The organism is Caldisalinibacter kiritimatiensis (assembly GCF_000387765.1).
GTDB lineage: Bacteria > Bacillota > Clostridia > Tissierellales > Caldisalinibacteraceae > Caldisalinibacter > Caldisalinibacter kiritimatiensis.
This window is the reverse complement of sequence record NZ_ARZA01000065.1, coordinates 1-51,145: the sequence shown is the minus strand read 5'-3', so window position 1 is coordinate 51,145 and position 51,145 is coordinate 1. Positions and strand designations below refer to the sequence as shown.

The 51,145-nt window shown below is 29.1% G+C and carries 53 protein-coding genes and 1 other annotated feature; of the genes, 46 read left to right on the top strand and 7 right to left on the bottom strand.

The window, feature by feature from the left end:
• Positions 1 to 140 precede the first annotated feature (140 nt).
• From rnhA to L21TH_RS02840, 19 genes are all read left to right on the top strand, one after another.
• A complete protein-coding gene (rnhA, locus tag L21TH_RS02930) occupies positions 141 to 605 on the top strand; it encodes a ribonuclease HI (RefSeq protein ID WP_006308529.1) in 465 nt (154 codons plus the stop codon).
• A 190-nt stretch (positions 606 to 795) separates the two neighbouring features.
• Positions 796 to 2,352, top strand: a complete 1,557-nt coding sequence (locus tag L21TH_RS02925) for a Ppx/GppA phosphatase family protein (protein ID WP_006308528.1) — start codon at positions 796 to 798, stop codon at positions 2,350 to 2,352.
• Between the two features lies 1 nt (position 2,353).
• Positions 2,354 to 4,471 (top strand): RNA degradosome polyphosphate kinase, encoded by a 2,118-nt coding sequence (locus L21TH_RS02920; RefSeq protein WP_006308527.1) that lies wholly within the window; start codon positions 2,354 to 2,356, stop codon positions 4,469 to 4,471.
• A 20-nt stretch (positions 4,472 to 4,491) separates the two neighbouring features.
• On the top strand, positions 4,492 to 6,012 hold the full coding sequence (ppx, locus tag L21TH_RS02915) for an exopolyphosphatase (RefSeq protein WP_006308526.1): 1,521 nt from the start codon (positions 4,492 to 4,494) through the stop codon (positions 6,010 to 6,012).
• 112 nt (positions 6,013 to 6,124) lie between these two features.
• The gene (locus L21TH_RS02910) at positions 6,125 to 7,018 is read left to right on the top strand and encodes a DUF5685 family protein (RefSeq protein ID WP_205617949.1); all 894 of its coding nucleotides are present in this window, start codon (positions 6,125 to 6,127) and stop codon (positions 7,016 to 7,018) included.
• Positions 7,002 to 7,619, top strand: a complete 618-nt coding sequence (locus L21TH_RS02905) for a J domain-containing protein (RefSeq protein WP_006308524.1) — start codon at positions 7,002 to 7,004, stop codon at positions 7,617 to 7,619. Before L21TH_RS02910 ends, L21TH_RS02905 begins: the two co-directional genes overlap by 17 nt.
• Positions 7,620 to 7,634: 15 nt before the next feature.
• Complete coding sequence (locus tag L21TH_RS02900; RefSeq protein WP_006308522.1) at positions 7,635 to 8,153, top strand: hypothetical protein; 519 nt, start codon at positions 7,635 to 7,637, stop codon at positions 8,151 to 8,153.
• A gap of 229 nt (positions 8,154 to 8,382) precedes the next feature.
• Positions 8,383 to 8,685: a hypothetical protein gene (locus L21TH_RS02895; protein WP_006308521.1), complete on the top strand. Its 303-nt coding sequence runs from the start codon at positions 8,383 to 8,385 to the stop codon at positions 8,683 to 8,685.
• 41 nt (positions 8,686 to 8,726) lie between these two features.
• Positions 8,727 to 9,788, top strand: a complete 1,062-nt coding sequence (locus tag L21TH_RS02890) for a V-type ATPase subunit (protein ID WP_006308520.1) — start codon at positions 8,727 to 8,729, stop codon at positions 9,786 to 9,788.
• The gene (locus L21TH_RS02885) at positions 9,778 to 11,742 is read left to right on the top strand and encodes a V-type ATP synthase subunit I (RefSeq protein WP_242826493.1); all 1,965 of its coding nucleotides are present in this window, start codon (positions 9,778 to 9,780) and stop codon (positions 11,740 to 11,742) included. Before L21TH_RS02890 ends, L21TH_RS02885 begins: the two co-directional genes overlap by 11 nt.
• 41 nt (positions 11,743 to 11,783) lie before the next feature.
• Positions 11,784 to 12,212 carry an ATP synthase subunit C gene (locus L21TH_RS02880; protein ID WP_006308517.1) on the top strand — a complete coding sequence of 143 codons (429 nt, stop codon included), beginning with the start codon at positions 11,784 to 11,786 and terminating at the stop codon, positions 12,210 to 12,212.
• Positions 12,213 to 12,220: 8 nt separating this feature from the next.
• Positions 12,221 to 12,529 carry a V-type ATP synthase subunit F gene (locus tag L21TH_RS02875; protein WP_006308516.1) on the top strand — a complete coding sequence of 103 codons (309 nt, stop codon included), beginning with the start codon at positions 12,221 to 12,223 and terminating at the stop codon, positions 12,527 to 12,529.
• Between the two features lie 13 nt (positions 12,530 to 12,542).
• Positions 12,543 to 13,172 carry a V-type ATP synthase subunit E gene (locus L21TH_RS02870; RefSeq protein ID WP_006308515.1) on the top strand — a complete coding sequence of 210 codons (630 nt, stop codon included), beginning with the start codon at positions 12,543 to 12,545 and terminating at the stop codon, positions 13,170 to 13,172.
• A gap of 1 nt (position 13,173) precedes the next feature.
• Complete coding sequence (locus L21TH_RS02865) at positions 13,174 to 14,946, top strand: V-type ATP synthase subunit A (RefSeq protein ID WP_006308514.1); 1,773 nt, start codon at positions 13,174 to 13,176, stop codon at positions 14,944 to 14,946.
• Between the two features lie 15 nt (positions 14,947 to 14,961).
• Positions 14,962 to 16,338 (top strand): V-type ATP synthase subunit B, encoded by a 1,377-nt coding sequence (locus L21TH_RS02860; RefSeq protein WP_006308513.1) that lies wholly within the window; start codon positions 14,962 to 14,964, stop codon positions 16,336 to 16,338.
• Between the two features lie 39 nt (positions 16,339 to 16,377).
• Positions 16,378 to 16,992 carry a V-type ATP synthase subunit D gene (locus L21TH_RS02855; protein WP_006308512.1) on the top strand — a complete coding sequence of 205 codons (615 nt, stop codon included), beginning with the start codon at positions 16,378 to 16,380 and terminating at the stop codon, positions 16,990 to 16,992.
• A gap of 92 nt (positions 16,993 to 17,084) precedes the next feature.
• Positions 17,085 to 19,676 carry an aminotransferase class III-fold pyridoxal phosphate-dependent enzyme gene (locus L21TH_RS02850; protein ID WP_006308505.1) on the top strand — a complete coding sequence of 864 codons (2,592 nt, stop codon included), beginning with the start codon at positions 17,085 to 17,087 and terminating at the stop codon, positions 19,674 to 19,676.
• Between the two features lie 186 nt (positions 19,677 to 19,862).
• Positions 19,863 to 20,948, top strand: a complete 1,086-nt coding sequence (locus L21TH_RS02845) for an MBL fold metallo-hydrolase (RefSeq protein WP_006308503.1) — start codon at positions 19,863 to 19,865, stop codon at positions 20,946 to 20,948.
• A gap of 15 nt (positions 20,949 to 20,963) precedes the next feature.
• Complete coding sequence (locus L21TH_RS02840; protein WP_006308501.1) at positions 20,964 to 21,176, top strand: DUF3006 domain-containing protein; 213 nt, start codon at positions 20,964 to 20,966, stop codon at positions 21,174 to 21,176.
• A 40-nt stretch (positions 21,177 to 21,216) separates the two neighbouring features.
• On the opposite strand, the gene L21TH_RS02835 is transcribed toward L21TH_RS02840, so the two are convergent.
• A complete protein-coding gene (locus tag L21TH_RS02835; protein WP_006308499.1) occupies positions 21,217 to 21,906 on the bottom strand; it encodes a BON domain-containing protein in 690 nt (229 codons plus the stop codon).
• Between the two features lie 236 nt (positions 21,907 to 22,142).
• On the opposite strand from L21TH_RS02835, the gene L21TH_RS02830 reads away from it, so the two are divergent.
• The 10 genes from L21TH_RS02830 (at position 22,143) to L21TH_RS02785 (ending at position 29,694) form a co-directional block, all read left to right on the top strand.
• Positions 22,143 to 23,324: a CD0519/CD1768 family membrane protein gene (locus L21TH_RS02830; RefSeq protein ID WP_006308497.1), complete on the top strand. Its 1,182-nt coding sequence runs from the start codon at positions 22,143 to 22,145 to the stop codon at positions 23,322 to 23,324.
• 91 nt (positions 23,325 to 23,415) lie between these two features.
• Positions 23,416 to 23,904: an endolytic transglycosylase MltG gene (locus L21TH_RS02825; RefSeq protein ID WP_006308495.1), complete on the top strand. Its 489-nt coding sequence runs from the start codon at positions 23,416 to 23,418 to the stop codon at positions 23,902 to 23,904.
• Between the two features lie 14 nt (positions 23,905 to 23,918).
• Positions 23,919 to 24,482 carry a DUF2284 domain-containing protein gene (locus tag L21TH_RS02820; protein WP_162138479.1) on the top strand — a complete coding sequence of 188 codons (564 nt, stop codon included), beginning with the start codon at positions 23,919 to 23,921 and terminating at the stop codon, positions 24,480 to 24,482.
• Between the two features lie 196 nt (positions 24,483 to 24,678).
• Positions 24,679 to 25,038 (top strand): NifB/NifX family molybdenum-iron cluster-binding protein, encoded by a 360-nt coding sequence (locus L21TH_RS02815; RefSeq protein ID WP_006308492.1) that lies wholly within the window; start codon positions 24,679 to 24,681, stop codon positions 25,036 to 25,038.
• 37 nt (positions 25,039 to 25,075) lie between these two features.
• The gene (locus tag L21TH_RS02810) at positions 25,076 to 25,942 is read left to right on the top strand and encodes an ATP-binding protein (protein WP_006308490.1); all 867 of its coding nucleotides are present in this window, start codon (positions 25,076 to 25,078) and stop codon (positions 25,940 to 25,942) included.
• Positions 25,920 to 26,777 (top strand): ATP-binding protein, encoded by an 858-nt coding sequence (locus L21TH_RS02805; protein WP_006308488.1) that lies wholly within the window; start codon positions 25,920 to 25,922, stop codon positions 26,775 to 26,777. The genes L21TH_RS02810 and L21TH_RS02805 overlap by 23 nt, the downstream gene beginning before the upstream one ends.
• Before the next feature lie 7 nt (positions 26,778 to 26,784).
• Positions 26,785 to 27,141, top strand: a complete 357-nt coding sequence (locus L21TH_RS02800; protein ID WP_006308486.1) for a NifB/NifX family molybdenum-iron cluster-binding protein — start codon at positions 26,785 to 26,787, stop codon at positions 27,139 to 27,141.
• Positions 27,142 to 27,265: 124 nt separating this feature from the next.
• Complete coding sequence (locus L21TH_RS02795) at positions 27,266 to 27,721, top strand: Fur family transcriptional regulator (RefSeq protein ID WP_006308485.1); 456 nt, start codon at positions 27,266 to 27,268, stop codon at positions 27,719 to 27,721.
• A 197-nt stretch (positions 27,722 to 27,918) separates the two neighbouring features.
• Positions 27,919 to 28,848, top strand: a complete 930-nt coding sequence (locus L21TH_RS02790; protein ID WP_006308484.1) for an aminoglycoside phosphotransferase family protein — start codon at positions 27,919 to 27,921, stop codon at positions 28,846 to 28,848.
• A gap of 45 nt (positions 28,849 to 28,893) precedes the next feature.
• Positions 28,894 to 29,694 (top strand): nuclease-related domain-containing protein, encoded by an 801-nt coding sequence (locus L21TH_RS02785; protein ID WP_006308483.1) that lies wholly within the window; start codon positions 28,894 to 28,896, stop codon positions 29,692 to 29,694.
• A gap of 161 nt (positions 29,695 to 29,855) precedes the next feature.
• Here L21TH_RS02785 and L21TH_RS02780 read toward each other — a convergent pair whose 3' ends face one another.
• From L21TH_RS02780 to arcA, 3 genes are all read right to left on the bottom strand, one after another.
• Positions 29,856 to 30,035 carry a hypothetical protein gene (locus L21TH_RS02780; protein ID WP_006308482.1) on the bottom strand — a complete coding sequence of 60 codons (180 nt, stop codon included), beginning with the start codon at positions 30,033 to 30,035 and terminating at the stop codon, positions 29,856 to 29,858.
• A gap of 189 nt (positions 30,036 to 30,224) precedes the next feature.
• A complete protein-coding gene (locus tag L21TH_RS02775; protein ID WP_006308481.1) occupies positions 30,225 to 30,788 on the bottom strand; it encodes a flavin reductase family protein in 564 nt (187 codons plus the stop codon).
• Positions 30,789 to 30,906: 118 nt separating this feature from the next.
• Positions 30,907 to 32,136, bottom strand: coding sequence for an arginine deiminase (gene arcA, locus L21TH_RS02770; protein WP_006308480.1), 1,230 nt, complete (start codon positions 32,134 to 32,136; stop codon positions 30,907 to 30,909).
• Positions 32,137 to 32,319: 183 nt separating this feature from the next.
• Here arcA and L21TH_RS02765 point away from each other — a divergent pair, with 183 nt between their 5' ends.
• From L21TH_RS02765 to deoC, 13 genes are all read left to right on the top strand, one after another.
• Entirely contained in the window at positions 32,320 to 33,423 is a 1,104-nt protein-coding gene (locus L21TH_RS02765; protein ID WP_006308479.1) for an alanine racemase, read from the top strand.
• A 75-nt stretch (positions 33,424 to 33,498) separates the two neighbouring features.
• Positions 33,499 to 33,675 carry a hypothetical protein gene (locus tag L21TH_RS14685; RefSeq protein WP_006308477.1) on the top strand — a complete coding sequence of 59 codons (177 nt, stop codon included), beginning with the start codon at positions 33,499 to 33,501 and terminating at the stop codon, positions 33,673 to 33,675.
• A 150-nt stretch (positions 33,676 to 33,825) separates the two neighbouring features.
• Positions 33,826 to 34,446: a DedA family protein gene (locus L21TH_RS02760; protein WP_006308473.1), complete on the top strand. Its 621-nt coding sequence runs from the start codon at positions 33,826 to 33,828 to the stop codon at positions 34,444 to 34,446.
• Positions 34,447 to 34,467: 21 nt separating this feature from the next.
• Positions 34,468 to 35,163 (top strand): TIGR01906 family membrane protein, encoded by a 696-nt coding sequence (locus L21TH_RS02755; RefSeq protein ID WP_006308472.1) that lies wholly within the window; start codon positions 34,468 to 34,470, stop codon positions 35,161 to 35,163.
• A gap of 93 nt (positions 35,164 to 35,256) precedes the next feature.
• Positions 35,257 to 36,228 carry a restriction endonuclease gene (locus L21TH_RS02750; protein ID WP_006308471.1) on the top strand — a complete coding sequence of 324 codons (972 nt, stop codon included), beginning with the start codon at positions 35,257 to 35,259 and terminating at the stop codon, positions 36,226 to 36,228.
• 70 nt (positions 36,229 to 36,298) lie between these two features.
• On the top strand, positions 36,299 to 37,045 hold the full coding sequence (locus tag L21TH_RS13680; protein WP_006308470.1) for a folate family ECF transporter S component: 747 nt from the start codon (positions 36,299 to 36,301) through the stop codon (positions 37,043 to 37,045).
• Positions 37,046 to 37,089: 44 nt separating this feature from the next.
• Positions 37,090 to 37,671: a flavodoxin family protein gene (locus L21TH_RS02740; protein WP_006308468.1), complete on the top strand. Its 582-nt coding sequence runs from the start codon at positions 37,090 to 37,092 to the stop codon at positions 37,669 to 37,671.
• Between the two features lie 4 nt (positions 37,672 to 37,675).
• Complete coding sequence (locus L21TH_RS02735) at positions 37,676 to 37,978, top strand: MTH1187 family thiamine-binding protein (protein ID WP_006308461.1); 303 nt, start codon at positions 37,676 to 37,678, stop codon at positions 37,976 to 37,978.
• 69 nt (positions 37,979 to 38,047) lie between these two features.
• Positions 38,048 to 39,196 carry a chorismate synthase gene (aroC, locus tag L21TH_RS02730; protein ID WP_006308459.1) on the top strand — a complete coding sequence of 383 codons (1,149 nt, stop codon included), beginning with the start codon at positions 38,048 to 38,050 and terminating at the stop codon, positions 39,194 to 39,196.
• Positions 39,197 to 39,200: 4 nt separating this feature from the next.
• Entirely contained in the window at positions 39,201 to 40,277 is a 1,077-nt protein-coding gene (gene aroB / locus L21TH_RS02725; RefSeq protein ID WP_006308457.1) for a 3-dehydroquinate synthase, read from the top strand.
• Entirely contained in the window at positions 40,278 to 41,558 is a 1,281-nt protein-coding gene (gene aroA, locus L21TH_RS02720; RefSeq protein ID WP_006308456.1) for a 3-phosphoshikimate 1-carboxyvinyltransferase, read from the top strand.
• 211 nt (positions 41,559 to 41,769) lie between these two features.
• The gene (pduL, locus tag L21TH_RS02715; RefSeq protein WP_006308453.1) at positions 41,770 to 42,336 is read left to right on the top strand and encodes a phosphate propanoyltransferase; all 567 of its coding nucleotides are present in this window, start codon (positions 41,770 to 41,772) and stop codon (positions 42,334 to 42,336) included.
• Between the two features lie 15 nt (positions 42,337 to 42,351).
• Positions 42,352 to 43,023, top strand: coding sequence for a deoxyribose-phosphate aldolase (gene deoC, locus L21TH_RS02710; protein ID WP_006308451.1), 672 nt, complete (start codon positions 42,352 to 42,354; stop codon positions 43,021 to 43,023).
• A gap of 45 nt (positions 43,024 to 43,068) precedes the next feature.
• On the opposite strand, the gene L21TH_RS02705 is transcribed toward deoC, so the two are convergent.
• On the bottom strand, positions 43,069 to 45,303 hold the full coding sequence (locus tag L21TH_RS02705) for a methyl-accepting chemotaxis protein (protein ID WP_006308450.1): 2,235 nt from the start codon (positions 45,301 to 45,303) through the stop codon (positions 43,069 to 43,071).
• A 425-nt stretch (positions 45,304 to 45,728) separates the two neighbouring features.
• Positions 45,729 to 45,947, top strand: a binding site (T-box leader).
• A 139-nt stretch (positions 45,948 to 46,086) separates the two neighbouring features.
• Here L21TH_RS02705 and L21TH_RS02700 point away from each other — a divergent pair.
• From L21TH_RS02700 to L21TH_RS02690, 3 genes are all read left to right on the top strand, one after another.
• Positions 46,087 to 46,911, top strand: a complete 825-nt coding sequence (locus L21TH_RS02700; RefSeq protein ID WP_006308448.1) for an ABC transporter substrate-binding protein — start codon at positions 46,087 to 46,089, stop codon at positions 46,909 to 46,911.
• 133 nt (positions 46,912 to 47,044) lie between these two features.
• Positions 47,045 to 47,725 (top strand): amino acid ABC transporter permease, encoded by a 681-nt coding sequence (locus L21TH_RS02695; protein ID WP_006308446.1) that lies wholly within the window; start codon positions 47,045 to 47,047, stop codon positions 47,723 to 47,725.
• A complete protein-coding gene (locus L21TH_RS02690) occupies positions 47,718 to 48,440 on the top strand; it encodes an amino acid ABC transporter ATP-binding protein (RefSeq protein ID WP_006308444.1) in 723 nt (240 codons plus the stop codon). The genes L21TH_RS02695 and L21TH_RS02690 overlap by 8 nt, the downstream gene beginning before the upstream one ends.
• Before the next feature lie 38 nt (positions 48,441 to 48,478).
• Here L21TH_RS02690 and ychF read toward each other — a convergent pair whose 3' ends face one another.
• Positions 48,479 to 49,570 (bottom strand): redox-regulated ATPase YchF, encoded by a 1,092-nt coding sequence (gene ychF, locus L21TH_RS02685; RefSeq protein WP_006308442.1) that lies wholly within the window; start codon positions 49,568 to 49,570, stop codon positions 48,479 to 48,481.
• Between the two features lie 266 nt (positions 49,571 to 49,836).
• On the opposite strand from ychF, the gene trhA reads away from it, so the two are divergent.
• The gene (trhA, locus tag L21TH_RS02680; protein WP_006308437.1) at positions 49,837 to 50,466 is read left to right on the top strand and encodes a PAQR family membrane homeostasis protein TrhA; all 630 of its coding nucleotides are present in this window, start codon (positions 49,837 to 49,839) and stop codon (positions 50,464 to 50,466) included.
• Between the two features lie 7 nt (positions 50,467 to 50,473).
• Here the strand turns inward: trhA and L21TH_RS02675 are convergent.
• A partial coding sequence (locus tag L21TH_RS02675) for a YetF domain-containing protein (protein WP_034429140.1) occupies positions 50,474 to 51,145 on the bottom strand: 672 nt, incomplete at its 5' end.

Sequence of the window (51,145 nt, the reverse complement as noted above, 5' to 3'; positions counted from 1 at the left end):
ATTATTGGATGATTAATTTTGAAAAAGAAAAATTGCCAACTATTACTTGACAGTAACCTTTAAACAAACAAAATGGACATAATTACTATAAAGTGGTAAAATAACATGAGTACATCATAAAGAAGAAAAGGGGTAGTATAATGGATAAAATCATAATATATACAGATGGAGCCTGTTCAGGTAATCAAAATAATGAGAATAAAGGTGGATACGGTGCTGTATTAATATATAAAGATTATAGGAAAGAAATTTATGGTGGAGAGTTCAATACAACTAACAACAGAATGGAATTAAAGGCATGTATCGAAGCACTTAAAGCTCTTAAACGCAAGGATATACCTGTAGAAGTATATACAGATTCTGCTTATCTTTGTAATTGTATAAACCAAAAATGGTATGAAAAGTGGAGGAAAAATGGATGGAAAAATTCTAAAAAGGACCCAGTAGAAAATAAGGACATGTGGCAAGAGTTACTTGAATTAGTAGAAAGCTTTAAAAATATAAAGTTTTTTAAAGTAAAGGGACATGCAGGTATCGAATTAAACGAGTTAGCTGATGCGCTAGCTAATAAAGGAATGGACAGCTTACATGAAGAACAACTTTAATATAAATTAGGGTTGTTCTTTTTTTACAACATATAGGGAATTATAATAACCAAATTAAAGTAACACCTTTTAACATCAATATAACATATAGTAATAATAGTTTGGAGTATAATAACATTGTAACTTTTAGATTATTTTTTTATAAAGAACGTTATTATTATAGTATGTAGTGAATAAGAGAGGAGATTTTATGAGTAAAGATTTAAATAGTGAGTTAATTGCTGGTATTGATATAGGTTCACATTCTATAAAAATGAAGATAGCTGAAATTAATGAAAATGGGGAAATAAGAACATTAGATAACCTTAGAAGAACTGCTTCTTTGGGAAAAGATACATTTACCACAGGTAAAATTAGTTTTAAAACAGTTGATGAAATATGTGAAATTTTAAAGGGGTATAAACAGGTACTAAATGATTATAGAATTAAGCAGTATAGAGCTGTTGCTACAAGTGCTGTACGTGAAGCTACAAATAAAGATTATGTAGTAGACCAAATAAAATTGAAAACAGGACTACATATAGAGGTAATTACAAATTCAGAAGAAAAATATCTTACCTATAAGTCTATAAGAGATAATTTAAAGGATTATAAGAGATTTAGAAATGAGAGGACTTTAATAGTTGATGTGGGTTCGGGAAATACAGAAATGACTTCCTATAATAAGGGGAAATTACAATTTAGCCAAAGTATTAAATTAGGGGCTTTAAGGATAAGAGAGATATTAGCTAGCCTAGAAAGACGTACTTTACATTTTTCTAAAATATTAGAAGAGTATATTGAAAGTAATTTAGATACATTGAAGATATTTAGTACTCAAAAGTCTATTAAAAACTTTATTGCAGTAGGTGGGGAGATTTCAATAATTAGTAGAATATGCAATGAAACAAAGGATAAAGAAAAATCAAAATATATAGATAGAAATAAATTCATAGAGGTTTACAATGAACTAATGTATAAGCCATATCACCACATAATAAAAGAATATGATGTTCCAGAAAATCGAATTGAAATATTGATACCATCTTTGATTTTATTTAAAAAGTTTATTGATATGACAGATGCAAAGGGAATATATGTACCTTTGGTCTCACTAAGGGATGGGTTGATTTCAGACTTTGTAGATAAAAAATATAATACTAATAGGGACAAAAAATTCCGTGAAGATATAATATCATCGGCTATATACTTGGCAAAGCGATATAAGAGTGATATGAAACACGTGATGGATGTTATGGATAAGTCAATGATAATATTTGATAGATTAAAAGATATACATGGATTAGGAGAAAAAGAGAGATTTATGCTACAATTAGCAGCTATACTTCACGATATAGGTAAATATGTTAATTTAGTTGACCACTATGATAATTCATATGACATTATTTTAGCTTCTGATTTAATTGGAATGTCAGATAGACAGATGGAGATAATAGCTAATGTAGCTAGATATCATGGAGAAAAATTACCTAAATTTAAAGATAGGAATTATGATAAATTATCAGAAAAAGATAAACTTATAATATCAAAATTATCTGCTATGTTAAAGCTAGCAAATTCATTAGATATGAGTCATAAACAAAAGATATGGGATATTGATGTTAATACTGATGAAAAAATAGTCGTTATAACTGCTAGAACAAAAGAGGACGTACTGCTTGAAATATGGACTTTTGAAGCTAATAGTGACCTCTTCAAAGAGGTATTTGGAGTTGTACCAATACTAAAGATAGATAGGGTGATGTAGGATGAATAATGTAAACTTTGATGATGCTAAGTACTTCTTTAATAGAGAATTGAGTTGGTTAGAGTTTAATGATAGGGTACTTGAGGAAGCTATAGATGAAAATAACCCTTTATTTGAAAAATTAAAGTTTATTGCAATAACAAGTTCAAACCTTGATGAATTTTTTATGGTAAGAGTGGCTTCTTTAAAAGACCAGGTTACTGCAGAATATGATAAAAAAGACCCAGCAGGACTTACACCTAAAATGCAATTAAAAAGAATATCACAAAGAGTACATAAAATGGTAGAAGACCAGTATTGTATTTTAAATGAAAATTTAATACCAGAGCTAAAAAATAATGGTATTAACTTTGTGTATACAAATGATTTATCTGAAAAAGATAAAGAGTACTTAGAAAATTATTTTACTAATATAGTTTATCCTGTACTTACGCCAATGGCTGTAGACCCTAGTAGACCGTTTCCTTTAATTTTAAATAAGACATTAAACATAGGTGTGTTATTGAAAGGTGAGAATGAAGATAACGACTTGGTTTTTGCAACGGTTCAAGTTCCATCAGTGCTACCTAGAATAGTAGAAGTACCTACTATAGAAAATGGACATAAGAATTACATTTTTTTAGAAGAAGTAATAGATATGTATATTGAAAGACTCTTTCTAGGAAAAGAAATAATATGTTCTTATCCATATAGGATTACTAGAAATGCGGACTTGACAATACATGAAGAAGAAGCAGAGGACCTTTTAATAGAGATTGAGAAGTCATTAAAAAGAAGAAGATGGGGAGAGGCCATAAGATTAGAAGTATCTGCTGATATGGACGAAAGACTAGTAAACATATTACAGAACTCTTTAGAAATACATAAGGGTGAAATATATAAAATAAATGGCCCTATAGATTTAACTTTTATTTTTAAATTAATATCTGATGATGGGTACAGACATTTGAAATTCAACAAATATACTCCGCAGATACCAAAAGATTTATTAGGTGAAGAACATATATTTGAAGCTATATCTAAGAAGGATATATTTCTTCATCATCCTTATGAAAGTTTTGACCCAGTAGTAAATTTCGTTCAAAAAGCAGCAAAAGACCCGAATGTATTAGCTATTAAACAAACTTTATACAGGGTCAGTGGAGACTCACCAATAGTTAAGGCTTTAGCTGAAGCTGCAGACAAAGGAAAACAGGTCACAGTTTTAGTAGAGATTAAAGCTAGATTCGATGAAGAAAATAATATAATTTGGGCTAAACGCCTTGAAAAAGCTGGATGTCATGTAATATATGGATTGTTAGGTTTAAAGACTCATAGTAAGATAACTTTAGTAGTAAGGAAAGAAGGACACAAGATAAAAAGATATGTTCATCTAGGTACAGGTAACTACAATGATATTACTGCGAAGTTATATACAGATATGGGACTATTTACATGTAATGAATATTTTGGGTCTGATGCTTCTGTTGTATTTAATATGTTATCTGGGTATTCTGAACCACCTGAACTGTACAAGTTAAATGTAGCACCGTTAAATCTTAGAGAAAAGTTTATAGACCTTATAAATAACGAAATTGAGAATGCTAGAAGTGGAAAGAAAGCAAAAATTATAGCTAAAATGAATGCTTTAGTTGACCCAGGGATAATCAAGGCATTATATAAGGCGTCATCTGCAGGTGTAGAAATAGAGCTTATAGTAAGGGGAATATGTTGTTTAAGACCTGGAATTCCAGGGGTTAGTGAAAATATAACAGTAAGAAGTATAGTAGGCAGATTTTTAGAGCATAGTAGAATATATTATTTTTATAATGATGGAAGAGAAGAATTGTTTTTATCTAGTGCAGATTGGATGCCAAGAAATCTTAATAGAAGAGTTGAACTCTTATTTCCAATTGAAGACTTAAATGTAAAAAGAACAATTATATCGTCATTAAAAATAATGTTAAATGATACATCGAAGGCTAGAATACTTCAATCCGATGGATATTATATAAGAGCGGATAAAATGGGCAAGTTTAATTTGAATTCACAAGAATTTTTCTGTAAACTTGCAATGCAAGAAGTAGAAAATTATAATGAAGATAAAATGGACTTTATTTTTAAACCAATAAAAAAATAATATCTAGAAAGGAAAATTATATGTGTAGGAAATTAGCTATAATTGACTTAGGTTCAAATTCTATACGAGTTATTATTATGAGGATAAATAATGATGGTTCATATATTATGTTGGACCAAGCAAAGGAAATGGTGAGATTAAGTGAAGGAATGGGCAAAGAGCTTACTTTAAAATCAGAGCCAATTAATAGAACTATACACACATTAAAATTATTCAAAAAGTTGATTCAGTCACACAGCGTAGATGAAGTTCATTGCATAACTACAGCTGCTGTACGTAGGGCAAAAAATAGGTACGAATTTCTTAAAACAGTTAAGAAAGAGACAGGACTTGAATTTAGAGTGATTTCTGGAGAAAAAGAAGCATATTATGATTATTTAGGGGTAATAAACACCATTGATATTCAAGACTGTATCATGATTGATGTTGGCGGAGCTAGTACAGAAATTGCGTGGATAGAAAATAGATTGATAAAAGAGGTTATTAGCTTACCCTTTGGAGCAGTTATATTAACAGAGGATTTCTTAGATAAAGATATTATTACTAAAGATATGATTAAGAATTTAGAGAACTATATATTAGAGGAGTTTAATAATATTAAATGGTTAAAAAAGGCTAAGGGCTTACCTATAATTGGAGTTGGAGGTACTATTAGAACAATTGCCAAGGTAGACAAGAAAAAAATTAAATTTCCTCTTGTGAGTCTACATAATTATAAAATGAACATTGAAGAAGTATCTGAAGTATACAAAAAAGTTACTAGCACTAAATTAAAGGATAGAAAAAAAATACCTGGTGTAAGCAAAGATAGAGCAGATATTATAGCTGGAGGTATTGCTCCCGTAAAATGTTTAATAGAGTATCTAGAAAGCGAAAATTTAATAATAAGTGGTAATGGATTAAGGGAAGGAATATTCTTTGAAAACTATTTAAAAGACAGAGAATATAAAATAGTAGATGATGTTTTAATAAACAGTGTAGAAAACATATTAAAAAGATATGATACTAATTTAAAACACAGTTATCATGTTCAAAAACTTGCATTATCGTTATTTGACCAAACAAAAGAATTACATGCATTAGGAGAAAATGAAAGAAAATTATTGGCAGTAGGTGCACTTCTACATGACATAGGAATGTTTGTAGATTATTATAATCATCATAAGCATGGATTTTATTTAACATTAAACTCAAGGCCTTATGGACTTGAAAATAGAGAATTAGTAATATGTGCTTATTTAGTAGCGATGCATAGAGATAAATCCTTTAAAGAAAGCTGGAGAAATTATAAGATGCTTATAGATAAAGAAGATTATAATCTAATAAAAAAACTGAGTATTTTTATTAAGATGGCAGAAAAGCTTGATAGAAGTGAATATGGAAATATAAAAAATATAGATTGTAGTATAGATAAAAAAGCAGTTAATATAAAGCTTAATTCAACATATGACCCAGAGTTAGAAATAGTATCAGTTATGAAATTTGAGAAAGATTTTAAAAAGTTATTTGGTAAAAAAATGAATATATATAGAGCTTCATAAGAAAGCGGAGGGTAAAACCTCCGCTAATTATATGCTTATTGCCATTTGTTTAATTTTACTTTACAATAATAATTAGACAAATATAGCTTGTCTTATAAAATAAAAGAAATGAGTGAAGGTAGTGTTTGGATACGTAACACCTCATAAAGCAGAATTAAAAGTAAAAGAATATAATCTTTTTAAAGGATATTATTGTGGACTTTGTAAAGCATTAGGTAAAGAGTTTAATCAATTAGTCAGATTTGGACTTAATTACGATATTACTTTTCTTGGATTACTATTGTCATCATTGGATGAAAGAAAAGAAACTATCAGACCTGAAAATTGTATTGCTGCTCCTTTTAAAAAGAAACCGATAGTACAACCTAATAAGTATATTGAATATGCTGCTAATATTAGTGTAATCCTTTTTTATTTTAAGTTATTAGATGATTGGAAAGATGAAAAATCATTAAAAGCCTTAGTAGCTAGTACAGCGTACTTATTACCAGTATATAAGGCTAAAAAAGTATATAAAGATAAATATATCAGCATAAAAAGTGATTTAAAAAGGTTAACGGAATTAGAAAAGAAAAAATGTAAATCTATAGATGAAAGTGCAGATGCTTTTGCAAGGTTAATGGGAACTATTGCGGTTCCTAACTTTATTAAGGACGAAAAAACTTCTAGAGTTTTAAATTGGCTAGGGTATAATTTGGGCCGATGGATTTATATATTAGATGCTTTTAATGATATAGAAAAAGATATAAAGAAGAATAACTATAATCCGATATTACTTCAATATAACTATAAAAATAATGAGAGTGTTGGTCAATTTATAAACAGAGTTAAAGAGCCTATAGAATTTACATTAACATTTACTCTTGATAATATTGCTAAAAGTTATGAGTTACTAGATGTTAAACGAAACAGAAGTATAATCGAGAATATTATATATATGGGGACTAGACATAAAATGCAGCAGATATTATATAAAGGAGTTGTTAAAAATGAAAAATCCATATGAAGTATTAGGTGTTAGAGAAGGTGCTAGTGAAGAAGAAATAAGAGTGGCATATAAAAAGTTAGCTAGAAAATACCATCCAGACCAGTATTCAAATAATCCTTTAGCAGATTTAGCAGAGGAAAAAATGAAAGAAATAAATGAAGCGTATCATAAGCTTATAAAGAATAAAGATAGAGGGTTTAATCATAATAATGATTATAAAAGAAGTGAGGAATTTTATAAGAGTGGAGAAGTATTTAATAAGATACGTATGCTAATAGATAGGGGGAATATACAAGAGGCAGATAGAGTACTTAACAATATAGATAATATAAACAGAAATGGAGAATGGTATTTCTTAAAGGGGATTGTTCTTTTAAGGAAAGGTTGGTATGACCAAGGATATAATCATATAAAGTATGCTGTAGATTTGGATCCAACAAACACTGAATATCGTTCTACTCTTAATAATATTTCAATGAGAAATAGAACTTATAGAAATGTTGGAAGCAATATGGGATATGGAAGAAGAGACCCATCAGCATGTGAAGTATGTGAATGTTTAATATGTGCTGACTGTTGTTGTGAGTGTATGGGAGGAGATTTGATTTCTTGTTGTTAATAGGGGGCATAACTAATGAAGTATAAACATAATAGTGCAGCTAAAAAAATAGCTTTAGGAGGAATAATAACACTTCTTACTCTAAGTTGTTTATATTTAGTATCAATACTCCCTACTAATAAAATATTTTTCTTTTGGCTTAGTACTATTTTTATTGCTTTTATAGTGATTGAAATAGGAGTTTCTACAGCTGTATTAAGCTTTTTTGCAGTTTCTATATTAGGATTTTTAATTATCCCCAACAAATTAGTATTACTGCCTTATACAATATATTTCGGTTATTATGGTGTTGTTAAATATTATATAGAGAAAATAAATAATTTGCTTTTAGAGTGGGTAATTAAGATTATACTATTTAACGTAGCTACATATGTTATTTTTTATATATCAAATAACATTTTGTTCAATAATATTATTGTTAAATTTGATATTAGATTGTTTATAGTAGTACTTCAAATTGGATTTTTAGTATATGATTATTTTTACAGCATAATGATTAAATATTATAAATTTAGATTAAGAAAATATTTATAATATACGGAAGCCTTTAAAAGGCTTCTTTTTTGTTTGACAGTAAAAGTTAAAGGGAAATTAAATGTTTTGTATAAATAAAAAAATAGTAGGAACTATTAATAATGTAAAAAATGTGTAATAAAAATTAATTATGGTACTTCTAATGAAATGGTTTATTGTAATAAATATAAAATTAGGAAATAATAATAAATACAGTTTTTCCATTAATTATTTAATGAGGTGATTAGATATGGAAAAAATAATAAAGAAAATAACTGAAATTGATAAAAAAGCTTTAAATATTAAAGAAGAAACAGAAAGAGTTTTAGAAGAAAATAAGAAGAAAATAGAGAAGACTTTAATGGAGATTGAAACTAAAGAGTTAAAAAAGGCTAAAGAGATTGGTGAAAAAGAGTATAATAAATTACTTGAAGAAGGAGAAAAAAGTGCCAATCAAATAATTAATGAAGGTAATAAATATATTAACAAATTAAATCAGATTTATGAAACAAAGCATACTGAGTTAAGTCAAAAAATATTAAAAAAATATTAAAGAAAGAATAACATAACAATTAATAAACTGAGGTGTTTTTTATGGGAAGTGTCCGTAGGTTTGCAGTTGTTAATACAAAGGTGAGAGCATTAAAGGGAAAGTTATTAACTAAAAAAGACTATAATCAACTTTTAAAGAAAAAGTCTGTTTCTAAGATTGCAGAATATTTAAAGGAGAATACAGCATATAGAGATGTTTTAAAGGATATAGATATTAGAGATATTCATAGAGGAAATTTAGAATTGTTACTTAAAAGATATATAGTTTTAACTTATGAAAAACTATTACATTATTTCACAGATGAATATAGAAGATTTTTTAGAATTATGTTTATGAGATATGAAATAGAGGACATTAAATTATACTTACGAGCACTGTCTAGAGGGGAGAATTTAAGGTATATAAGAGAATTAGTTTTGTATTCAGGGGTATATAGCACAATAAATCATGATAAAATAGTGAAATCTAAAAATATAGAGCATTTAGTTGAAAATCTTAAGGATACAGTGTATTATCAACTACTAGTACCTTTCTTAAATGAAAAGGGTCAAAAACAAGTATTCTATATGGAGATGAATTTAGATGGGTTTTATTTTAGACAACTTTATGAACAAGCTAGCAAATTAAACAAAACAGATGAAAGAGTTTTAAAGGACTCATTAGGTAAAAATATAGACCTCTTGAATTTAGAGTGGATATATAGAGGTTTGAAGTTTTATAAATTATCTCCTGAGGAACTGATAAACTATACTTTACTAGGTGGGAATTATTTAAGGTATAAGGATATCAAACAAATTTGCTACTCTAAAGATGAAGAAGAATTAAAAAAGAGAATGATTAATACCAAATATGGATTTTTATTTGATAATGAAGAAACTTTAGATTTGTTTATGGAGAGAAGAATACAGAGATACCTTTACTTTCAGTTTCTAGACTATTATAGGAGAAGTAAAATGAATATTATGCAGTCAATAGCATTCGTTCATTTATTAGAATATGAAATAAGAGATATTATATCTCTAACTGAAGCTATAAGATATGGATTGGACAGCAAAGAGACTAAAAAATATCTTATAAGGCGAATTGAAGGAAGTGATGCTTAAGATGGCTATCGAAAAAATGACAATGATGAATGTTGTGGGACGAATAGAAAATGTTAATGAGATAGCAAAAGAAATTATTTTGCTAGGTAATGTAGATATTATAAATGCTCTTAATGAGATAAGAGAAAGTCATTTTACTTTAAGTGTTGAAGAGGAAAACGTTGATGAAATAGTTGACATGTCAATGATACAAACTTTTGAAGAACAAATTAATTATGATGATGTAAAGAAAAAAATAGACACACTTAAAGAAATATACAAAGAAGATTTCATTATAAATAAAAAGTATATAGAAGAGCCTTATGATTTTTTAAAATGTATACCTAGGATAGAAGAGGTTTATAGTGAATTAATAAAACCATATAATGAGCTTAAGGAATTAGAAGAAGAATTAAAAAAGATAGACGAGTATAGAAAAAATTTTATTCATATGAAAGGGTTAGATATTGACGTAAAGGAGCTTATAGGTTTAAAATATTTTACTTTTTTTGTTGGTGTTTTATCTAAAGAAGATAGAATTAAGTTAAAGAAAAATTATGAAAATATTTCCGCTATTGTATTGCATACAGGAAGCAGTGATTCAGGTGAAGTATATTTAATTATAACACCTAAAGAGTTAGAAGCTGAGACTAATAGAATCTTACGTTCCTTGAACTTTAGAAAACTAGAATTACCCGAATACTATACAGGGACGCCAAAGGAAATTATACAGAAGTTTAAAAAAAGAGAGGAAGAGATAAAAAAGACTATTATAGATTTAAAGAAAAGGATGTCAGAATTAAAAGAAAAAAATGAAAACTTCATAAATAGATGTTGCACTAGACTTAGAATGGAAGAGAGAATAAAACAATTAAAAGAGCAGATGGTGTCTACAAACAATTTCTTTTATCTAACTGGTTGGGTACCTAGAAGTGATAAAGCACATATTAAAAACAAATTAAGCAAATATAAAGATTTATTAATAGTATACAAAAATGAGGAAGAAATAACTGACGGATTTAGACCACCAACGAAACTTAATAATCCTAAACTTTTTTCTCCTTTTGAATTTTTGGTCAAAATGTATGGAATACCTTCTTATAACGAATTAGACCCTACTATATTTTTAAGTTTAACTTATATGATTCTTTTTGGAGCTATGTTCGGAGATTCAGGTCAAGGATTTATTCTTTTTCTATTAGGCATAGCTATAAATAAAGGAAAAAATACTAATTTGATTGGTAAAATTTTAAGTCGTTTAGGAATAAGTTCTATGATATTTGGAGTTTTATATGGCTCAGTTTTTGGATTTGAGCACATTATTCCTGCTATTTTAATAAAGCCCTTTGAAAATATAAATACAATGCTTTTTAGTGCCATTGGTTTAGGAATATTCTTTTTTATTATTAGTTATGGTTATAGTATTGCTAATTCAATCAAGCAAAGGGATTTAAAAGAAGGAGCATTTGGTAGAAATGGTGTTGCGGGATTATTATTTTATGTGGTTCTATTATTGACAATAGGAAGTAATTTTATTGAAATAAAAATTATTTCAACAAGGATGGGTGTGATAATATTAGGTGCTTTAATGATAGTAATGACTGTAAAAGAGCCTTTGACAAATCTAATATTAAAAAAGCGTCCATTATATCATGAAACACCTTCAAATTATTACATTGAGAGTGGATTTGATACATTAGAAACTTTACTTAATATGTTGAGTAGTACAGTTTCTTTTATAAGAGTTGGAGCTTTTGCTTTGACACATGTAGGTTTATTTATTGCTTTCGAAACAATTGCTGAGCTACTAGGAAATACTACAGGAAGTATTTTGATTTTAATATTAGGTAATATAATAATTATCGGTCTCGAAGGTTTGATTGTGTCAATACAAGGTTTACGACTGGAATACTATGAACTCTTCAGCAAATACTATAACGGAGAAGGAGTAGAATTCAAGCCTATAAAATTGTAAACCTTCATAAATAAATATAAAAATATAGAAGGAGGAAAATGATGAAACTTATTATGACTACTACATTTATTTTAGTGTTACTTACCATAGGTTCAGGCTTTATGTTAATCTATAATGAATATAAAGCTAGCAAAAGTAAGCTAAAAAAGGTATTGGCTTGTAATTTGTTTATATTTATACCATTAATAATAGGAGCTTTCATAATTTTAATGCCAAAATTAACTTTTGCTGTACATTCTGGTGTTCAGCCAACATCAGCTTCAGGACTAGGTTTTATTGCAGCAGCTTTATCAACAGGTTTTGCTACTATTGGAGCAGGATATGCAGTGGGAGCTGTTGGTGCATCGGCTTTAGGAGCAGTTTCAGAAGACCCGAAAATTCTTGGGAAGACATTAATTTTTGTAGGATTAGCCGAAGGAATTGCAATATATGGTTTAATTGTATCCATATTGATACTTGGTAGGTTATAGGTGATACTATGAAGTCATTATTAATTAGTGACAATAGGGATACTCAATTAGGATTTAGACTGGCAGGCATTCCAGGTGTTATAGTACATGAGAAAGATGATATTTTAAGAGAACTGAATGAAGCATTAACTGATAAGGAAATAGGTATAATCATTGTGACTCAAAAAGTTCTTGAAAAAGCTAAAAAAGAAATAATGGGAATTAAAGCAAAAAACAAATTACCATTAGTAGTTGTAATTCCTGACAGACATGGATTTAATGAAGGTGATGACTTTATAACTAAGCATATTAGAGAATCTATCGGAATTAAAATCTAAGGTGGTTGTTATTGTGGTAACAGTAGAAGAAAAGTTAAATATATTTTCTAAATTAGTGTTTGAAAAAGTTAAAAATGAATGTGACATGAAATTGAAAATTATGAGAGATGAAAACAAGAAAATTATAGAAGATTACAAAGCTAAAAAAGAAAAAGAAGGTAAAGATATAATTGAAAAGAAAATAAAAAGTGGAGAACAGAAGAAAAAGCAATTAATTTCAAAAGCAAAAAATGAAACGAAAAGAAAAATATTAAGTAAGAAAAATGAATTACTAGATAAGTTAACTGACGAAGTAAAGGAAAAAGTAAAGCAATATACAGAACATAATGTATATGAAGAATTTTTGAACGAAACTTTAAATAAAATACTAATTGATTTTAAAAATGAAAATAAAATTGTTCTTTACATGACTGAAAATGATATTAATAAGTATAAAAGTAAAGTGATTAGTTTCTTTAATTATAAAAAATATAATGGTATTTTTGAAATTAAAGTTGATAAAGAAGATATAATCGGTGGTATTAGAGCTGTCAATGGTAAAAATACAGTACGTATAGATTTATCATTGTTAGCTATCATTAAAGACAATAAAAGATATATTGGACAAATACTTTTTCAAGAATTAGAAAAAGAGAGTGATTAAAATGAGTAAAAATAATGGCATTATCACCATGATAAATGGTCCAGTTATACAAGGTAAAAACATGGCTAATTTCAAGATGAGAGAAATGGTTATGGTTGGACAGAAAAAGCTAATAGGTGAAGTTATTTCACTTAGTGGAGATATTGGAACTATACAAGTTTATGAAGAAACTGAAGGGTTAAAGCTAAAGGAACCTATTGTATCAACAGGCAAACCTTTATCTTTAAAATTAGGGCCAGGTATGTTAAGTAACATGTATGATGGAATTCAAAGACCTTTGAAGAAAATAAACGAAATATCTAAAGATTTTATTGATGAAGGAATAGGTTTTATATCATTAGACCCAGAAAAAGAATGGGATGTTAAGTTTTTAGTTAAAAAAAATGACGATTTAAAACCAGGTCAAATATTTGGTGAGGTTAGAGAAACTTCTTTAATTGTACATAAACTTTTAGTTCCACCGTGGGTAAAAGGTAAAGTGGTAGATAAAAAAGATGACGGAAGATATAAAATAGAAGAGATTTTATTAAGCGTTGAAGATAGTAAAGGGAAAATACATGAGTTAAAGATGTATCAAGAATGGCCTGTAAGAAAATCAAGACCTGTTAAAGAGAGAAAGGCTATTAACATGCCACTGATTACAGGACAAAGAGTATTGGATATATTTTTTCCATTAGCAAAAGGAGGTACAGCAGCTATACCTGGAGGGTTTGGAACAGGTAAAACAATGACTCAACATCAATTAGCTAAGTGGTCAGATGCCGATATTATTGTTTATATAGGATGTGGAGAACGAGGTAATGAAATGACTGAGGTTCTTGAGGATTTTCCAGAATTAATAGACCCAAAAACAGATAAACCTATTATGGAAAGAACTATACTTATTGCGAACACTTCAAATATGCCTGTCGCTGCTAGAGAAGCGAGTATTTACACTGGTATTACTATGGCAGAATATTTTAGAGACATGGGATATCATGTAGCTATTATGGCTGATTCAACATCAAGATGGGCTGAAGCTCTAAGGGAGATATCTGGTAGACTTGAAGAAATGCCAGCAGAAGAAGGTTATCCTGCTTATTTACCTTCACGGCTTGCAGAGTTTTATGAAAGAGCAGGATACGTTACATCGTTAAATGGAGATGAGGGTTCTGTAACTATTATTGGAGCAGTTTCTCCGGCAGGTGGCGATTTTTCAGAACCGGTTACTGAGAATACTAAAAGATTTGTAAATGTTTTTTTAGCTTTGGACAGAGAGCTGGCCTATGCAAGACACTATCCAGCAATAAATTGGCTTACTAGTTATAGTGGATATATAAAGACATTAAGTGATTGGTATGATGATAATGTGGAAGAAGGAGTAATGAAATTAAGAGCCAAAATGCTCCATATATTGTACGAAGAAAATAAATTACAAGAGATTGTTTTACTCGTAGGGGAAGATGTTCTTCCAGATGACCAAAGGCTTATTTTAGAAATTTCAAAAGTATTGAGAATAGGTTTTTTACAGCAAAATGCTTTTCACAAAGAGGATACATATGTTCCGCTTAAAAAACAATATGAGATGTTAAAAGTTATAGATTATTTATATGAAAGAAGTTACAAAGCTGTTAAAGATGGTATACCTATATCTCAGGTTAAAAATGAAGAATTGTTTAATGACGTAATAAAAATGAAATATAATATTCCAAATGAAAATCTTGAAGGAATTGAAAAACTAAAAAATAGAATAAAGCAATATTACGATAAATTAGAAGAAAAGTATTCCCATTGATGAGGAAGTGATGATATGAATAAAGAATACTTAAGTCTAGAGAAGATAGAGGGCCCTTTGATTGTTGTATCAGATGTTGAAGGGGCATCTTATGGTGAGATAATTGATATAAAGGCTGAAGGGGAAAAAACAAAAAAAGGTAAGGTTATAAAGATTGAAAATGATAACGTTATAGCTCAAGTTTTTGAAAGTACATCAGGACTATCTGTAAACAATATATCTGTAAGATTTACTGGTAGACCTTTTGAAATTGCACTTTCTAAAGATATATTGGGTAGAACCTTTGATGGAATTGGTAGACCGATAGATGATGGGGGAGAAATTTACAGTAATAATATATATAATATCAATGGTCGACCTATAAATCCTGTTGCAAGAAGATATCCACGGAATTATATTCAAACGGGAGTTTCATCAATAGATGCACTGATGACTTTAATTAGAGGTCAAAAGTTACCTATTTTTTCTGGAAATGGTTTATCTCATAATGAACTAGCTTCACAGATTGTAAGACAGGCTAAAATAAGCTCTGAAGAAGATGAAGAGTTTGCAGTAGTGTTTGCGGCGGTTGGAGTTAAACATGATGATGCAGGATTTTTTAAAAAGTCCTTTGAAGAATCTGATGTAATGGAAAGGGTTGTTATGTTTATCAATCTTGCAGATGACCCTATAGTTGAAAGAATAAGTACACCTAGATGTGCGTTAACTGCAGCTGAATATTTGGCATTTGAAGAAAACATGCATATATTAGTTATTATTACGGATATGACAAGTTATTGTGAAGCATTAAGAGAGGTATCTTCAGCTAGAGAAGAAGTGCCTAGTAGAAAAGGATATCCAGGATATTTATATTCAGATTTGGCTTCAATTTATGAAAGAGCTGGTATGTTGAAAAATAAAAAAGGTTCTATAACATTACTACCTATATTGACTATGCCTAACGATGATATAACTCATCCTGTACCTGATTTAACAGGTTATATTACTGAAGGGCAGATAGTATTAGGTAGAGAACTCTTTCAAAAAAATATTTATCCACCAATAAACGTATTACCGTCACTATCTAGACTTATGAAGGATGGCATAGGCGAAGGATATACAAGAAAAGACCATCCGGATGTGGCTAATCAGCTTTTTTCATCTTATTCAAAAGTGCAGGAAGTTAGAGCATTGTCCCAAATTATTGGTGAGGATGATTTATCTGAAACAGATAAAAAGTATATGGAATTTGGTAGAGAATTTGAGAAAAAGTTTCTTACCCAGGATATAAATGAAAATAGAAATATAAATGAAACTTTAGATTTAGCATGGAATATTTTATCTATATTACCAAGTGGTGAGTTAGAAAGATTGTCTCCTGAGCTAATAAAGGAATATATAAATAGAAAATGAAAAGCAATTTACTTTTTATAATCTGAAAGGATGTATAATATGCCTGGAAACTCTACTCCGACAAAGGCAAATTTATTAAAATTAAGAAATTCTCTTGAGTTTTCAAAGAAAGGATTTGAGCTTTTAGATAAAAAGCGAACAGTTTTAATTAGAGAAATGATGGATTTAATAGATAAGGCTAAAGAAATTCAACGAAGAATTTCAGATAATTTTGAAGAAGCTTATAATGCATTGCAGATGGTAAATATAACTATGGGAATCAATAATGTAGAAGAACTTGCTATATCTATAATAAAAGAAAAGGATTATGATATTTTAACTAAAAGTATTATGGGGGTTGAGATACCTAAGGTTAAATTTGATAAAGTAAAACAAGATACACAGTATGGTTTTTTCAGAACTAATCCTGTTTTAGATATAGCAGTTAACAAGTTTTATGAAATAAAATATTTAACATATGAACTAGCGGAAGTAGAAAATTCAGTATATAAACTGGCTATGGAAATAAAGAAGACTCAAAAAAGGGCTAACGCTCTAGAAAAAATACAAATACCTAAGTATAAAGAGAAGATTAAATCTATTGAAGAAATTTTAGAGGAAAAAGAAAGAGAGGATTTTTTCAGGTTGAAAAAAGTTAAAAAGAAGAAGAAATAAAAACGAGGGATGTAACTCGTTTTTTCTTTATAATTATTGGTTATACATTTTTAATTTAAGGGGAAAAATATAAAAATGGAAGGAGGGTGGATATGCATAAATATACAAAATATGTTAATCCTTATTTAGGACAATTACTTGAAAAGATTAAGATGGATAAGTCATTTGTAAAGGGAGAAGAATGCTACTTATATGATGATAAAGGTAATAAATTTTTAGATTTTATAGCAGCTTATGGAGCATTGCCTTTTGGATATAATCCAAAGGAAATATGGGATACTATAAAGGAATTTAAGCTAAATAAAGAACCTAGTTTTATACAGCCTTCAGCACTTAATGCAGCAGGACAGCTAGCAGAAAAGCTTATTAAAATTGCACCTAAAGGTCTTAAATATGTGACTTTTACCAATAGTGGAGCAGAAACAGTTGAAGCAGCTATAAAGTTATGTCGCTCAGCAACAGGTAGGCTTGGTATACTGTCTACTAATAATAGTTTTCATGGTAAAACCCTAGGTGCTCTTTCTGCTACGGGTAAAGAGTTTTATCAAGCTAATTTTGGAGCACCGGCTAAAGATTTTAATTATGTACAGTATGGAAATTTAGATGAACTAGAAAAAGAACTATTAAGTAAATCAGATTATTATGCTGCTTTTATAATAGAGCCTATACAAGGCGAGGGTGGCATTATAGAACCACCAAAGGGATATTTAAAAGGTGCTAAAGAAATATGTGATAAGTATGGTGTAAAGCTAATTTTAGATGAGATACAAACAGGATTAGGTAGAACGGGAACAATGTTTGCGTGCGAAGAAGAAGGAGTAAATCCTGATGTTTTACTACTTGCTAAAGCACTTGGTGGAGGTATTATTCCAATAGGAGCATGTTTATGTAATGAAGAAGTTTATAATGAAGAATTTGCTAACAAACATTCTTCTACCTTTGCAGGAAATTCATTAGCTTGTAGAATAGGAATAAAGGTATTAGAAAAAATAGACGATAGCTTTTTAAACGACGTAAAAGAAAAAGGAAAAATATTAAAAGAAGAATTGATGAAGCTAAAACAAAAACATCCTAGCATTATTAAAGAAGTTAGAGGTAGAGGTTTAATGTTAGGTATAGAATTTAATACAGAAAGGGATACATATCCTCAAAGTTTGTTAGGTGTTATGGCAGAACAAGAGCTCTTAACTCCAATTATTTCTAGTTATCTACTAAATGTAGAAAAGTTGAGAGTTGCTCCTACATTAAATGGAGCAAATGTTATACGTATTGAACCCCCTTTAGTAATTACTAAAAATGAATGTAGTAGAGCTGTTGAAAGCATAGAGAGTATGCTGAAGGTATTAAGCCAAGGAAATACAGCTAAATTACTATCTCACTTAATAAATAAAGATATATCAATGGAAGATTTTAAAGCAGAAAAAAAATACAACAATAATGTAACACCTAGCAAAAAAGATGAAAGATTTGCTTTTTTAATACATCCAATTGGATTGAAGAATTATTCTGATTTTGATGAGAGTTTAGCTATATTTAACGAGAAAGATTTATCAGAACTTACAGAAAGATGGAACGATATGGTTAAGCCATTTGTTGCATCTAAAATGCGAATAACATCTAAAGTAGGTAAAACAGCATATGGTGAATTTATATGTGTACCTAGGACTGCTGAAGAATTAAAAAATATGCCTAAAGAACAGGCATTAGATGAATTAAAAGAAGCAATACATCTTGCTAAAGAAAGAGGGGCAAAAATAGTAGGCTTAGGTGCTTATACTTCAGTAGTTTCAGGAGGAGGATTATTTTTAAAAAATCAAGAAATACCACTAACGACAGGGAACAGTTATACAGTCGTATCGGCAGTTGAAGCTGTAACTCAAGCATTAAACAAACTAGGGATGAATTCGGATAGCTCTACAGCTGCTGTTATAGGTGCAACAGGGTCTATTGGAAGAGGAGTAGCAATGCTTCTTTCTGAATCTGTTTCAAAGCTAATTCTTGTAGGAAATCCTAAACATAAAGAATCAAGTGAAAAAAGATTATACAAAATTGCAGCTTATATATATAGGTATTTAGCTAAACGTATAGATAACGGTGATAGTATAAACTATTACATATACAATATATTAAAAAATTCTGAAGACTTTCCGAAAGCTAATGAGTCAATAAACAAGTTTGTAAGGTTTGCTAAAAAAATAAGTGCTAAGGATAGTCCTATAATAATAACTACTGAGCTTGATGACGCACTTTTAGATACTGATATCGTTGTAAGTGCTACAAATAATGTGGGTAAGTTAATAAAACCAGATAACTTAAAGTGTGGTGCAATTGTATGTGATTTATCTAGACCAAGAAATGTAAGTGAAGCAATTTTAGATATTAGGCCAGATGTTTTAGTTATTGATGGTGGTATTATAGAAGTTCCTGGTTTACCTTCTTTAGGGATAAATTTAGGATTTGATGAAGGTCTAGCATATGCTTGTATGTCTGAAACAATTATGTTAGCTTTAGAAGGACATTATAAACATACAAGCTTAGGAGCTTCGGGCATATCCATTGAAAATATATTGTTGACAAGAAAATTAGCTAATAAGCATGGGTTTAAACTAGCAGAATTTAGAAGCTTTGACAAACCTATTGAAAATGCAAGATGGGAAGTTGCTGTGACAACAAAAAATTGCTAATAAAAAACCTCAGATGTATTCGAATACATCTGAGGTTTCTATTTGAAGACAATTTAGGAATAATTATTTAATTAGTTTTAGTTCTATAGACATATTTTAAATTTGAATACAAATTAGTTTTAGTTTAAAATTAAATTACGAACTTATGTTCACAAACATTACAATAATAAAAGGAGGAAACGTAGCATGAGATTATCAAAGATTAAAGCTTTAGTTACAATTTTGCTCGTTTTAATGTCTATTATGTTAACTTCATGTACAAGTATTAACCAAGGAGACATAAGCACAAGTGGAAGTGCAAACGAAGTCAATGAGAATAATAATTTGATTGTTCATTTTATAGATGTTGGGCAAGCCGATAGTATTTTAATTGAGTTACCTAATGGAGAAACCTCCCTTATAGATGGAGGAAATAGACAGGATGCTGAGCTTGTAGTAAATTATATAAAAGACTTAAACATAAAGGAAATTGATTATTTAATAGCTACACATCCACATGAAGACCATATTGGAGGATTACCTGATGTGGTTAGGGAATTTAAAATTGGGAAAATATATATGCCTAGAAAGAGTTCTAATACTAAGATATACGAAAATTTATTAAAGGAAATTAAGAACAAAGGTCTTAAGATAACTACGGCAAGGGGAGGCCAAAAGATAATTGACGTAGATAAATTAAAATTTACTATTATTGCACCTAACTCAAAGAAATATGATGAAACTAATGAGTATTCTATAGTTAATAAACTTACATATAAAAATACATCGTTTTTATTTACAGGAGATGCAGAAAAAGACTCAGAAGATGAAATGTTAAAGTTAGGTTATGATTTATCAGCTGATGTATTAAAAGTAGGACATCATGGAGGAAGAACATCTACAAATGTTGAATTTTTAAAACGAGTAAATCCAAAATATGCTGTTATTTCTGCCGGAAAAGGTAATGATTATGGTCATCCGCATAAGGAAGTTATAGAAAGGTTACAGGATAGAAATATAGTTATATTTAGAACTGATGTACATGGAACTATCAAAGCTATTTCAGATGGAGATAATATAAAATTTAATAAAAATGTTAAGTCTGATAACTATCAAAATGAAGATGTAGTTAAAAATAATAATGATATATACTATATAGGAAACAAAAGGTCAAAGGTATATCATTCACCGTCATGTAAAAACTTACCTAAATTAGAGAACCGAATTATATTTAAGACTAAAGAAGAAGCTGAAAATAAAGGCTATAGACCCCATAAAACATGTGTAGATTAGAAAGGTGATAGTATCATGAAAGGTATAATAGACAGATTTGAAGAAGATATTGCTGTAATAGAGAGAGAAGATAATACAATGATAAATATAGAAAGAAGTAGATTACCAAAAGAAGCAGTTGAAGGAGACGTAATTATAATTAAAGATGATAGTATAATTATAGATAAACAAGAAACTACGAAAAGAAAGAAGAAAATAGATATATTAGAAAATGAATTATTTAAGTAATATTAAAGCACTTGAAGACAAATCTTCAAGTGCTTTAATATTACTTACGTACACGTAGTCTATTATGTACTTTTTTTACACCTTCAATCCCCATAGTTAATTCTTTTGCTAATTCAGATTCTCTTCTATTGTTAACATAACCTTTAAGAGTTACTCTATTATTTTTTACTTCTATATCTATATCCTTACTACTTAAGTTACTAGCACTTATTTGGTCTCTAACTCTATTATGGAGGGATACATCATCATATTCTTCTGCATTTAATATATTTGTATTATTGACTACATCTTTAACACCTCTTATCTGTGAAGCTAGGTTCATAGCAGTATGGGCGGTTTTTAGAGTATCTACATGCCCTATAAGATTTACAACTCCATCATTTACCTTTACACCGACGCTAGTTAAGTTAGAATCGTCACCTGTCTGATTTAATCTGTTTATTACTTCTTTTTCAATATGCTTATCTGTAATATTACTATCCATGCTTATAGTAATGTTATTTTCTACTTTTCTCACTCCGTCAATACTTCTAGCTACAGCACCAGCATATTTTTTTTCTGCTAGAACATCAACTAATCCAGATAATTCTACTACCCCATTACGAGTAGTTACATTTATATCCATAGCTGATGCCTCCATACGTGCATCTAAAATGCTTTTTATTTGTTCTGTAACTAAATCATCTTTAACTGCATTAACAGGACTTATATTCATATCTTTTTTATTCATAAAAAAACTCCTTCCTTTACGTATTAACTATAGTTTTTGTAACTATAAGAAAAAATATAAAAAAACATAGAATTTTTTAACTTATGTCAAAATAAAAAACATATTAGATGGGTTAGGATATTAAAACAAGCAAAAATATTAGAATATTGTAACAACTCGCAAAACTTATACATTTTTATTTATTTTTATGTTAAAATTTAATTACCTTAAAATAAGATAATAAAGGGGTGGGCACTTTGGAGGCATTAGGTAAAAAAAATAAAAGAAAGTCTATTCCATATTTAGATACTTTCATTTTTATTACACTAGTAGGGTTATTTTTTACTTATTTAGGTATGAAAATGGGCGTAAGTAATATGTTTTCAACTATATTAAACACTTCATATCAATTATTAATAGATACCGTCCTATATATCATGGCTATTGCTGTATTAGCAGGGGCTTTTGGAAAATTAGCTATGGAATTCGGTTTAGTACAGCTATTAAATAAAATCTTATCTCCTTTAATTAGACCTCTCTATAATATGCCTGGAGTTGCTTTTTTAGGTATAATAACTACTTATCTGTCAGATAATCCAGCAATAATTTCTTTGGCAAAAGATAAAGGATATTTAAGTTATTTTAAAAAGAATGAAGTACCATGCCTATGTAATTTAGGTACTGCTTTTGGTATGGGACTTATAGTGACTACTTTTATGATTGGCGTGGGAAAAGGTTTTTTTATAGAACCGATAATTGGTAATATAGGAGCAGTTATAGGCAGTATTGTGAGTGTTAGAATAATGTCATATAGAACAAAAAGGATTTTAGGAACTGAAGATAACACAAATAATGCAGAAGGATACAAAGAAGAGGTTGCTGTGTCAGTAATGGATAAAAGTGAAGGGAATTTCATGGAAAGATTCTTAACAGCATTTTTAGAAGGAGGTAAATTAGGAGTAGATATTGGACTTGGAATAATTCCTGGAGTATTGTTTATATGTACAATTATTATGGTACTGACATTTGGGCCTGCTGACCCTAGTGTTGGTTACCAAGGGTTAGCATATGAGGGAGTAGAACTATTACCCAAAATAGGTGAATGGCTATCTCCAATATTGAGACCTTTATTTGGATTCAAAAGTCCTGAAGCTATTGCTTTTCCAATAACTGCTTTGGGTTCAGTTGGAGCTTCTTTAAGTTTAGTACCTAAGTTTTTAGAAAGTGGTATAGCTACAGGTAATGAAATAGCTGTTTTTACTGCTATGGGTATGTGCTGGAGTGGTTTTTTAAGCACACATGTGGCTATGCTAGATGCATTAGGACATAGAAAATTAATATCTAAGGCTATAAGTAGTCATGTATTAGGAGGGATTGTAGCAGGAATATCAGCACATTATATATTACTATTATGGAATTTAATTTCTAATATATTATAATTAAAAAATATTAAAGTCTTTTTATATTGTGTCGATATAATATATGGAATATATTTCACTTTATTCTATATAACTAAAGAGGAGTTGAAGTATGAGGGGAAGAGCTAAACTTCTAATTATTACTTTGATTTTAGGATTTGGGCTAGGGATGATAACAACAAGCATTATAAACTTATTATATCCAACGGTCAAATATAAACAGTACACTGAAGAAGAAATAAAAGAGATGGCTAAAGAGTTAGGTATGGTTGAAATAAAAGATGTTAAAACATTGTATAAAAATCAAAATGATAGTGAAAAAGATGAAAAAGAAAGCAAAAATCTTAATAAGAATAAGGCAACTGATGAAAAAGCTAAAGAAGAGGAAAATAAGCAATATATAGTTTTTAGAATTGAAAAAGGAGAAGTAAGCGAAGGAATCATAGAAAGATTATATAGTAATAATATTATTAAAGATAAAGAAGAATTTAATCGGTTAGTCATTGAGAAGAATGCAGAGAAAAGATTTATATATGGGGTATATAAGTTAAAAAAGAATATGGATTGTGAGGAAGTACTAGATATACTTTGTGGATTTTAATTGGAAGCGATAAGGTGATAAGATTGAACTACAATGATAAATTAAGTAAAATAAAAGGGTTCATTTATAGTAAAGGTGTACATTTAGTGAAGGATATATATCCAACCGAAATTATCATTGACGAAAAAGTAAGGAAATATTGCAAACAAAATAAATGTGGAGAGTACGGCAATAATTTTATGTGCCCACCATTTGTAGGAAGTATAGAGGATTTTAGAGAAGAATTGAAAAAATATAAGCATGGACTAATTGTAATGATTAAAGATAGAATTGTTAATGGTAATGATGAAAATAGATATTATAATTCAGCTAAAAAGCTACATAATATATTATTGGAAGTTGAGAATGAATGTAAAAAAAATTATTTCAATAATGTTAAAGTTTTAATAGGAGGTAATTGTAGAATTTGCAATCCTTGTGTTGCTGCACTAGGTGAAGAAAAATGTAAATATCCAAAAAAAGCTAGACCTTCCTTAGAAGCAATGGGAATAGATGTAGTAAATACATGCAAACAAATAGGTATTGTAGTAGAATTTAAAACAGATGAGGTAATGTGGATAGGATTGGTGCTTTTATAAAATAAGCACCTTTTTTTTATCAAAATTATTATTGGTATTTGACAAAATATTCATATGGTGTATAATATAATTAGCAAATGCCAATAACTATAATGAAGATAAAAAATTTTTGTAGATAACTAATAAATGTTTTAATTTATTGTATTTTTAAACATTTATCATTACTTAATTCAACATTAAAAGGAGAGTGAAAAAAGTGAAAATATGTTTTACTAGTACAGGAGAAACTATGGAGAGTAAATTAGATCCTAGATTTGGAAGATGTAAGTATTTTATAATTTATGATACAGAAACAAAAGAGCATAAAACAGTAGAAAACTCAGGAGCTATTTCAGCTCATGGAGCTGGTGTATCAGCGGCACAGCAAGTTGAGGAAGCAGGAGTAGATGTAGTTATAACTGGTAAATTAGGACCTAATGCTATGAATATTTTATCAGCGGCTAATATTAATGGCTTTTCAGGTAACCAAGTATCTTTAGAAGAAAACCTAAAATTATATGAAGAAGGAAAGTTAGAGAAAATTACAAAACCAGGAAAAGCACATCATGGAATGTAAAAAATTATAAATATACAATAGAAAAAGGGGATGCTATATGTATATATCAGTATTAAGTGGAAAAGGTGGAACAGGAAAAACTACAATTTCAACTAATTTAGCATCATATTTAGCTCAAAAAGGCTATAAAACTAGATATTTAGATTTTGATGTAGAAGAGCCTAATGGTTTTATATTTTTAAAACCAGATGTGAGTGAAACAGAAGAAGTAAAGGTGAAAGTACCAAAAGTAGATGAAGATTTATGTAAACATTGTGGTGCATGTGCTAACCACTGTAATTTTAACGCTTTAGCTGTAACAAAACAAAAAGTTTTAGTATTCGAAAAGTTATGCCATAGTTGTGGCTTATGTAGTGTAGTTTGCCCTGTAGATGCAATTGAGGAAGTAGATAGAGAAATAGGTAAAATAGAGATAGGAAAGATGAATAATTTAGAAGCTATTAGAGGAGTATTAAATATAGGAGAACCTATGGGTATACCAATTATTAAGCAATTAAGAGAGCATGTATCTGATGATTATATAAATATTGTTGACTCTCCGCCAGGAAGTTCTTGTAGTGTTGTTAATTCGGTAGAAGATTCAGATTATTCAATTCTAGTAACTGAACCTACAGAATTTGGACTTCATGATTTAAGAATTGCAGTAGAAGTTATAAAACAGATGAATATACCTTTTGGAGTAGTAATAAATAAATCAGATGAAAATGATGATATAATAGAAGACTATTGTAAAGAAGAAGGATGCGAAATTCTAGGTAAAATACCGTTTTCTAAGGATATAGCATCTAAATATTCTAAGGGACAATTACTTTTCCATGAAAATGATAAAGTAGCAGAAGAAATGGATAAGATTGTTTCTAAAGTGTTAGGAGGGTCACAAAATGAAGCAAATAGTTGTTATTAGTGGTAAAGGAGGAACGGGAAAAACAACATTAACCTCTTCTTTAGTACACCTTGCTAAAAATAGACATATTGCAGATTGTGATGTTGAAGCACCGAATTTAAGTTTGATGTTAGAAAGTGAAACGATTAATAAAGAATTATATATTGGCGGTAAAGTGGCAAAAGTAGATGAGAATAAATGTGCAAGTTGTGGTTTGTGTAAAAAGACTTGTCGATTTGATGCTATAACAGAAGATTTTAAAGTAGATCCTTTAAAATGTGAAGGGTGTGGAGCATGTGAATATGTATGTCCTCATGATGCAATTACTATGATTGATGATGAAACAGGACATATATTTACTAGCAAGACTGATGGAGGCATATTTTCACATGCTGAACTAGCTATTGGTGCAGATGGAGCTGGTAAGGTAGTAACTGAAATAAGAAAAGCTGTAGCTCAAAGAGCGGATAAAGATGATTTGGTAATCATAGATGGCTCTCCTGGAATAGGTTGTGTAGTTATAGCATCTTTGACTGGCTGTGATATGGCAGTCGTAGTAACTGAGCCAACTCAGTCAGGACTTAGTGACTTGAAAAGAGTATTATCTTTAGTAGAGCATTTTAACATGAAGGCATATATAGTAATTAATAAATATGATATTAATGAGGAAAAAACGAAGGAAATAGAAGAATATTGTTCAGAAAATGGATTTGAAGTCATTGGAAAGGTTCCATTTGATTCTTCTGTAAATAAAGCAATTAAAGTTAATAAGCCGGTTGTAACGTTTGAAGATAGTGATGCTGGCGAAGAAATAAAAAATGTGTGGAATATCTTAAATGAAAAAATAAGGAGGTAAAAATTATATGAAAGTGGCCATTGCAGTTGATGGAAAAAGCGTTTCGCAACATTTTGGACATTGTGAAGGATTTAACTTCTATGAAGTAGAAAATAGTGAAGTTAAGAATAGTCATTTTGTTCCTAATCCAGGACATAGACCAGGATTTTTACCAAAGTATTTAGCTGAAAAAGGAATTAATGTAATTATAACTGGAGGTATGGGTAACACTGCACAAGTTCTATTTAAGCAAAATGGTATAGAAGTAATAACTGGTGCTACTGGTGAAGCTGACCTAGCTATGAACAGTTATTTAAGTGGAAACCTAGAATCTACTGACGAGGTTTGCGAAAGACATGAACATCATGGGGAATGTGGTGAATAATTACTAGTTGTTAATTAAGTAATCAAGCGGCTATATTTAGGCTGTCAGTAGGATGTCAGTTCTATTTATGGTCGCTTTTTTAAATAGATTTTAAATAAATATAGTACTATATAGGAGGAAAGATATGGTGCCAAATAAGATAGAGTATATTAAAGAAATTTTAGAAGGCGAAGGTTATAAAACAACTCACCAAAGAAAATTAATAATACAAGCTTTCCTCGATAATCCATCAAAACATTTTACTCCTGGTGAATTATATAGTTATTTAGAAGATAAAGGTAACTTTGTAGGTATTGCTACGGTATATAGAAACTTAAATCTTTTGACTAAGTTAGATATAATTGAAGAAGTAATTTCAGGAGATGAAAAATTATATGAATTGAAAATTTTTGCTAGAAAAAGTATTCATAGTCATTGTTATTGTTTAAACTGTGGTAATATTATAAATCATGCCGACCTTACTACATCTTTGAAGTTGATTTCATTGATTGATAAAATTGAAAATAAATATGATTTTAAGGTTGAAAAACTAGATATTATTTTTTATTGTCATTGTAAAAATTGTGAAACTAAAAAATAATATTTAGTTCTATCATAGTATTTTATTTAATAAATTTGTTTCAGAAGGAAAATAAGGCTTTATGTTGAAATATAATAATAAGGTTAAATAATTCTAGGGGGAAAGGGTAAGATTGTATGGAATCATACACTGATTTAGGTTGGCTATGTGTTTTACTAATAAAATATGAATACTGGTAGATGCTTAAGGGGAGTTATATGAAAGGCTTTAATGAAAAGGTAATAACTATTGTAAAGCATAATATTTCAGACGATTTTAAAATAATTCCAATTGGACATCATGAGTTAGGAAGACATCTTGTTTATTGTATAATAGATAGTAAAAATAATGAGTATATTCTGAAAATATATGGGAAAGCAGGAAGATGGTGCAATGAAATTACGGCTATAAAAAAATTAGATGATGTCGTTGTTTTACCCCAAATAGTAAATTATGGAAAGCTACAAGATGGTACTGAATGGATATTATCAAGAAAAATTCCTGGTTTTGTATTAAATGAGGTCTGGTCAAAACTTAGGCTTGAAGAGCGTGAAAGAATAGTTAAGGAAATGGGTGAATACTTAGGTAGAATCCATAAAAAGTCAACTTACAGTTACTATGGTCCATGGATTGAGTGTGCATCCAATGATTATAGGTTTCAGGATTATATAAAATTTAGAAAGTATAATGACGAAAAAATCTTTAAGCAAATTTTAACACAAAACCTACCACATGAGAAATTATTAAGAGTTGCTTATCGAGTATTAATAAGTTATTATGAAAAAATTAATGACAAAACCCTTCCTAGAATATGTCATAGAGATTTTTTAGGTAGAAATATAATCGTAAATAAATTCAATGATAAGTGGAGTGTACAGGGCATTATAGATTTTGAACACTGTCAACCCGATGACCCTTATATAGACCTATCTAGTATGTATCAAAGTGTTTTTATAGATTACCCTACCCTAGAATCCAGTTTCCTTAATGGTTATACTAAATATATGTATTTATCAAAAAACTTTGGAGATAAGCTAAAGTATTATTTGATAAATACAGGACTGCATATTTGTAGTTGGACATACCAATGTGCACCAAGTTATTACAAAAGAGGAATAAGATTATTGAAATTAATTCTTAAGGATTAAGTTATTATAAACAAAGTTATAAATTTACAAGGGGGAGTTTTTTGCTTGGCTATTGTAATGACTAAATTAGATTCGCTCATTAAAAAGAGAAATTATTTAATAAAAAAGCAAATTGTAATATTATTGATATGTATTATTGTGGGAATTTTAACTCCTAATATAATCAAGTATAGATTAGAATTACAAAATGGAAATTTTAGAAGCTTAGTAAGTAGCTATAGTGACCCAAGTCAATGGGATATAATAAGGAGTTTTTACGGTATTTCAATTTCCGTAGTATTTTGGTGGATTATTACACATAACATATCTTTGAAAATAAGAATAATAAACAACGGTATCAAAGGAGAGAAATCCACCATAAAAACATTAGAGCAATTGTCTAATGAATATTATATATATAATGATATAGTTATAAATACTAGGAAGGGTAAGAGTCAGATTGACCATGTTGTGATAGGACCCAATGGTGTTTTTGTCGTAGAAACAAAAAATCACAACGGTGAAATATTTGGTGCTGAAGAAGATAGCAAGTGGGTACAACATAAAACGGGCAGAAATGGAGGTACATATAATTCCTTTTTTTACAATCCTGCTAAACAAGTAAAAACTCATGTATATAGACTAAAGATAGGAATAATGGATGAATTAAAACTAAATCCTTGGATTCAGCCTATAGTAGTTTTTACAAATGATGATGTTGAATTAAATATAGATAGCAAGATAACTGCTGTATTAAAAGAAAACGATTTAATCAAATACATAAAAAGGTTTACCAATAGAGATAGCAAATTATCAAAAAGGAATATAGCACAAATAGTAAATTCAATAAATAAGATAATTACATAAGTTTAGATTTACATAAAAATCAGGGGAGTTGCTCCCCTGATTTTTTAATGGAGTTGCTAGCGAATTGCTATGCAACAATATGTCATTTAATCTTTTGGTTTTAAATTGATGGTCTAGTCAATATGTTTTAGCTAGTATTGTTAGTTAACTATAAAAATAGATTAATGATAGTTAAATCCGCCAAATAAGAAGAATACAACAAGTATTAAAAGTATAATCCAGAAATATCCGTAGTAACCCCTGAAGAATGAAGTGCTTTCAGTGTTTTCTTTGATTTCAGGTTCTTCAGGAATGATTTCAGGATTCACTTCGTTTTCCAAAGCAGGAATTCGTCTTCTCATGCAATTGCCTCCTTTAATTTAGTTTACAAAGTAAATTATTGATTACAAATCAATAAATCAGCTTAAAACTAAAAATATTCATTTAAATTTTTTATACTACATACTATGAGAATTATTTTTATGTGTTACAAGAGACAAAATCCTTTTACATAAAATAAGAGGGATAAGATATCCCTCAATACCAATATACTATTTATTCTTTTTTATTGAGCATCCACCACTGTCTATGATTTCACCTATTTTGCGGTAATTACCTTTAACATAGGATATAAGATTTGCTTTAGTCAAATCAACCTTATCATCTTCAAATAACTCTTCGTTTATATGAATAGCTACAATTTCTGCGATAAATATATGGTGAGAACCTAAATTTTCAACAAATTTAACCTTACATTCGAGATTTACCGGACATTCATCAATTAGTGGAGCATTGACAACATCTGCTTTTACTGGGGTTAAGTTAAGTTCTTCAAATTTATTAAAATTTCTACCAGAGTGAACACCGCAGTAATCTGTTTCATATACTAGTTTTTCGTCTGTCAAGTTGACTACGAATTCTTTAGTTTCCATTATCATGTCAAAGGAATGTCTTTGGGGTCTAACTGATATAGAAAGCATTGGAGGGTTAGAGCAAACTGTTCCAATCCAAGCTATAGTTATTATATTATTATCACCCTTTGAATTTGAACAAGTAATCATTGCAGCAGGAACAGGGTATAACATTGTAGTAGGATTAACTTTAACTTTTGCCATCTTTATACTCCTTTCGATATATTTGTATATATATTAGTATTCAAGTTTTATTGGTAAATCCCTTCAAAAGGAGGCAAATGTATGAGAAAATAAATATGTTCATTAAACTACATACCATTTATATATCCTCTCTAATTATTGGCATACTCATACATCTAGGTCCACCTCTACCACGCGATAACTCATAGGATGGTATTTCTAATACTTTAATCCCATTTTGTCTTAAAACTTGGTTAGTAACATAGTTTCTGTCATAGCAGACTACAACTCCAGGAGAGATTGCAAGTGTATTAGAGCCATCGCTCCATTGTTCTCTACCAGCGGCTATATAATCTCCACCTCCACACCTTATTAAGTTAACTTCAGATAAGTTAAGATATTTTTTTAATATATCAGATAACTTTGATTGTTCAAATTTAATATATAAATCGTTTTTATTAGATTTTCTAATACTATATACGTTTAAAGGCTTCTCAATACCGGGATGAATTGTAAATTGTTCATAGTCAACCATGGTAAATACAGTATCAAGATGCATGTATGCTCTTGTCCTAGGGATATCAAAAGCGAGAACTGTTTCAAAACTTTCATTGCTTTTAAATAATCGAGATGCTATTATTTCAATAGCTTCAGGAGTTGTCCTTTGACTAATACCTATTGCTAAGATTTTAGGGGATAAAACTAATATATCTCCACCTTCAATTGGAAATTCATAAGTTCTTTCATACCATTTAATAACTTCTTTGAACCTTGGATGATATTTGAATATGTAATGTGCAAACAAAGTTTCTCTTCTTCGAGTAGGAGTCGACATTACATTTAAAGAAATTCCTGAACCTATAGAAGCAAATGGGTCACGTTGAAAGTATAGGTTTGGTATAGGGTCTAAATAAAAAGGATACTCGACTTTTTCTCTAACCATATCAGCAAGACTTTTGTTTTTTAAAGAAGGAACAGCCTCAACCTTGATTCCGGAAATAAGAGTTCTAACTAGCTCAGTAGACGACATATTATTTAAATATTTCATTAATGTATTTCTAAGATTTTTAGAAGTAATTTTTACTTCGTTAAAGAAGTCGTATATAAAGCTTTTTCTTACTTTATTATCTATCAATGCTTCATTTATTAAATCGGTAAGATATAGTACTTCTACACCATTTTCAGTTAGAATCTTTGAAAATTTATCATGCTCTTTTTGTGCTTGTGTTAAATAAGCTATATCGTCAAATAAAAGCCTTTTCAGATATTTAGGGATAAGATTTTCAATCTCATTTCCTGGTCTATGAAGTAAAACAGTTTTTAGTTTTCCAATTTCATTATATACATGGATTCCTTTTGAATTATTCATATTAAAATCACCTACCAATACTTAAATTGTATTTATATTATTTTAATTACCGGACAAATATATTAGCAGGTATAAAAATTAATTTGAATATGTGAAAAATTTTATATAGAAAAATGAATACTATACAGGATTTGGGAATAAAAAATAGAAGTTAATATTAAGAATAAGAAAAGGAGGAATTCAATGACTTATATAAATGAATTAGATACACCATGTGTGATAATAGATTTAAATAAATTGAATAATAATATTAAAGACATGCAAAGGTTTGCATCCAAAAATAAAGTAACACTTCGGCCAATGATAAAGACGCACAAAATGCCTCAAATTGCTAATATGCAAATTAAAAATGGAGCTAAAGGTATAACATGTGCTAAAATTAGCGAAGCAGAAGTAATGGCTAAGGCTGGTATTAAGGATATTTTTATAGCATATGAAATAGTAACTGAGGATAAGATTAAAAGATTATTGAATTTAAGTAAAAAAGTAAAGTTATCAGTTGCAGTAGATAGTAAATATGGAGTTGATATGTTAAATAAGTATTTTAAGAAAGCAAATAACAATATTGATGTTTTAATTGAAATTAATACAGGACTAAATAGATGTGGTCTAAACAATTTAGATGAGATTTATAGTCTTGCTGAACATATCATGAATAGTTCTAATGTATATATTAAAGGTATATTTACCCATGCAGGTAATGTATATGGAGCAAAAGATAAAAATGAAGTAAATGACATCGGTAAATACGAGGGTAACTTTATTGTCAAGATCAAAGAATATTTAGAAACAAAGGGTATAAAAGTTGATACTGTAAGTACTGGTTCGACACCAACAGCTAAGATATCAGGTAAAATAAAAGGAGTAAATGAAATAAGGCCAGGAAATTATGTTTTTTATGATGCAATACAACACTCTTTAGGGGTAATAGATATAGGTAGTTGTTCTTTGTCTGTTTTAAGTACGGTAATAAGTAAACCAACAGAAAAAAGAGCAGTTATTGATGCTGGGAGTAAATCATTAGGACTAGATAAGGGAGCTCATGGTATTTCAAAAGTGAAAGGTTACGGTATAATTAAAAAATTTTCAGATATTACAATAGAAAGACTTTCTGAAGAGCATGGAATATTATCTTTAAAAAATTCAAAGATAAAAATAGGAGATAAAGTAGAAATTGTACCTAATCATGCATGTACAGTTGTTAATTTATTTGATTATGCATATCTTACTGATGGTGAGAAAATATTGGATATATTTAGAATAGAAGCAAGGGGAATGGTTAAATAATAAGTATATTTTTATTATTAACTTTACATACTACTTATATAAGATATTTTAAAATATTTACAAGGGAGTGTATGTATGAACAATCAGCCTAACTTTGAAGAAATAAAAGAAAGATTCAGAAAAGCTGATTTAGAAGAAAAAATCAGAATCTATACAACTACTCAAGGTCTTACTGTTGAGCAATTTAAAGAACTATTAAGGTTATTTCCAATTCAGCATTTGGATAAACTTGAAAAGGCGATGGCATCATAGAAACCCGATTTTTTTCGGGTTTTTTTATTTTTTTAAAAGTATAGTTATTATATATACTTTTAAATTTGTTTATTTAAGTGTAAAATAAGTGATGTACAAGTATAAACAAAAAAATTATTATATGTTAATATATATGAAGGAGGGGATATATTGGAAAATGCAATAATAGAATTTGCTGAAAATCTAGTTGTAAATAACTCAATTGGACTAATGATTTTTTTCTTTGTATCACAATCCTTACAAATTTTATTTCCTCCATACCCAGGTGATATGGTTTTAATATTAGAGGGATATTTATCGAGTTTAGGAAATCTACCAGTGATATTAATTATTATAAATGCTATTTGTGCTACTTTTTTATCGTCAATATTGCTATATCATATAGGAAAAAAGGAAAAAGAAAAAATTCTAGAATCTAAACTTATAAAGTGGTTGTTTAATGTAAAAATAGTTTCCAATTTGAGAACATTGTTTAGTAAATATGGTGCAGCAGCTATTATCATAAGTAAATTTATACCAGGTGTTTTTTCAATTACAGTTTTATGTGCTGGAATATTCCAAGTTAATAAAAAGTATGCATACTTTGCCATATTAATAATTACAACTATACATCATACTGTACTGATAATGTTAGGGAAAGTATTACAAGAAAATTGGAGAACAGTATTCTTGAAATTAAATACATATAATAAATATGTTATTGTTTTAGGTGTCCTGGGTATTATAATATATGGCAGTATGTATTTACTTAGAAAAAAATTGCTTAATTAAATTTTTAGGGGGACATGTAAAATGACAAAGAAAATAGTTATTATAATGCAAGTTTTATTTATTATAGCATTACCTATTGTATTAATATTTACAGATGTACAACTATCAACCTTTGATTTGGATTATTATCAAAAGAAATATGAGGAATATAATATTATGAGGAAAACAGGAATAGAAAAAGATGATTTGATGTATATAACAGAAGAATTATTAGATTATTTAAGAGGTGATAGAGAAGGTATAAAAATATGGGCAAATGTTAATGGGGAGAAAGAACAGATATTTGAAAGTAGAGAAATTGCTCATTTATATGATGTTAAAGAATTATTTTCAAAAGGCTTTCTTACAAGGAATATTTCTTTAGTAATACTTTTTTTATCTTTTATTTTTATAATTATATATAATAGAAAAAGTTTATATAAAACAGTTATTATATCTTGTTTAATACCATTGGGAATTATGCTAGTAATGGGTATTTTATTAGCTACTGATTTTTATAAGTATTTTACATATTTTCATTTGATACTATTTGACAATGATTTGTGGCTATTGGACCCAAAAACCGATATATTAATTCAGATGTATCCCTTAAGCTTTTTTAATAGTATTGCCTATAAAATTATTACTATGTTTTTAATTGAATTATTAGCAATACTTACATTTGGTTTAATACTTAAAACGAATAGATTTATTAAAAAATTAAATATAAATAGATAATAAAACAACCTCTTAATTTTAACTAATGTTATATTTTATCGATAAATGGACATTATTTTAATATAACGTTTGACAAATTGGGAGGTTTTCTTTATGGAAAAAAGAATTGAAATAAGTAGGCTCAATAAAAAAATACGAAAAGTGTTTAATAATAGAAAAATAAAAAGATATTATATTGAAGAAAATAAAAAAGGGAAAACATACATAGCTATTTTATTAGACGCTGTTTTAACAAGAATATTGATAACTATAATTTTTTTTGGATACTTTTTATATATGACAAAAGACCTTTTTTTTAGTTCGGTATTAACTTTACAATTCTTTATATTATTTAATCTGATAATATATAAAGTAAATGCCATAAAGCTTAAGAAAACTATTAAGCATATAAACGAAAAATTAGCTAAAGAGAAGATAACAAAAGATTTATTAAACAAGACTCCATATGAATTTATTGACTATATTAAAATGACTTTGGAAAAGTGTGCTATAGATGATATGAGGATTTTTCATCAAAATGATATAGATATACTAGGTAAACTTAATGAGCATACTGTTGGTATTAAGTGCTTTCAGTATACAGAGGATAATTATGTAGATATAAACGATATACGTGAATTTTTTCTTGGATTAAAAGAATTAGATATTGAGGAAGGTTTTGTTGTAACAACATCTTATTTTGAAGAAAGTGTAAAAGAATTTATTCCAAAGCTAGAAAGTCATGCTAAAATTCATTTAATAGACATAAATGAGTTTCTAAAGTTTATGAAAAAGGCAGAATTGTATCCTAGAGAAAATGATATAAGACAGATAATATTAGATAAAATTGCTGAACGGAGAAGAAAACTAATAGAATATAGAAAGAAATTTTTATCTAAAGGACAGACAACTAAGTATATATTAATAGCAGTAATATTATACTTATGGGGGAGAATAACGCCCTATGAAAGATATTATAAAATTGTGGCTTATGTATTATTTGGATTAGGTATAATTTCATTAGGAAAATATTTTATTGAATTATTTACTTCTGGTAATCAGGAAGAGAACAATTATTCAAATTAACTTTACAATTAAATAATAATAGTATACAATTACCTTTGAATATCTTTCATAACAAGACGGAGGTGAAATAATGCCTAGTCCAATAAAAGTAAATACAAAGGCTCTTGTAGGTACTGCATTATTAGCTGCTATAAGTGTTGTTTTATTAGGTGCTGCTATTATGGTCCCTTTAGCAGGGCTTCCAGCTTTACGACTTAGTTTCTTCGAAATACCAATTATAATTGCTGGTATGTTATTTGGTCCTTTAGCTGGAGGGTTATGTGGTATTATAGCAGATTTACTAGGTTTTTTATTATTTCCTAAAGGTGCGTTTTTTCCTGGATTTACTTTGAGTGCAGCTTTATGGGGAGTAATACCTGGTATCATTTTTAAGTTTATGAAGTCTCAAAATAAGAAATTTAACTATAGTATTGTAAATGTAATAACAACATTAATTTTAGCAGCGGGAGTAATAAATATTCTTATTGCTAATGGAGTATTAAAATCACAAGATGGTACATTCTTTATTTATGACAGCAAATTAACGATACTGCATATTGCTTTATATCTAAGTGTAGTATTAGCGTTTATTATTGTGCCTATAATTGCAAGTAAAAAAGCGGTGATTGGCATTTATTCATTAGACAAGCTAAGCTTCATAGTTACAATTACTTATTTAATTATATCATTAGGACTTAATACTTATTGGTTATCTATAATGTTCAACAAAGGATTTATATATTTCTTGCCAGGAAGAATAATTGCAGGTTTAGTTGTTATACCTTTGCATTCCACTATATTATATATTCTGTCAAAGACATTTAAATATATTAAATAAAGGCTACTAGATTTAACTAGTAGCCTTAAAATTAGGAGGCGAACATGAAAAAGATATTAGCTATAATGGGGAGTCCTAGAAAAAACAAGAATACTGATATTCTTCTTCAAAAAGTAATAGAAGGAATTAAAATAAAAGATGTAGAAGTAAATAAGATAGATTTAAAAGATTTAAAGTTTTCACCATGTACTGCATGTGGATATTGTGAAAAGACAGGTAAATGCATTATTCAAGATGACATGCAATTACTTTATGAAGAATTTGATAAAAGTGATGGTATAATTGTTGCTTCACCGTTATATTTTAATACTGTCAGCAGTTTAGTTAAAATGATGATTGATAGATGCCAGATGTTTTGGGCAAGTAAATATATTTTGAATAATCCAAGTATAGATGTTGCTAAAGAAAGAATCGGAATGTTCATTTGTACTGGTGGTGCACCATATAGTCAAAATCAGTTTGATGCCTGCTTGCCCGTAATAGATTTATTTTTTAAAGCTATTAATACTAAGTATTGTTATAATTTATTAGTAGCTAATACAGATAAGGTGCCTGTATGGGAAAGAATTGATAAGCTTAATGAAGGTTACATAATGGGCGAGAACTACTTTTTAAAAAGGAGGTGAAATAATGGCTATAGCAGAGGTTACGGTAGTACCTTTAGGTACAGGGGATACAAGTTTAAGTAAATATGTAGCTAAATGTCATGAAGTTTTAGAGGAAAGCGATTTGAAATATATGTTAACTCCAATGGGAACTATTATAGAAGGAGATTTAGATAAAATCCTTTCTGTTGTAGCAAAAATGCATGAAGTGCCTTTTGGTGAGGGTGCAGAAAGGGTATCAACTCAAATAAAGATTGATGATAGAAGAGATAAAAAATCTAGTATGGAAGGAAAGATTAAATCAGTTGAGAGTAAACTAAACAGATAATAAAAAAGGGCGGGGTATCCGTCCTTTTAATAATGATATAATGAGTTTGGGAAGGGAGCGTGAATATTTATGCTTCGATTTTTAAGTGGTGGTGAATCCCATGGAAAATGTCTAGTAGGAATAATTGAGGGCTTACCATCTAATTTAGAAATTGATATAAACAAAATAAATAAAGAACTGAGTAGACGGCAAAAGGGCTACGGTAGAGGCGGAAGGATGAAGATAGAGAAAGATAAAGTTGAGATATTATCGGGAATAAGAGGTGGTAAGACTATAGGTAGTCCTGTATCATTGTTAATAAAAAATAGAGATTGGGAAAATTGGAAAGAAGTAATGAGTATAATAGATAATATAGATAATGATAAAAAGGTAAATAGTCCAAGACCAGGGCATGGTGATTTAGCAGGAGCTGTAAAATATAACCAAACTGACATTAGAAACATTTTAGAAAGGGCTAGTGCAAGAGAAACAGCTATGAGGGTTGCCATAGGAAGTATAGCTAAACAACTATTAAAGAAATTTGATATTTATATATATAGCCATGTTTTAGAAATAGGAAATGTTAGAATAAATGCTAGGAAAGTGTCAATAGAACAATTACAAAAAATTGATGAATCACCTTTAAGAGTAATTGACAAAGAAACAGAAAACAAAATTATAAAGAAAATTGATGAAGCAAAAAAGCAAGGAGATACACTGGGAGGGATATTTGAATTAATAGCAGTAAATGTTCCAATAGGACTTGGAAGCCATGTGAATTGGGATAGAAAACTAGATGGAATTATAGCACAAGCTATAATGAGCATACAGGGAATAAAGGGAGTAGAAATAGGGTTAGGTTTTGAAAGTAGTAGAACATTGGGTTCACAGGTACATGATGAAATATACTACAATGGCCAATATTATAGAAAAACTAATAATGCAGGGGGGATAGAAGCAGGTATTACAAATGGAAATAATATAGTAGTAAGAGCAGCTATGAAGCCAATTCCTACACTGTCAAGACCATTAGATAGCGTTGACATGATTACAAAACAGAATACAAAAGCACAGAAGGAAAGATCTGATGTATGTGCTGTACCTTCTGCAAGTATAGTAGGTGAAAATGTATTAGCATGGGTTTTAGCAAAGGAGTTCGTAAACAAATTTGGAGGAGATAGTATAGAAGAGATGTTGAGTAATTATAAAAGATATATACAATATGTAGATAAAAGGTGATGATATGAAAATACTAAATGTAGATTTAGATAATAGAGGATACGATATATACATAAGTAATGCAATAATAAATGACATAGAAAAGCATTTAAAACCAATAGTTAATAAAAGAAAAATTTTAATTATTACTGATAAAAATGTAGCAAAATATTATTTAGAGATAATACAAAAATGTTTTAAAAACTATGATTTTAGTTATGTAATTATAGAGCCTGGAGAAGTAAGTAAATCATTGAATACTTTAGAATATATTTATGCTAAAATGATAAAGCTTAACTGCGATAGACAGACCGTTGTAATAGGCTTTGGTGGAGGAGTTGTAGGTGACATAGCAGGTTTGTTAGCTGCAACATATATGAGGGGTATAGATTTTATTCAAATACCAACTTCTCTTTTGGCACAAGTAGACAGTAGTGTGGGTGGTAAAGTAGCAGTGAATTTTAATGGTATAAAGAACATTGTAGGGGCTTTTTATCAACCAAAAGCGGTAATTATAGATGTTAACTTACTTACTACTTTAGAAACTAAGGAATTTTATTCAGGATTAGGAGAAGTATTTAAGTATGGATTAATAAAAGACTTTGATTTTTTTAGATGGTTAGATGAAAATTTAAATCAAATAGTAAAGCTGAATAGTGAATATTTAATAAAAATAATATATAAATCTTTACTTATTAAAAAGGAAATAGTAGAGAAGGATGAGAGAGAAAATAATATAAGAAAAATATTAAATTTTGGTCATACTATTGGACATGGGATAGAAGCTTTAGGAAATCTTAGAACATACACTCATGGTCAAGCAATTACACTAGGGATGATTTTTGAAAGTAAATTAGCGAATAAATTAGGGTTAATAGACAATAAATACTATAATTACATAGTAAAAGTATTAAGTAGAATAAGAAAACCTGTTATTTTCACAGATAATCAAATAAATTATATACTTGAAATAATAAAGCATGATAAAAAGGCAAAGAACGGAATACCTACATTTGTGTTACCTGTAGGAAAAGGTAAAGTTGATGTTTTTAATAATATAGATGAAAAGGTAATAAGACAAGTATTAAGAGGTGGAGTATAGATGAAAATTACAGGCGGAAATGTAAAGTTAAGAGGTGAGATTACAGTACCAGGAGATAAATCTATTTCCCATAGAGCAGTTATGTTTGGAGCTATAGCTGAAGATGATACTATAATTAAGAACTTTTTAATGGGGAATGATTGTTTATCAACTGTGCAATGTTTCAGGGATTTAGGTGTAGAAATAGATATACAAGATAATATTGTAAAAGTTAAAGGTGTCGGTTTAAAAGGTTTAAAAAGACCTAAAAAGATTTTGAATGTTGGTAATTCAGGAACTACTATAAGACTTTTAAGTGGTATATTAGCAGGACAAAACTTTATATCTCATATAACAGGTGACGATTCAATTCAAAAAAGACCTATGGATAGAATAATAACACCTTTGAGAAAAATGGGAGCTAGTATTAAAGGAGTCGATGATAAATATGCACCATTACAAATAGAGCCAGCTGATAATCTAAAAGGTATAACTTACAGACAACCTGTTGCAAGTGCTCAAGTTAAGTCCTGTATAATGCTTGCTGGATTATATGCTGATGGGATAACACGTGTCATACAACCTAGCATTTCTAGAGATCACACTGAGCGAATGCTTAATTATTTTGAGTATGATGTAGTAATAAAAGGTAAGCATGTGATTCTAAACAAAACTACTAAGCTAAAAGGTAAAGAAATAATAGTACCTGGAGATATATCTTCTGCTGCATTTTTTATTGTTGGAGCCTTGATTCTTAAAGGCTCAAGAATTGTTATTAAGCAAGTAGGCTTAAATCCTACTAGAACAGGGGTTATAGATGCTTTAAAGAAAATGGGAGGTAATATCAAAATAGTTAATTATAGATTTGTAAATAATGAGCCTATTGGAGATATATTTGTCGAGTATTCTCAGTTAAAAGGTATTGAAATAAGTGGTGACTTGATACCTAGATTAATAGATGAGATACCAGTTTTAGCAGTAGCAGCTTCTGTGGCTGAGGGTACAACTATTATAAGGAATGCTGAAGAGCTGAAGGTAAAAGAAAGTAATAGAATTACAGCAGTAGTTAATGAACTAAAGAAAATGAATGTTGATATTGAGGAGTTGGATGACGGGATGATAATAAAGGGTTCTAAAAATATACAAACGGCTAATTTAGATACATATAAGGACCATAGAATAACAATGGCACTTACTATATTAGCATTGTATGCAAAGGGAGAATCAATTATAAATAACACAGAATCTGTTTCTATATCGTTTCCAAAGTTTTATGAAGTATTAGGTGAAATAATTACTTAGTAAAAATCAATTGAATTAACTCTATAATTATGGGAAAGTGTATAGATATTGAAAAGTAAATGTTAAAAATACAATTACTTATTTGATTTTTATACATAAAAGAATTATAATCTTATATGGAGATTTGTTAGAATCCAATATCGGCTATCTAACTAATTAATTTACTGTATAAAAAACAAATTGTAATTAAAATACAAAAGGAGGAATTGTAATGAAGTTACCTATTGCATTATCTAACAGACATATACATCTAAGTGAAGAGCATATAAAGGTTTTATTCGGTGAGGGATATGAATTAACAAAACTAAAAGATTTATCACAGCCAGGACAATATGCATGTGAAGAAAAAGTAGATATAGTTGGCCCTAAAGGAACTTTAAAAGGAGTTAGAGTTTTAGGACCAGCAAGGTCAAAAACTCAAGTTGAAATATCTCTAAGCGACGGATTCAAGCTAGGGGTAGTACCTCCTGTAAGAGATTCTGGAGACTTAGCAGGTAGTCCAGGAGCTAAAATAGTAGGACCAAAAGGTGAAGTAGAAATTGAGGAAGGTATTATTGCTGCAGCAAGACATATACATATGCACCCAGATGATGCTGAGAAGTTTGGTGTTAAGGACAAAGATAGAGTTAAAATAAAAGTAGAAGGAGAAAGAGGTCTAATTTTTGATAAAGTATTAGTTAGAGTAAGTCCAAAATATGCTTTAGAAATGCATGTTGACATTGAAGAAGGAAATGCAGCAGGTGTTAAAAACGGAATGATGGTTGAATTGATTAAATAGTTGGAGGTAAAGTATATGAAAAATATAGCATCAATCATAGACCATACAATACTTAAGCCAGATACAACAATAGAAACAGTAAAGAAAGTATGTGAAGAAGCTAAAGAGTACGGTTTTGCTTCAGTATGTGTTAATCCATATTATGTTAGTGATGTTAAAAAGCTATTAGAAGGGACAGATGTAAAAGTAACATCTGTTATAGGTTTTCCTTTAGGGTGTACGTTAAAGGAAGTCAAAGCTTTTGAAGCAAAAAAGGCTATTGAAGATGGTGCCGATGAGTTAGATATGGTAATAAATATTGGAGCTTTAAAAGATAAGAAATATGATGTTGTAAAAGAGGATATAAAAGCAGTTGTAGATGAAGCAGAGGGAAAAGCTATTGTAAAAGTTATTATTGAGGCTTGTCTATTAACAGACGATGAAAAGATAATGGCATGTAAATTAGCAAAGGAAGCTGGTGCTGATTTCGTTAAGACGTCTACAGGATTCAGTACAGGTGGTGCAACAGTTGAAGATATTAGATTAATGAGGGAAACTGTTGGAGAAAATGTAGGTGTAAAGGCATCTGGCGGAGTAAGAGATATAGAGAAAGCTAAAGTTATGATAGAAGCAGGAGCTACAAGAATAGGGGCTAGTTCTTCAGTGGCAATAGTTAAAGGAGAAGAGTCTGGAGATAGTGATTATTAAAAGTATGGTATAAAAAAGATGGAACCTTTAAGGCTCCATCTTTTTTTATTTATTATTATTTCTAAAAACTTTAGTATGTTTATTTAAGCTATTTGCTAATGAATTTAAATCATGTGCATTATTTGCAATTTCTTCGATAGCACTAAACTGTTGTTGAGATTTTATAATAGCGTCTTCGGTAGATACTGCAGTTTGACTTGCAGTTTCAGATATATGCTGAATTGTATATAAGATTTCATCTTTCTTATTATTTATTTCACCAATAGAGTTAGTGATAACCATTATTTTGTCTTTTATTTCATGTATTGAATCCATTATGACTTTAAAGGATTTTTTGGTATCATTGACAGCTACATTTTGTTCTTCAATAATTTCTTCAGTAGTGTCTACAAAACTTTCAACTTCTTTAGATTTTTCTTGTAGATTCCCTATGATTGACCTAATATTATTAGTTTCACTAGCTATTTCATCAGATAATTTTCTTATTTCATCAGCAACTACCGCGAATCCTTTACCAGCCTCTCCAGCTCTTGCAGCTTCTATAGCAGCATTAAGAGCTAATAAATTAGTTTGCTTTGATATATTAGTAATAGTATCAATAATTACTTGGATATTATTTACTGAGTCCATTAGTTCCTTTACTACACCATGAAATTTAATTGATATATCATAACTTTCTTGTGACTTGTCATCTAGAATGTTTACTTGTTTAAATCCATCTTCTGTTACTTTATTAGTTTTATTAAATGATTTTATGATTTCATCAGTATATTCATTTATTCTGTGAATATTGCTAGATAGGTCTTTTATCATTGTTTGCCCATTAGCAACGTCTTTTTCCTGCTCTTTAGCACCTAATGTTACTTTTTCTATAACTTCATAAACATGCTCCGTATAACGATAAGCATTACTTGAGATTTGATTTAAGTTTTCTGCTGAGCTTGTTACTTCAGTCGAGGTTGTAGTAATTTCTGCAATCAAAGTCCTTAATTGATTTAACATGTAATTAAAACTATCATTAAGTAACCCTATTTCTTTGCTTGTATGTAAATCTGCTTTAACATTTAAATCACCATCAGAAACTTTTTTCATTTGATTTGCTAATTTACTAATAGGTGTTATGATACTTCTAGTATATACAGCTGCAACTATTATACAAAGAATAAGTAAAACTATTACTATAAACATAATTGAATTTTGAATAGAGTTTATTGCTTTATCATAAACAGATTTTTCAATTTTAGAAACAGCATACCAATTTAAGTTATCTAATTTTCTTATCGCAGCGATATATTCCATATTATTATGTTTATAGGATTTAATTTCAAAACCAGATAACATACCTTTATTAATATTATCTATTGTTTCTTTTATAAAGTTATTTTCTAGCTTTGATAATATTTTATCTTTTTGATTATGATATAATATAGTTCCATTTTCATTGATTAAATATGTATAACTTTTGTCTTTTGTTTTCATTTCAGCAATAGGTAAAGTAAATCTATCTAAATCAAAGAATACTATTATAGAACCAACCATCCTAGAATTCTCTATAATAGGTTTTGCTACTGGAATAACTGGTCTATTAGTAGCCGCAGAAATAATAGGTTCACCTATACCTAAACTTTTTCCTTCTTTTAGTTGTTCAAAATAGTCTTTATTTGTTACAAATAGGATTCTATATTTATCTTTTTTTGTAGATTTATTACCAATTATATTTCCAAATTCGTCTGTTATAAATATAGTTTCATAAAGACCATGTGAATTTTTAACTGCATTATCTAAAGTTTGTTGTACTTTATGTAGCGTTGGAGAATTATTAGTAAAATCTCCGTTATATACTTCTTTTAATAACATATGAATGTCTGACTGTGCTGATAAACCTCTCAATACGCTATCGGTACTATTGATAGTAATTTCAACAATGTTCTTTATATTTTCAGTATGCGCATATTGCATATTTTTATTTGATTTTGCCATTTCTTTACCAACTTTATTAAATACTAATCCTCCAGTTAAAAGAAGAGGTAAAAGTGAAACTAGTATTAAAAGTATTACGATTTGCTTTCCAAGAGTTAACCTAGATAAACGAAAAAAATTCATGTTTTTTATGTTTAATATCGATGATTTTCTAAATTTGGGATTTGAAGAAATTTTTACTTTAATTAATTCTTTTAAGCTAGACTTACCTTTTGAAAGGTTTAATTTAGGCTTAGTCAGTTTAAAGTTTTTAAGGGCTTTAAACTTTCTGTCCCTATTAAAAAGTTTTTTGAAATTCATTATATCTCTCCTTTGTGTTGTGTAAATATTAAGTTAGCAAGATTATTTTGTCGATTAATAATACACATATATATTATAAATGATAAATATAAGGTAAACAAAGAGAACAGACATTAACAATGTTAAGCGGGTGTTAAAATTAAGTTAAGCCAAAGTAAAAAGTGATCAAAAACTAATTTTAGGACTTTAGTAGGATGAAATCTAGATGAATTGATAGTTTTGCACTGTGATTCGAATAAATATGTAAAAATATAAATAAATAAACAATAAATTGAGTATTGACAAATCTATAATTAATTATTATAATATCTAATAAATAAACCGAAAAAGCAAGAGAAGGCTTGCTTGGTGAAATGCATGTATAATTCTAAATTCTTAGCACAATGTATAAATATACATATACAATTATTATATATAGAATCAATAGCAATCCTATGATAGGGAGAGTAGATATAGTGATTGTTCCAGCGAGCTAGAGTTTGGTGTGAGTCTAGCACATAGCTATATTGAAGCGCACCCTTGAGGAGGTTTTCTGAACTAATAGTAGGAAAATTCGGTTTCCACCGTTAAAGGGATATGAGAGGGCATTTTTAGATTACTATGCCAATAAGAGTGGTAACGCGGGAAAAACTCTCGTCTCTTGAATAGAGGCGAGAGTTTTTTATATGTAATAGACTTTGGAGGTGGATACAAATGATAAGGCGGAATTGGGAAAATAAAACTAACTATTAAAACGAAATTAGATTACAGATTAAATTAATAATAAAAGAAGGAGGAAAAGTTATGTATAAAAATATAAAAGTTAAATTGATATCAACTGTATTATTAATTATAATATTATTTACACTTTACGGATGTACGAATAGTGGTGAAACTGCAAAACAGGAAATGACAAAACTTGAGGAAATCAAGGAAAAAGGGAAGATTGTGTTAGGGACATCAGCTGACTATCCGCCTTATGAATTTCATAAAGAAATAAATGGCAAGGATGAAATTGTAGGATTTGACATAGAGATAGCCAAGCAAATTGCTAAAGAACTAGGGGTAGAACTTGAAATTAAAGATATGAAATTTGATGGACTATTAGCTGCATTACAAATGAATAAGATAGATTTTATAGTAGCTGGAATGACACCAACTGAAGAAAGAAAAGAAAATGCAGATTTTTCAAAAACTTATTACGAAGCAGAACAGTGCTTATTAGTTAAAAAAGGAGATGGAAGTAAATATAAAGAAATAGACGATTTATCAGGTATTGAGGTTGGTGTACAAAAGTCTACTATACAAGAACAGTTAGCAAAAGAAAAGATAGAAGATGCCGAAATAAAAGCACTTAGTAAAATTACAAGTTTGGTTCTAGAGCTTAAAAATAACAAAGTTGATGGTATTGTATTAGTTAAACCTGTTGCAGAGGCTTATGCTAAAGCAAATAAGGACCTAGAAGTTGCTGAGGTGTCATTAGGTAAGGAAGATGGTGTCGCAATAGCAGTAAAAAAAGGAAACACTGAATTAATGAATGCAATTAACAAAACAATTGATAAATTAATGAAAGAAGGTAAAATTAGTCAGTTTATAAATGAAGCTACACATTTGTCTGAAGAAGACTAAAGTAGTAAATTAAGGATAAGATAAAACTTAGAATCCCCCTTAGTGTTTATATATAAGCAGCGGCCATTTAATTTAATAGGCTGCTTGCTTAGTACATATCTTAAACAAAAGATAAATTAGGAGGGAAAGTTAGATGGATTTTAGCTTTTTAAGTGACTACTATATGTTTTTTATAAATGGAGCTAAAACTACTTTATCATTATCTATATTTACAATATTTTTAGGCGTTATACTGGGAATTATAATTGTATTAATGCGTATATCAAATAATATATTTTTTAGAGGTTTTGCTGCCTCATATATCGAATTTATAAGGGGGACACCAGTTTTAGTACAATTGTTTATAGTATATTATGGATTACCTATGATAGGTATTGAGTTTCCGGAAATTCCTGCATTAGGAAGTAGCTTTCCAGATTTTATGGCAGGAATAGTAGCCTTATCAATTAATAGTGGTGCTTATGTAGCAGAAATAATTCGTGCTGGAATTCAAGCTATAGATAAAGGACAAATGGAAGCATCACGTTCACTGGGTATGACTTATGGAATGGCTATGAAAAATATAATATTACCACAAGCATTTAAAAATATTTTACCAGCTTTAGGTAATGAGTTTATCACTATAATAAAAGAATCAGCTATTGTATCGATAATAGGTATACAAGATTTAATGTATAACGCTGATACAGTTAGTGGTAATATTTATAAGCCCTTTGAGCCTTTAGTTATAGTTGCAATAATATACTTTATTATGACGTTTACACTATCAAGAGCAGTTAGTTATACAGAAAGGAGATTGAAGACTAGTGATTAAGGTAGAAAATCTCAATAAAAAATTTAAAAATCTACATGTATTAAAGGATATTGAGCTAAGAATAGAAAAAGGAGAAGTTGTAGTTATTGTTGGTCCAAGTGGGTCAGGAAAAAGTACATTTTTAAGATGTTTAAATAGATTAGAGGAGATAGATAGTGGAGAAATAATATTTGAAGGTAAATCCATTACAGATGATAAGAATGATGTAAATAAATTAAGAGAGAAAATAGGTATGGTATTTCAGCAATTTAATTTATTTCCTCATATGACTGTTTTAGAAAATATTACGTTAGCTCCTATAAAGGTTAAAAAAATGAATAAAAATGAAGCTGAAAAAGTAGCACTTAAATTACTAGACAGAGTTGGACTAAAAGAAAAAGCCAATGCATATCCTAGTCAACTCTCGGGGGGACAAAAGCAAAGGATTGCAATTGCTAGAGCTTTAGCGATGTCTCCCGATGTTATGCTATTTGATGAGCCTACTTCTGCTTTAGACCCTGAAATGGTAGGAGAGGTATTAGAAGTTATGAAACAATTAGCTGCTGAAGGAATGACTATGATTGTTGTAACACACGAGATGGGGTTTGCCAAAGAAGTCGGTAGTAGAGTTATATTTATGGACAATGGTAAAATTATAGAACAAGGAACACCTAAGGAAGTATTTGATGCTCCTAAGCATCCAAGAACAAAAGAATTTCTTAGGAAGGTACTGTAATAAAAAATCCCCTCCAATTTAAGGAGGGGATTAAAACTTTAAACATTAAATCTAAATATAACTACATCTCCATCTTCCATTACATAATCTTTTCCTTCTAATCTTACTAATCCTTTCTCTTTTGCAGCAGTCATACTTCCACATTCATTTAAATCTTTAAAGTTTATAACCTCTGCTCTAATGAATCCTTTTTCCATATCTGAGTGTATTTTTCCAGCAGCCTGTGGAGCTTTAGTTCCTTTTTTGATAGTCCATGCACGAGACTCTTTAGGTCCTGCTGTTAAGAAAGAAATAAGTCCTAACAACTTATAACTAGCTTTAATTAGCTTATCTAAGCCAGATTCTTTTAAACCTAATTCTTGTAAGAATTCTTTCTTCTCTTCTTCATCTAATTCAGCAATTTCAGATTCGATTTTACCACAAATGGCTATTACTTCTGAATTTTCTTGTTTTGCATACTCTTTAACTTTTTGAACATATTTATTTTCATCTTCATTATTTAGATATTCTTCTGATATATTAGTAGCATAAAGAACAGGTTTGTTTGATAAAAGGTTTAGGCTTTTTACAAATTTTTGTTCTTCTTCATTAAAATCTAAAACTCTTGCTGATTTACCAGCCTCAAGAACTTCTTTAATTTTGTTTAAAATGTCTAATTCTTTTTGATATGATTTATCTCCTTTTAATAGTTTTTGTGTTTTGGTGATTCGTTTATTAATTATTTCTAAATCCGATAAAATAAGTTCTAAATTGATTATTTCAATATCCCTTATTGGGTCGATGTTACCTTCAACATGAGTGATATTTTCATCTTCAAAGCATCTTACAACATGAACTATAGCTTCAACCTCTCTGATGTGAGATAAGAATTTATTACCTAATCCTTCACCTTTACTAGCACCCTTTACTAAGCCTGCTATATCAAAGAACTCTATTGCTGTAGGTATTTTCTTTTTAGAGTTAAACATTTCTTCTAAAACATCTAAACGCTCATCTGGTACTGATACAACGCCAACATTTGGTTCTATTGTACAGAATGGATAATTAGCTGATTCTGCACCAGCGGAAGTAATAGCGTTAAATAATGTACTTTTACCTACGTTTGGTAATCCTACTATACCTAACTTCATTTATATCTTCCTTTCGATTTTATATTCTGTCTATAACAGTGTAAATTATACACTAACAATGATATAACTTCAACAAAAAAGATAAAGAAAGATAGATGTTATAAAGGTATTGAGCAGGTTAATTCTACATTGATAGAAAATTTTTTAACCATTACAAAAATAGGGAGGAATACTTATATGAGTATAGAAATGTATAGTCAGAGATTTTGTTAATCGTATTAAGTTATAATAAAATTCAACCTACTAAAAGGAAGAAGGTGTTCATCATGAACAAAGAAGAAAGATTTTCATTTTACTCTCATTTTTTTGGTTTTATATTGGCTATTATTGGTTTAATAAATTTAGTTTATATAGCAGATGGGTTTTCTTTAAAAATTGTATCAATAGTTTATGGAGTATCAGTTATGTTGTTATTCTTGGCTAGTTCTCTTTATCATGTAAATAAAAAATATGATGGAGAGATATCAATTTGGAGAAAGTTAGACCATATAGCTATATTTATAATGATAGCAGGAACATATACACCAGTCTGTTATATATATTTAACTGGGTATTGGAAATGGAGTATTATTATTGTACAGTGGACACTTGTTTTTGGTGGTTTATTTTTTAAGTTTTTTTACTTAAATGCTCCTCGTTATTTATATACCATAATATATATAACAATGGGATGGATGGGTATTGTACCTATAACAAAGCTTATAAATTCTATGTCTAGTATTGAATTATTATATCTCTTTGGGGGTGGAATATCATATACTATTGGTGCTATTTTTTATATTTTAAAGAAACCACAAATTAGTGATAACTTTGGTTTTCACGAAATTTTTCATTTATTCATTTTAGTTGGAGCGTTTTTTCACTATTTATTAGTTTATTCAGCAGTTTTTAGATGATTATGCACTAAACATTATCATTATTTTCACTAATGTCAATTTTAGGATTAATTTTATCATCATATTTATCAATATATATTTTATTATTTTCATCTAAAGTAGCATAATGGACTTCACTAATTCGTCTTATACCGAAGGGTTTTAGCATTCGCATTAAATCTTTACCAGAAAGCTTTCTTTCTCTAAGATTTTCATAAATTATTTGACCGCCTATTATTACTTCTGTTGATAGAGTATCAGCATTTTTGAGAATTCCTAAATCACCACAAGTGACAGTTTTTTTATCTGTTTTTTTCATAATGCTTAATTTACCATTTATTTCTAATAATCCGTACTCAACATCTTCTGGTGAAAATACTCCCTTGTCTCTTAGAAGAAGATTTAGTTCATCTGTACTATATCTTACTTTTCTTAAATTATTTTCAAGAATTTTACCATTTTGTATAACTAGAATAGGTTCCCCTTCAACGATTTTTCTAAACTTTCTTTTTTTTACAGAAAAATATGAAACTAATCCAGTTAAGATACCAAATAACATTAAACCAATAAAGTGCTGATATGTTCGTTGATTAACATCAGTAGCAAGAGTCGCGGCAATTGAGCCAAAAGTTATTCCATTAATATATTCGAAAAATGTAAGTTGAGCTACTTGTTGTCTCCCTAGAATTCTGGTTATAAA

Excerpts from the sequence above, each read along its gene's own strand:
- L21TH_RS02855 (WP_006308512.1), top strand. The coding sequence starts at position 16,378 with ATGCCTGGAAACTCTACTCCGACAAAGGCAAATTTATTAAAATTAAGA.
- pduL (WP_006308453.1), top strand. The coding sequence starts at position 41,770 with ATGAAGTTACCTATTGCATTATCTAACAGACATATACATCTAAGTGAA.
- L21TH_RS02750 (WP_006308471.1), top strand. The coding sequence starts at position 35,257 with ATGGAAAAAAGAATTGAAATAAGTAGGCTCAATAAAAAAATACGAAAA.
- L21TH_RS02735 (WP_006308461.1), top strand. The coding sequence starts at position 37,676 with ATGGCTATAGCAGAGGTTACGGTAGTACCTTTAGGTACAGGGGATACA.
- L21TH_RS02865 (WP_006308514.1), top strand. The coding sequence starts at position 13,174 with ATGAGTAAAAATAATGGCATTATCACCATGATAAATGGTCCAGTTATA.
- ppx (WP_006308526.1), top strand. The coding sequence starts at position 4,492 with ATGTGTAGGAAATTAGCTATAATTGACTTAGGTTCAAATTCTATACGA.
- aroB (WP_006308457.1), top strand. The coding sequence starts at position 39,201 with ATGAAAATACTAAATGTAGATTTAGATAATAGAGGATACGATATATAC.
- L21TH_RS02860 (WP_006308513.1), top strand. The coding sequence starts at position 14,962 with ATGAATAAAGAATACTTAAGTCTAGAGAAGATAGAGGGCCCTTTGATT.
- L21TH_RS02740 (WP_006308468.1), top strand. The coding sequence starts at position 37,090 with ATGAAAAAGATATTAGCTATAATGGGGAGTCCTAGAAAAAACAAGAAT.
- L21TH_RS02850 (WP_006308505.1), top strand. The coding sequence starts at position 17,085 with ATGCATAAATATACAAAATATGTTAATCCTTATTTAGGACAATTACTT.
- L21TH_RS02765 (WP_006308479.1), top strand. The coding sequence starts at position 32,320 with ATGACTTATATAAATGAATTAGATACACCATGTGTGATAATAGATTTA.
- L21TH_RS02780 (WP_006308482.1), bottom strand. The coding sequence starts at position 30,035 with ATGAGAAGACGAATTCCTGCTTTGGAAAACGAAGTGAATCCTGAAATC.
- rnhA (WP_006308529.1), top strand. The coding sequence starts at position 141 with ATGGATAAAATCATAATATATACAGATGGAGCCTGTTCAGGTAATCAA.
- L21TH_RS14685 (WP_006308477.1), top strand. The coding sequence starts at position 33,499 with ATGAACAATCAGCCTAACTTTGAAGAAATAAAAGAAAGATTCAGAAAA.
- aroC (WP_006308459.1), top strand. The coding sequence starts at position 38,048 with ATGCTTCGATTTTTAAGTGGTGGTGAATCCCATGGAAAATGTCTAGTA.
- L21TH_RS02800 (WP_006308486.1), top strand. The coding sequence starts at position 26,785 with ATGAAAGTGGCCATTGCAGTTGATGGAAAAAGCGTTTCGCAACATTTT.
- aroA (WP_006308456.1), top strand. The coding sequence starts at position 40,278 with ATGAAAATTACAGGCGGAAATGTAAAGTTAAGAGGTGAGATTACAGTA.
- L21TH_RS02905 (WP_006308524.1), top strand. The coding sequence starts at position 7,002 with ATGAAAAATCCATATGAAGTATTAGGTGTTAGAGAAGGTGCTAGTGAA.
- L21TH_RS02775 (WP_006308481.1), bottom strand. The coding sequence starts at position 30,788 with ATGGCAAAAGTTAAAGTTAATCCTACTACAATGTTATACCCTGTTCCT.
- L21TH_RS02755 (WP_006308472.1), top strand. The coding sequence starts at position 34,468 with ATGACAAAGAAAATAGTTATTATAATGCAAGTTTTATTTATTATAGCA.
- L21TH_RS02895 (WP_006308521.1), top strand. The coding sequence starts at position 8,383 with ATGGAAAAAATAATAAAGAAAATAACTGAAATTGATAAAAAAGCTTTA.
- L21TH_RS02900 (WP_006308522.1), top strand. The coding sequence starts at position 7,635 with ATGAAGTATAAACATAATAGTGCAGCTAAAAAAATAGCTTTAGGAGGA.
- L21TH_RS02825 (WP_006308495.1), top strand. The coding sequence starts at position 23,416 with ATGAGGGGAAGAGCTAAACTTCTAATTATTACTTTGATTTTAGGATTT.
- L21TH_RS13680 (WP_006308470.1), top strand. The coding sequence starts at position 36,299 with ATGCCTAGTCCAATAAAAGTAAATACAAAGGCTCTTGTAGGTACTGCA.
- L21TH_RS02805 (WP_006308488.1), top strand. The coding sequence starts at position 25,920 with ATGAAGCAAATAGTTGTTATTAGTGGTAAAGGAGGAACGGGAAAAACA.
- L21TH_RS02810 (WP_006308490.1), top strand. The coding sequence starts at position 25,076 with ATGTATATATCAGTATTAAGTGGAAAAGGTGGAACAGGAAAAACTACA.
- L21TH_RS02705 (WP_006308450.1), bottom strand. The coding sequence starts at position 45,303 with ATGAATTTCAAAAAACTTTTTAATAGGGACAGAAAGTTTAAAGCCCTT.
- L21TH_RS02840 (WP_006308501.1), top strand. The coding sequence starts at position 20,964 with ATGAAAGGTATAATAGACAGATTTGAAGAAGATATTGCTGTAATAGAG.
- deoC (WP_006308451.1), top strand. The coding sequence starts at position 42,352 with ATGAAAAATATAGCATCAATCATAGACCATACAATACTTAAGCCAGAT.
- L21TH_RS02890 (WP_006308520.1), top strand. The coding sequence starts at position 8,727 with ATGGGAAGTGTCCGTAGGTTTGCAGTTGTTAATACAAAGGTGAGAGCA.
- L21TH_RS02695 (WP_006308446.1), top strand. The coding sequence starts at position 47,045 with ATGGATTTTAGCTTTTTAAGTGACTACTATATGTTTTTTATAAATGGA.
- L21TH_RS02925 (WP_006308528.1), top strand. The coding sequence starts at position 796 with ATGAGTAAAGATTTAAATAGTGAGTTAATTGCTGGTATTGATATAGGT.
- L21TH_RS02920 (WP_006308527.1), top strand. The coding sequence starts at position 2,354 with ATGAATAATGTAAACTTTGATGATGCTAAGTACTTCTTTAATAGAGAA.
- L21TH_RS02835 (WP_006308499.1), bottom strand. The coding sequence starts at position 21,906 with ATGAATAAAAAAGATATGAATATAAGTCCTGTTAATGCAGTTAAAGAT.
- L21TH_RS02875 (WP_006308516.1), top strand. The coding sequence starts at position 12,221 with ATGAAGTCATTATTAATTAGTGACAATAGGGATACTCAATTAGGATTT.
- ychF (WP_006308442.1), bottom strand. The coding sequence starts at position 49,570 with ATGAAGTTAGGTATAGTAGGATTACCAAACGTAGGTAAAAGTACATTA.
- L21TH_RS02700 (WP_006308448.1), top strand. The coding sequence starts at position 46,087 with ATGTATAAAAATATAAAAGTTAAATTGATATCAACTGTATTATTAATT.
- L21TH_RS02795 (WP_006308485.1), top strand. The coding sequence starts at position 27,266 with ATGGTGCCAAATAAGATAGAGTATATTAAAGAAATTTTAGAAGGCGAA.
- L21TH_RS02845 (WP_006308503.1), top strand. The coding sequence starts at position 19,863 with ATGAGATTATCAAAGATTAAAGCTTTAGTTACAATTTTGCTCGTTTTA.
- L21TH_RS02790 (WP_006308484.1), top strand. The coding sequence starts at position 27,919 with ATGAAAGGCTTTAATGAAAAGGTAATAACTATTGTAAAGCATAATATT.
- arcA (WP_006308480.1), bottom strand. The coding sequence starts at position 32,136 with ATGAATAATTCAAAAGGAATCCATGTATATAATGAAATTGGAAAACTA.
- trhA (WP_006308437.1), top strand. The coding sequence starts at position 49,837 with ATGAACAAAGAAGAAAGATTTTCATTTTACTCTCATTTTTTTGGTTTT.
- L21TH_RS02880 (WP_006308517.1), top strand. The coding sequence starts at position 11,784 with ATGAAACTTATTATGACTACTACATTTATTTTAGTGTTACTTACCATA.